Annotated in this window: 47 protein-coding genes, 1 tRNA gene and 2 pseudogenes (2 of these 50 cut by a window edge); 22 read left to right on the forward strand and 28 right to left on the reverse strand. The window is 33.0% G+C overall.

What is annotated here, in order from left to right:
- The 6 genes and pseudogenes from frr to rplM all read right to left on the reverse strand — a co-directional run.
- On the reverse strand, nucleotides 1-72 hold the beginning of the coding sequence (gene frr, locus H6578_04295; protein MCB9226371.1) for a ribosome recycling factor. 492 nt of this gene lie to the left of the window's left edge; only the first 72 of its 564 coding nucleotides appear in the window; the start codon lies at nucleotides 70-72; the stop codon falls past the left edge of the window.
- Between the two features lie 23 nt (nucleotides 73-95).
- A complete protein-coding gene (locus tag H6578_04300; GenBank protein MCB9226372.1) occupies nucleotides 96-803 on the reverse strand; it encodes a UMP kinase in 708 nt (235 codons plus the stop codon).
- A gap of 90 nt (nucleotides 804-893) precedes the next feature.
- On the reverse strand, nucleotides 894-1,874 hold the full coding sequence (locus H6578_04305) for an elongation factor Ts (GenBank protein MCB9226373.1): 981 nt from the start codon (nucleotides 1,872-1,874) through the stop codon (nucleotides 894-896).
- Nucleotides 1,875-1,980: 106 nt separating this feature from the next.
- Nucleotides 1,981-2,736: a 30S ribosomal protein S2 gene (gene rpsB, locus H6578_04310; protein MCB9226374.1), complete on the reverse strand. Its 756-nt coding sequence runs from the start codon at nucleotides 2,734-2,736 to the stop codon at nucleotides 1,981-1,983.
- A 24-nt stretch (nucleotides 2,737-2,760) separates the two neighbouring features.
- Nucleotides 2,761-3,146, reverse strand: a pseudogene (gene rpsI, locus H6578_04315) (30S ribosomal protein S9).
- 4 nt (nucleotides 3,147-3,150) lie between these two features.
- On the reverse strand, nucleotides 3,151-3,588 hold the full coding sequence (gene rplM / locus H6578_04320) for a 50S ribosomal protein L13 (protein MCB9226375.1): 438 nt from the start codon (nucleotides 3,586-3,588) through the stop codon (nucleotides 3,151-3,153).
- Nucleotides 3,589-3,857: 269 nt separating this feature from the next.
- Between rplM and H6578_04325 the strand changes: the two are divergent.
- Nucleotides 3,858-4,302: pseudogene (locus tag H6578_04325) on the forward strand (OsmC family protein).
- On the opposite strand, the gene H6578_04330 reads toward H6578_04325, so the two are convergent.
- Nucleotides 4,299-5,042 carry a hypothetical protein gene (locus H6578_04330; protein ID MCB9226376.1) on the reverse strand — a complete coding sequence of 248 codons (744 nt, stop codon included), beginning with the start codon at nucleotides 5,040-5,042 and terminating at the stop codon, nucleotides 4,299-4,301. The pseudogene H6578_04325 and the gene H6578_04330 sit on opposite strands and share 4 nt — an antisense overlap.
- A gap of 296 nt (nucleotides 5,043-5,338) precedes the next feature.
- Here H6578_04330 and H6578_04335 point away from each other — a divergent pair, with 296 nt between their 5' ends.
- From H6578_04335 to H6578_04360, 6 genes are all read left to right on the forward strand, one after another.
- Entirely contained in the window at nucleotides 5,339-6,097 is a 759-nt protein-coding gene (locus tag H6578_04335) for a DUF4476 domain-containing protein (protein ID MCB9226377.1), read from the forward strand.
- Between the two features lie 131 nt (nucleotides 6,098-6,228).
- On the forward strand, nucleotides 6,229-6,585 hold the full coding sequence (locus tag H6578_04340) for an SET domain-containing protein-lysine N-methyltransferase (GenBank protein ID MCB9226378.1): 357 nt from the start codon (nucleotides 6,229-6,231) through the stop codon (nucleotides 6,583-6,585).
- 74 nt (nucleotides 6,586-6,659) lie between these two features.
- A complete protein-coding gene (locus H6578_04345; GenBank protein MCB9226379.1) occupies nucleotides 6,660-7,838 on the forward strand; it encodes an acetyl-CoA C-acyltransferase in 1,179 nt (392 codons plus the stop codon).
- Nucleotides 7,839-7,871: 33 nt separating this feature from the next.
- Complete coding sequence (locus tag H6578_04350) at nucleotides 7,872-8,837, forward strand: hypothetical protein (GenBank protein MCB9226380.1); 966 nt, start codon at nucleotides 7,872-7,874, stop codon at nucleotides 8,835-8,837.
- 240 nt (nucleotides 8,838-9,077) lie between these two features.
- Nucleotides 9,078-9,905, forward strand: a complete 828-nt coding sequence (locus H6578_04355; GenBank protein ID MCB9226381.1) for a UDP-2,3-diacylglucosamine diphosphatase — start codon at nucleotides 9,078-9,080, stop codon at nucleotides 9,903-9,905.
- A 90-nt stretch (nucleotides 9,906-9,995) separates the two neighbouring features.
- Nucleotides 9,996-10,574: a hypothetical protein gene (locus H6578_04360; GenBank protein ID MCB9226382.1), complete on the forward strand. Its 579-nt coding sequence runs from the start codon at nucleotides 9,996-9,998 to the stop codon at nucleotides 10,572-10,574.
- An 83-nt stretch (nucleotides 10,575-10,657) separates the two neighbouring features.
- Here H6578_04360 and H6578_04365 read toward each other — a convergent pair whose 3' ends face one another.
- From H6578_04365 to gldA, 6 genes are all read right to left on the reverse strand, one after another.
- A complete protein-coding gene (locus H6578_04365; GenBank protein ID MCB9226383.1) occupies nucleotides 10,658-10,870 on the reverse strand; it encodes a hypothetical protein in 213 nt (70 codons plus the stop codon).
- A gap of 4 nt (nucleotides 10,871-10,874) precedes the next feature.
- Nucleotides 10,875-11,993, reverse strand: a complete 1,119-nt coding sequence (gene dnaN / locus H6578_04370; protein MCB9226384.1) for a DNA polymerase III subunit beta — start codon at nucleotides 11,991-11,993, stop codon at nucleotides 10,875-10,877.
- A gap of 517 nt (nucleotides 11,994-12,510) precedes the next feature.
- On the reverse strand, nucleotides 12,511-13,530 hold the full coding sequence (locus H6578_04375) for a hypothetical protein (protein MCB9226385.1): 1,020 nt from the start codon (nucleotides 13,528-13,530) through the stop codon (nucleotides 12,511-12,513).
- Nucleotides 13,527-15,230 carry a gliding motility-associated ABC transporter substrate-binding protein GldG gene (gene gldG / locus H6578_04380; GenBank protein ID MCB9226386.1) on the reverse strand — a complete coding sequence of 568 codons (1,704 nt, stop codon included), beginning with the start codon at nucleotides 15,228-15,230 and terminating at the stop codon, nucleotides 13,527-13,529. Before gldG ends, H6578_04375 begins: the two co-directional genes overlap by 4 nt.
- The gene (gene gldF / locus H6578_04385) at nucleotides 15,227-15,955 is read right to left on the reverse strand and encodes a gliding motility-associated ABC transporter permease subunit GldF (protein MCB9226387.1); all 729 of its coding nucleotides are present in this window, start codon (nucleotides 15,953-15,955) and stop codon (nucleotides 15,227-15,229) included. Before gldF ends, gldG begins: the two co-directional genes overlap by 4 nt.
- Nucleotides 15,955-16,851: a gliding motility-associated ABC transporter ATP-binding subunit GldA gene (gldA, locus tag H6578_04390; protein MCB9226388.1), complete on the reverse strand. Its 897-nt coding sequence runs from the start codon at nucleotides 16,849-16,851 to the stop codon at nucleotides 15,955-15,957. Before gldA ends, gldF begins: the two co-directional genes overlap by 1 nt.
- 165 nt (nucleotides 16,852-17,016) lie before the next feature.
- On the opposite strand from gldA, the gene H6578_04395 reads away from it, so the two are divergent.
- Nucleotides 17,017-17,847 (forward strand): hypothetical protein, encoded by an 831-nt coding sequence (locus tag H6578_04395; GenBank protein MCB9226389.1) that lies wholly within the window; start codon nucleotides 17,017-17,019, stop codon nucleotides 17,845-17,847.
- Between the two features lie 62 nt (nucleotides 17,848-17,909).
- Here the strand turns inward: H6578_04395 and H6578_04400 are convergent, their stop codons facing one another.
- Genes H6578_04400 through H6578_04425 form a run of 6 tightly spaced genes read right to left on the reverse strand, consistent with a single transcriptional unit; the run spans nucleotide 17,910 to nucleotide 30,849 of the window.
- Nucleotides 17,910-18,782 (reverse strand): rod shape-determining protein, encoded by an 873-nt coding sequence (locus tag H6578_04400; protein MCB9226390.1) that lies wholly within the window; start codon nucleotides 18,780-18,782, stop codon nucleotides 17,910-17,912.
- Nucleotides 18,775-20,826, reverse strand: a complete 2,052-nt coding sequence (gene ppk1, locus H6578_04405; protein MCB9226391.1) for a polyphosphate kinase 1 — start codon at nucleotides 20,824-20,826, stop codon at nucleotides 18,775-18,777. Before ppk1 ends, H6578_04400 begins: the two co-directional genes overlap by 8 nt.
- Entirely contained in the window at nucleotides 20,823-21,935 is a 1,113-nt protein-coding gene (locus H6578_04410) for a DUF3524 domain-containing protein (protein ID MCB9226392.1), read from the reverse strand. The genes ppk1 and H6578_04410 overlap by 4 nt, the downstream gene beginning before the upstream one ends.
- A 41-nt stretch (nucleotides 21,936-21,976) precedes the next feature.
- The gene (locus H6578_04415; protein ID MCB9226393.1) at nucleotides 21,977-22,474 is read right to left on the reverse strand and encodes a histidine phosphatase family protein; all 498 of its coding nucleotides are present in this window, start codon (nucleotides 22,472-22,474) and stop codon (nucleotides 21,977-21,979) included.
- A 24-nt stretch (nucleotides 22,475-22,498) separates the two neighbouring features.
- Nucleotides 22,499-23,512 (reverse strand): PorP/SprF family type IX secretion system membrane protein, encoded by a 1,014-nt coding sequence (locus H6578_04420; protein MCB9226394.1) that lies wholly within the window; start codon nucleotides 23,510-23,512, stop codon nucleotides 22,499-22,501.
- Nucleotides 23,513-23,523: 11 nt separating this feature from the next.
- Nucleotides 23,524-30,849 (reverse strand): PKD domain-containing protein, encoded by a 7,326-nt coding sequence (locus H6578_04425; protein ID MCB9226395.1) that lies wholly within the window; start codon nucleotides 30,847-30,849, stop codon nucleotides 23,524-23,526.
- 114 nt (nucleotides 30,850-30,963) lie between these two features.
- Between H6578_04425 and H6578_04430 the strand changes: the two genes are divergently transcribed.
- From H6578_04430 to era, 6 genes are all read left to right on the forward strand, one after another.
- On the forward strand, nucleotides 30,964-31,710 hold the full coding sequence (locus H6578_04430) for a C40 family peptidase (GenBank protein MCB9226396.1): 747 nt from the start codon (nucleotides 30,964-30,966) through the stop codon (nucleotides 31,708-31,710).
- A complete protein-coding gene (locus H6578_04435) occupies nucleotides 31,707-32,384 on the forward strand; it encodes an NAD-dependent deacylase (GenBank protein ID MCB9226397.1) in 678 nt (225 codons plus the stop codon). Before H6578_04430 ends, H6578_04435 begins: the two co-directional genes overlap by 4 nt.
- The gene (locus tag H6578_04440) at nucleotides 32,377-32,934 is read left to right on the forward strand and encodes an NUDIX hydrolase (protein ID MCB9226398.1); all 558 of its coding nucleotides are present in this window, start codon (nucleotides 32,377-32,379) and stop codon (nucleotides 32,932-32,934) included. Before H6578_04435 ends, H6578_04440 begins: the two co-directional genes overlap by 8 nt.
- A gap of 16 nt (nucleotides 32,935-32,950) precedes the next feature.
- A complete protein-coding gene (locus H6578_04445) occupies nucleotides 32,951-33,721 on the forward strand; it encodes a TerC family protein (GenBank protein ID MCB9226399.1) in 771 nt (256 codons plus the stop codon).
- A 45-nt stretch (nucleotides 33,722-33,766) separates the two neighbouring features.
- A tRNA-Met gene (locus H6578_04450) sits at nucleotides 33,767-33,839 on the forward strand.
- A gap of 45 nt (nucleotides 33,840-33,884) precedes the next feature.
- The gene (era, locus tag H6578_04455; protein ID MCB9226400.1) at nucleotides 33,885-34,778 is read left to right on the forward strand and encodes a GTPase Era; all 894 of its coding nucleotides are present in this window, start codon (nucleotides 33,885-33,887) and stop codon (nucleotides 34,776-34,778) included.
- 10 nt (nucleotides 34,779-34,788) lie between these two features.
- Here era and glmS read toward each other — a convergent pair whose 3' ends face one another.
- From glmS to H6578_04470, 3 genes are read right to left on the reverse strand one after another with little or no spacing between them, the layout of a single operon-like run.
- Nucleotides 34,789-36,627: a glutamine--fructose-6-phosphate transaminase (isomerizing) gene (glmS, locus tag H6578_04460; protein MCB9226401.1), complete on the reverse strand. Its 1,839-nt coding sequence runs from the start codon at nucleotides 36,625-36,627 to the stop codon at nucleotides 34,789-34,791.
- A gap of 11 nt (nucleotides 36,628-36,638) precedes the next feature.
- Nucleotides 36,639-37,889, reverse strand: a complete 1,251-nt coding sequence (locus H6578_04465; GenBank protein MCB9226402.1) for a DUF4270 family protein — start codon at nucleotides 37,887-37,889, stop codon at nucleotides 36,639-36,641.
- On the reverse strand, nucleotides 37,882-38,718 hold the full coding sequence (locus tag H6578_04470) for a glycogen/starch synthase (GenBank protein MCB9226403.1): 837 nt from the start codon (nucleotides 38,716-38,718) through the stop codon (nucleotides 37,882-37,884). The genes H6578_04465 and H6578_04470 overlap by 8 nt, the downstream gene beginning before the upstream one ends.
- A gap of 123 nt (nucleotides 38,719-38,841) precedes the next feature.
- On the opposite strand from H6578_04470, the gene H6578_04475 reads away from it, so the two are divergent.
- On the forward strand, nucleotides 38,842-39,543 hold the full coding sequence (locus H6578_04475; GenBank protein MCB9226404.1) for a ComF family protein: 702 nt from the start codon (nucleotides 38,842-38,844) through the stop codon (nucleotides 39,541-39,543).
- Here the strand turns inward: H6578_04475 and H6578_04480 are convergent.
- From H6578_04480 to H6578_04490, 3 genes are all read right to left on the reverse strand, one after another.
- Nucleotides 39,521-39,850, reverse strand: a complete 330-nt coding sequence (locus H6578_04480) for a hypothetical protein (protein ID MCB9226405.1) — start codon at nucleotides 39,848-39,850, stop codon at nucleotides 39,521-39,523. The two genes, H6578_04475 and H6578_04480, sit on opposite strands and share 23 nt — an antisense overlap.
- Nucleotides 39,851-40,105: 255 nt before the next feature.
- The gene (locus H6578_04485) at nucleotides 40,106-40,468 is read right to left on the reverse strand and encodes a hypothetical protein (protein MCB9226406.1); all 363 of its coding nucleotides are present in this window, start codon (nucleotides 40,466-40,468) and stop codon (nucleotides 40,106-40,108) included.
- Nucleotides 40,469-40,474: 6 nt separating this feature from the next.
- Nucleotides 40,475-41,005, reverse strand: a complete 531-nt coding sequence (locus H6578_04490; GenBank protein MCB9226407.1) for a hypothetical protein — start codon at nucleotides 41,003-41,005, stop codon at nucleotides 40,475-40,477.
- 172 nt (nucleotides 41,006-41,177) lie between these two features.
- Between H6578_04490 and gcvP the strand changes: the two genes are divergently transcribed.
- The 4 genes from gcvP (at nucleotide 41,178) to H6578_04510 (ending at nucleotide 48,999) form a co-directional block, all read left to right on the forward strand.
- A complete protein-coding gene (gene gcvP, locus H6578_04495) occupies nucleotides 41,178-44,021 on the forward strand; it encodes an aminomethyl-transferring glycine dehydrogenase (GenBank protein ID MCB9226408.1) in 2,844 nt (947 codons plus the stop codon).
- Nucleotides 44,022-44,485: 464 nt separating this feature from the next.
- Nucleotides 44,486-45,745 (forward strand): T9SS type A sorting domain-containing protein, encoded by a 1,260-nt coding sequence (locus tag H6578_04500; GenBank protein MCB9226409.1) that lies wholly within the window; start codon nucleotides 44,486-44,488, stop codon nucleotides 45,743-45,745.
- On the forward strand, nucleotides 45,746-47,986 hold the full coding sequence (locus H6578_04505) for a TonB-dependent receptor (protein ID MCB9226410.1): 2,241 nt from the start codon (nucleotides 45,746-45,748) through the stop codon (nucleotides 47,984-47,986).
- The gene (locus tag H6578_04510) at nucleotides 47,983-48,999 is read left to right on the forward strand and encodes a hypothetical protein (GenBank protein ID MCB9226411.1); all 1,017 of its coding nucleotides are present in this window, start codon (nucleotides 47,983-47,985) and stop codon (nucleotides 48,997-48,999) included. The genes H6578_04505 and H6578_04510 overlap by 4 nt, the downstream gene beginning before the upstream one ends.
- Before the next feature lie 49 nt (nucleotides 49,000-49,048).
- On the opposite strand, the gene H6578_04515 is transcribed toward H6578_04510, so the two are convergent.
- A complete protein-coding gene (locus tag H6578_04515; protein MCB9226412.1) occupies nucleotides 49,049-49,780 on the reverse strand; it encodes a T9SS type A sorting domain-containing protein in 732 nt (243 codons plus the stop codon).
- Between the two features lie 130 nt (nucleotides 49,781-49,910).
- On the opposite strand from H6578_04515, the gene H6578_04520 reads away from it, so the two are divergent.
- The 3 genes from H6578_04520 to H6578_04530 all read left to right on the forward strand — a co-directional run bounded on the left by H6578_04520 (nucleotide 49,911) and on the right by H6578_04530 (nucleotide 54,697).
- Nucleotides 49,911-51,398: a T9SS type A sorting domain-containing protein gene (locus H6578_04520; protein ID MCB9226413.1), complete on the forward strand. Its 1,488-nt coding sequence runs from the start codon at nucleotides 49,911-49,913 to the stop codon at nucleotides 51,396-51,398.
- A 144-nt stretch (nucleotides 51,399-51,542) separates the two neighbouring features.
- On the forward strand, nucleotides 51,543-54,002 hold the full coding sequence (locus tag H6578_04525) for a DNA translocase FtsK 4TM domain-containing protein (protein ID MCB9226414.1): 2,460 nt from the start codon (nucleotides 51,543-51,545) through the stop codon (nucleotides 54,000-54,002).
- Between the two features lie 41 nt (nucleotides 54,003-54,043).
- Nucleotides 54,044-54,697 (forward strand): outer membrane lipoprotein carrier protein LolA, encoded by a 654-nt coding sequence (locus tag H6578_04530; protein MCB9226415.1) that lies wholly within the window; start codon nucleotides 54,044-54,046, stop codon nucleotides 54,695-54,697.
- On the opposite strand, the gene H6578_04535 is transcribed toward H6578_04530, so the two are convergent.
- Nucleotides 54,694-56,328 (reverse strand): hypothetical protein, encoded by a 1,635-nt coding sequence (locus tag H6578_04535; GenBank protein ID MCB9226416.1) that lies wholly within the window; start codon nucleotides 56,326-56,328, stop codon nucleotides 54,694-54,696. The two genes, H6578_04530 and H6578_04535, sit on opposite strands and share 4 nt — an antisense overlap.
- A 12-nt stretch (nucleotides 56,329-56,340) precedes the next feature.
- Nucleotides 56,341-57,671, reverse strand: the 3' portion of a protein-coding gene (locus H6578_04540) for an acyl-CoA carboxylase subunit beta (protein MCB9226417.1). 214 nt of this gene lie beyond the right edge of the window; 1,331 of the gene's 1,545 nt are visible here — the last part of the coding sequence; its start codon lies off the right edge, out of view; its stop codon occupies nucleotides 56,341-56,343.

The following is a 57,671-nucleotide window of genomic DNA, read 5'->3' on the forward strand; positions in this document are numbered from 1 at the left end:
TCGCAAGTGATCAAGAGCTTTATCCATTGATTCTCTTGCCTCTAAATACATCAATTCTAATTCTTCTTCCATAGTTTTTTTACATTTAATACTTATTAATTAGTAACTATTGTGCCAATTTTTTCTCCTTTAAGCAATTTCTTTAAATTTCCTTTTATATCCATATTAAAAACATGAATAGGAATGTTGTTTTCCTGACAAAGTGTAAATGCCGTAGTATCCATTATATTTAACTTTTGTTGCAACACTTCATCAAAGGTTAACTCATCGTATTTAACTGCATTTTTGTCTTTTTCCGGGTCGGCAGTATATATACCATCTACTCTTGTGCCTTTCAGCACCACATCGGCATCTATTTCTGAGGCACGAAGTGCAGCAGCAGAATCGGTAGTAAAATAAGGGCTTCCCGTTCCTGCCACAAAAATAACTACTCTACCTTTTTCAAGGTGTCGGGTGGCTCTTCTTCTAATATAAGGTTCTGCTATTTCTTTCATTTCTATGGCTGAAACCAATCGGGTAAAAATCCCTTGATTTTCTAATCCATTTTGAAGTGCTACACCGTTAATAACGGTGGCTAACATTCCCATATAATCTCCCGAAACACGGTCTATTCCGCTATCCTGAGCTTGTAGTCCTCTAAATATATTTCCTCCTCCTATTACAATGGCTATTTCTACATTTTCAGTTAAGGCATCTTTTATGTCTTTGCTGTATTGTTCTACCACTGCCGGATTTATGCCAAATTGTTTGTTTCCCATTAGGCTTTCTCCACTTAGTTTTAAAAGGACTCTTTTTTTACTCATTGTTCAATTTGTTGCTAAATTACTTCTTTTCTTTAAAAAACAGATATAAAAAAAGGGAACCGAAGTTCCCTTTTTAAATAATTATAAATTTTAGTCGCCTAATTCTATTCTTGCAAATTCTACAACTGCTGCATCTTGGCTAAAATCTTTAATAGCTTTTGCTACAGTTTTATCAGAATCTAAAGCATAAAATTGGTCAAGCAAACAATATTCTTGGTCTAATAATGTATTGTCTGCTACAAAACGGTCTAATTTTCCCGGTACAATTTTATCTAAAATTTGTTCAGGTTTTCCCTCTGCTAATAATTCTTTTTTGATGTCTTCTTTCACTTTAGCAAGAACTTCATCAGTTAACTGAACTTTACTAACGTACTGAGGTACATTTAATAAATGTTTGCCCAAACGAACTCTTTCTTCGTTTTCAGTAATAATTTGATTTTTAAAAGCTTCAGTTTCTTTAGCTATAAAATCAGCGTCAAACTGTTTGTAGCTCAAAATTTTAGGTTTCATAGCCGCTATGTGCATAGCTACGCCTTTAAAAAATTGGTCTGCACCGTCTTTTCCACCATCTTTATAAGAAACTAATACGCCTATTCTGTTTCCGGCATGAATGTATGAAGCAATGTTTTCGCCTTTTTTAGCCACAAAATTGCTGATAGAAATGTTTTCGCCAATAGTTCCTACTTTTTCTTGAACTTTAGCTTTTACTTCTACGCCTTCAATTGTAGCATTTTCTAATTCTTCTTTAGATTGAATGTTTTTTTCAAGAGCTAAGTCTGCTAAATCTTTTGCAAATTGTATAAACTCTTCATTTTTAGCCACAAAATCTGTTTCAGAAGCTAAGTGTACTATAACACCTCTTTTGCCATCGGCAGATGTTTTAGCTATAACCACACCTTCGTTAGCATCTCTACCAGAACGTAGTTCAGCTAATTTTGCACCTTTTTTTCTTAAATAATCTATAGCACCTTGCATATCTCCGTTAGATTCTGCCAATGCTTTTTTACAGTCCATAAGTCCTGCACCTGTTTGGTCTCTTAATTCTTTAACTTGTTGAGCAGTAATTGCCATTTTTTTCCTTTTTATTTTTTTGATAAATTATATATATTAAAACGGTCAAGCTAATGCCCGACCGTTATTATTTTGGATGGGCGTTTTTTACGCCTTAAAGCAAAATTTATTTTTCTTCTGCTTTAGCTTCTTCTTTTTCTGTTTCAGCACCTTCTTTTTCAGCTTTTTTATCGCTTTCTTTGTTTTCTAAACCTTCTCTTATAGCTTCTACTAAGTATTTAGTTATAATATCTATAGATTTAGAGGCATCGTCATTAGCCGGAATTGGGAAATCTACTTGATTTGGATTTGAGTTGGTATCAACCATACCAAAAGTGGTAATTCCTAATTTTTCTGCTTCTTTTATAGCAATGTGCTCATGGTTTATATCTACCACAAAAATAGCCGAAGGCAATCTGTTTAATTTTTCAATACCGCCTAATACTGTGTTTAATTTCTCTTGCTGACGAGAAAGCATTAAACGCTCTTTTTTAGTTAAACTTGTATTGGTTTCATCACTTAAAATGTCTTCAATAGTTTGCATTTTTTTGATAGACTTTCTTATGGTACCAAAATTAGTTAACATACCTCCTAACCATCTTTCGGTTACATAAGGCATATTTACACTTTGAGCATAAGTTTTTACTGTTTCTTTAGCTTGTTTTTTTGTAGCTACAAACAATATTTTTCTACCAGAACTTGCTATTTGACGCATTGCCGCAGCTGCTTCTAATAATTTTTCTGACGTTTTGTTAAGGTCTATTAAGTGGATTCCTTTTTTCTCCATAAAAATGTATTGCAACATTTGAGGATTCCATTTTCTTTTAAGGTGACCAAAGTGAACACCTGCCTTTAACAATTCTTTTTGTTCTATTTTTTTCATGTTTCTTGTTCTTCCCTTAAAAAATTAACGCTTACTAAATTGTTCTTTCTTACGTGCTTTTCTTAAACCTGGTTTCTTACGTTCTACCACTCTGGCATCTCTGGTAAGCATTCTTAATGGCTTAAGCGTTTCTCTGTATTCTTCATCTATTAAAAGTAAAGCTCTTGAAATTCCTAACTGAATAGCTTCTGCTTGTCCTTTTATACCGCCACCTTGCACATTTACTTTAAAGTCAAAGTTTTTAGTGTTTTCTGTTGCTACTAATGGTTCAAGTACTTTGTTTTGTAAAAATCAACTGAAAAGTAATTTTTCAAATCTTTTCCGTTTATAGTTACATTTCCTTTTCCTTTGCTAATGAAAACTCTAGCAACTGATGCTTTTCTTCTTCCTACAGCTACATTTTTTTCCATAATATTATAAAGTTTGTGGTTTTTGAGCTGCGTGTGGATGCTCAGCACCTGCGTAAACAAATAATTTTTTAAACATGGCTCTTCCTAATTTATTTTTAGGCAACATTCCTCTTACCGCATTTTCCACTATGGCGATAGGTTTTTTGTCGTTTAAATTTTTAGCCACCACTTCACGTTGTCCACCCGGATAGCCGGTGTAACGTATGTATTTTTTCTGATTCCATTTGTCTCCACTTAAATGAATTTTATCAGCATTTAATACAATAACGTTATCTCCTGCATCAAAATGAGGCGAATAAGTAGGCTTGTGTTTGCCTTTTAGCACCGTTGCTATTTGTGTAGCCAATCTTCCTAAAGTTTTATCTGTAGCATCTACTACAAACCACTCTCTCTCATAAGTCTGAGCATTGGCAAATTTTGTTTTGTAACTTAATGTATTCACAATAAATTTTTTTATTTTTTTATAACTCTTTGATTTTCAGTATAAATTTCGCACTAAAATGAAACTCATTAAAAAATCGGACTGCAAAGATAAAACTAATTTGCTTTGCAAACAATAGTTTGTTTTAAAATTTTTCATAGTACATTCATAAGTAATTGATAATCAGTTAAAATTTCGCAAATTTTTATTATTCTTTATCTTATCATTGGTGTCTTTTATCACATAATAAACTATTTACTTACGCTAATTTTGCATTAAAATATTTAATTATGGACAAACATTCTTACAACGTTAATTTAATTTGGAAAAAAGATAGATTAGGAGCAGTTAGCTCGCCAGAACTAAACGACAACATTGAAGTGGCAACGCCTCCTGAGTTTGACAAAGGGATAGCTGGTGTGTGGTCGCCAGAGCATTTTTTTACTGCTGCTGTTAATTCTTGTTTTATGACTACCTTTTTTAGCTATAGCCGAATACTCTAAATTTGATTTTATAGATTTAAAAGTAGAAAGTGAAGGAATACTGGAAAAAGTGGACGGTAAATTTATGATGAGCAAAGTAGTTTTAAAACCAACTTTAATAGTAGCTGCCGATACCCGAGAAGATAGAGCTATACGGATAATGGAAAAAGCAGAAAAAGCTTGTTTGATTTCTAATTCTATAAAATCAGAAATTGAGTTTTTGCCAAAAGTAGAAGTGAAAGAAGCAGTTTAAAAATTGTAATACACCCCTGTATTTAAGCCAAAACTATAAGGGTATTGCAATATTGGAGTATCTCTGTTGGTATAAAAAGCAACATTAACAATAGGTTCTATTCTTAATGTAAATTTTGAGCTTATATCGTAATCAAAACCAAGTGAACCGATGTAAGAAAGTAATACTTTATCTGGCATCTTGTTCCTATCTGTTCGTTTTACTTTAGCATTAGTACCATCATAATACTCAGATTTTATAATAGATTTTGTAGTTAAATAAATACTTGTATTAAGTCCGGAAGAAACAAATAGATGAAATTTCTCCTTATTTAAAAAATAGTAATTGACTTTAACAGGGAAATCTACATATAAATATGTATCATTAATTGTTCCTTTTCCTATTTCATGAAAATTTCCATCAAGAATGAATACGTCTTTAAATATATTCTTTCTTCCGGCAAACTGAGCGGCAATTTCTATTCCTACATTTTTATGTAGCTTTAGCACATAATTAATGCCCGTTGTGAAGCCAAATCCTCCTTGTTCTGTTTTGTTTCTTGATTGGATAAGTGCTTCATAGTTTTCCCAAGGATTTCCAGTACCACATGAAAAAAGTTTTCTATTAACTTTTAAATATCTATAAGAATAATTTCCTTGAAAATTAACACCTAAGCTATGTTTGGGATATTCTTTTGTAGTTTCTTGGGCAGATGTAAAACAAAAACTTAGCAGAAATATGTAAACAATTAACTTTTTCATATTGTGAAATTACGAAATGTTTTGTAAGAATAAAAATCTATTTTAGAAAAATATGAATTGAGATTCCGTAGCCATCTCTACTTGTCGCAGACATGGTAACAGCAGTTAGATAAATTTTCTATTTTATTCCAAAATTTTACGGAATAACACGCACGAAAAAATATTTAGAAATTACAAAACACCCTTTACAACCATCTGATAATCAACATTTAATTTCCTATTAACATTGCATTAACAGAGCAAATTAAGCTTTTGGCATGCGTCTTGTTTTATGTACACTAATAAAAACAAGTGCTATGAAAACGATTATTTTAACTTTAGTATCAACCCTACTCATTTTTACAAATGCTACAGCTTCAAAATTGGAGTTTAGTAGCTTTAACAACCAACCTTATAAAATAAATATTAACGGTCAGGTTTATTATAGTTACCAATCTTCTTTAATTATAGATAATATAATGGCAGGCACTTACAATATAGAAGTTTCTCCCATAGCACAGCCACATTATGGCAACCATTTTGGGCACAAACCTTATGCAGTTATATTTAACGGTCAAATTCAGGTTTATCCTAATGCCGCCATGACATATAATATAGTACCTAATAATTTAGTGTTGGCAAATGTAGTGGCACTACAGCCCGCCACACCTCCGCAAAACACTTATTACCCAAACACTAATATTGTAAACAATTATTATACTAATCAGCCCAATAATTGCCAAGCAAATACAGATAACTACCACCACAATCCATATCAACCGCAGGTATTCCCTATGGAGCCAGTTGCTTTTGAGCAGTTAATAAATACCCTTAAAAGAACCCCTTTTAGCGATAACAAACTGCAAGTTTATCATCAAGCGTTAGCTGCTAATTATTTTACTACACAGCAAGTAATAAGAATAATGAAAGTTTTTCCTTTTAGTAGCGAAAAACTTGAAGTAGCAAAATCGGCATATACATCTACTTTAGACAGGGAGAATTATTTTATGGTAAACAATGCTTTCAACTTTTCCAGCGATGTGAGGGAGCTCAATGAATACATCGCTTCGCTATAAATTTCCGTAATGTGTTTTTGTTTTTGGTTTAACAGAGCCTGAATTTAGAAATAAGTTCAGGCTTTGTGCTGTTATAACAATTAGTTTATAAATTTGTACAAGTGAAAAATTATTTAAACCCATTCTTAAAAATTAAGCAAACCAAAAATAAAGGCTTAGGCATATTTACCTTGCAAAAAATAGAAGCTGATACTTTAATTGAAATTGCCCCCGTTATAGTTTTAAACACATTAGATACTAAAAAAATACATCAAACGCACCTACACGATTATTATTTTTCTTGGGGCAATAATCAAAAAAAATCTGCCATAGCACTGGGTTATGTTTCTATCTATAACCATAGCAAAAACCCAAATTGCTACCACGAATGTGATTTTGAAAATAATACCATCAGCATTTTTTCTAAAGAAAATATTAAAGCAGGTGCTGAACTTTTTATAGACTACACCATGGGCGAAGACAAAGAACTTTGGTTTATAGAAACTTAGGTTTATACATAACTCTAAATTTTGTACCTTTGCACCATAATTTTTAGAACACAAAATCTCAAACAAAAAACAACATGAAAGAAGTAGTAATAGTAAGCATGGCAAGAACTCCAATAGGAAGTTTTGGTGGTGCTTTATCATCTTTTAAAGCTATAGATTTAGGAGCTTTAGTAATAAAAGAAGCCGTAAAAAGAGCAGGCATAAAACCCGAGCAAGTAGGAGAAGTTTTTATGGGAAATGTATTGCAAGCCAATACCGGACAAGCCCCGGCACGCCAAGCTGCATTAAAAGCAGGGCTTTCTCCAGCCACACCTTGCACCGCTGTAAATAAAGTATGTGCCAGCGGTATGAAAGCTATAATGTTTGGTGCTCAAAGCATAGCTTTAGGCGACCAAGATATAGTGGTATGTGGTGGTATGGAAAGCATGAGCAACGCTCCTTTTATGGTAGAAAAAGCACGCTTTGGCATAAAATATGGCAACCAAACTTTTATAGATACCATAGTGCGTGATGGACTTCAAGACCCATATAATGGCGATATGATGGGAACTTGTGGCGACCACTGTGCTACTGAAAATGGTTTTTCAAGAGAAGACCAAGACAATTATGCTATTGATTCATACAAAAGAGCTGCTGAAGCTACAGAAAAAGGTTATTTTAAAGACGAAATAGTACCTGTAGAAATTCCTCAAAGAAAAGGAAATCCTATAGTTTTTGATAAAGATGAAGATTTTACTAAAGTTAGTTTTGATAAAATTCCTCAGTTGCGACCAGCGTTTAACAAAGACGGAACCGTAACCGCAGCCAATGCCTCTAATATAAATGACGGTGCGGCTGCCATAGTGCTAATGAGCAAAGAAAAAGCGACAGAACTGGGATTAAAACCATTAGCTAAAATAGTGAGCTATGCCGATGCAGCTCAAGAACCAATTGACTTTACCACTTCTCCGGCTTTGGCTATTCCTAAAGCGTTAAAAAAAGCAGGTTTAGCGGTTTCTGATATTGATTTATTTGAAATAAACGAAGCCTTTGCCGTAGTTGCTTTAGCTAATATGAAACTTTTAAATATTACCCACAATCAAACAAATATTTATGGTGGCGGAGTATCAATAGGACATCCTATTGGCGTTTCGGGGTGCAGAATAATTTGTACTTTAATTTCAGCTTTAAAAAATAACAACAAGCAAAAAGGAGCTGCCGGAATATGCAATGGCGGTGGTGGAGCAAGTGCTATGATTATAGAGTTGGCTTAATCTTAACGTTGTGAACCGTACCAAAAGAAAAAAATGACAATAAAAGAAGCAATTTTAAAAAGTCTTGACGACATAAACGGACTAACAAATTATTTGGAAGTTCACGACCATATTGTAAGTAAAGGCTATTATGATTTTGGAACAGCAAAAACGCCAGCTTCCACAATTTCCGCATTGCTCGGGGATTTTATAAGAAATGGAGATAGTAGAGTAAAACGAATAAAACAAGATGGAGGAACTTACTCATACTATTTGACTAAAAACGAACAGGAAATCGGGATTGAAATTCTTTCAGGAACAACCGAAACAACTTCAAAACCGATAAAAGTAAAAGCCAAAACATACAACGAACGGGATTTGCACAAACTTTTGAGTAGTTATTTAAAAAACACAAAAATCTATTCAAAAACTATATTTCACGAACAATCAAAATACGGAAAAGACAACAATCAGATTTGGACGCATCCAGATATGGTTGGAATTAAATTTCTAAATCTTCAAACAAAAGTCAGCCAGAATTTTTTAAAGTCAATAAATAGAGTAGATACATTCAAATTGAGTTCATACGAGATTAAAAAGGAAATCAACTCGGACTCGGAATTAAAAAAAGCTTATTTCCAAGCAGTTTCAAATTCAAGTTGGGCAAATTATGGATATTTGGTTGCATTTGAATTCAGCGACAGTTTATCGGACGAGATGGAAAGATTAAACCAATCGTTCGGAATTGGAATTATTGAACTAAATGCAAATCCATACCAAAGTAAAATTCTTTTTCCTGCAAGTTATAGAGACCTTGACTTTAAGACAATAGACAAACTTTGTAAAATAAATAAAGAGTTTGAACAATTTATTGAACAAACAGACAGACTTATGACTGCTCAAGAAAGATATTACAAATCGACAGAGAAAGAACTGAATGAATTTTGTGATGACTATTTTGAAAATGACACCGAAATAGAACAATATTGTAAAGATAAAAATATACCGAACGAAGGATAAACACTATCCACAAAATCAACCATAAGCAATTGGGTTTTTTAGGTGTTTAACTGAAAATATAAATAAAAGGTCGGTTCAAACCGAAAAATTAGGGCATAAAATACCCAACTCATAGCCACGGTCATTATATTTTACTATAAAAGCGATAGTGCATTAGTGCTATCGCTTTTTTTATTAGGCATATTTAAAATAAAATGCTAAATTTAATGCAAACAATTATTTTTTCTATATTAGTAAAAAATGAAACAGCGGAAATTAGACATATTAGTCTTGTCAGATTTGCATTTGGGCACCAACCAATGTAGAGCAGGCAGACTATTAAAATATCTAAAATCTGTAAAACCCGAAATGCTCATTCTAAATGGTGACATTATTGATATTTGGCTTTTAGATTTAAAAAAATGGCCTAAAAAACACACCAAAGTAATGTCCTACTTTTTTCAATTAATGATAGACGGCACGCCTATTTATTATTTGCCCGGAAACCATGACGATTATTTAAAACAATTTACAGGATTTAAGTTTCACAACTTTTTTATAGAAAATGAATTAGTACTGGAAATAGACGGCAAAAAAAATTGGTTTATGCATGGCGATAAATATGACAAAACCATTAGTGGCAGAAGTAGAAATTTGGCCATAAGAGCAGGAAAAGCCTACGATGCCGTTGTAGGATTTAACAGACTTATTAACCAATGGGAAAACTTTTTAGGTAAAAAAAATACCTTAAATTTTACCAAGGTATTAAAAGACAAAACAAAAAGTAGAATAAAAAAATCTAACGATTTTGAGCAAGTATATATAGAAGAAGCTGCTGAAAATGAAATTGATAACCTGCTGTGCGGTCATGTTCACCGCCCGGGAATAACTACACTTTGCTCTATAAAAAACGAAAGAGAAGTTAATTATTTAAACAGTGGCGACTGGACAGAAAACTGTACTTCTTTGGAGTATTACAATAAAAGTTGGCATTTATATCGTTATGATTTTAATTATAATCATTACGAATCAACATTAAAAAACATGAATTTTAACGATGAAGACATAAATCCATTTTTATTCAAATAGAATATTAAAAAAACCTTAACCTTGCAATAATAGGAACCAACAAGTTTGGCATTTATTTTGCATTTTAACATTATAAAAAACACCTTAATCATGAAGAAAAGAATTTCTTTACTTGCGTCCTTATTATTTATTTTATGCTCCTTTGCCCAAAAACAGCAGTACGATATTATACTGTTTGGCAATGTAATAGGCAAAGGCGATATGAACAGAACCATACAAAATGGCGTGGAAAAAATAGACTTAATTACTAATGCTAAAGCTAAAGTAATGTTTAAAGACAAAACCAACCACACGGATATGGATATTGTTATGAAAAATGGTTTGTTAGAGAGTTTGAACCAAATAAAAATTGACGATGGGGAGAAACAAACAATAAAAGTAACTAAAGAAGATGGTAAACAATTTTTTTATTTAGACGGTAAAAAATCGGCTGTGCCAAAGCCTGTAAAATATACTACTACGCACTTCTTTTTTAAAGAGCCTGTGGGCATTAAAGAAGCTTATGTAGAACGAATGAATATTTTTGTACCTATAGAAAAAGTAGATGCAAGCACTTATAAAACTACTGTAGATGGAGCAGACAACTTTTACACCTATAAAGATGGTAAACTTATAGAATACAAAATGAAAAATTTTGTAAATGTATATATGAAGCCTATTGAAGGATAGGTGGTTTCCCTATACAATAGATAAGCTAAAAAAATGCCGAACAAATTTTGTTCGGCATTTTTAATATATATCATCTAATATTTTTACAAACCAGAACTGGCTTTTCCTTTAGCGGTTTTTCTGTCTTTTTTAGCATTGCCTTTATCGTAAGCGGCTCTTGCTTTTTTAATGGCTTTTTTTGTCCCTTTGGTAGGTTTACTTGTAGCATAAGTTGGGCATGTTGATTTATGACAACTCTGCAAACTTACACCTAATACAAAAAAACTAAATATGGCTATTAAAAAATATTTCTTCATTTTCTTAGTGGTTTAACATCACAGGCATTACTAACATTAGTAACTGCTCGCCTTCTTCTACTTCGCCCGGCACTAAAATACCTGCTCTGGTAGCGGTAGATAATTCTATTTTAATTTCTTCTGTTTCAAGCACATTTAGCATTTCTAACAAATAACGAGAATTAAAGGCTATTTCTAAATCATCGCCAGTATATGAACAATTTAAACGCTCAAAAGCTTCATTGCTAAAATCTAAATCTTGAGAAGATACTTTTAACTCATTGCTTGATATATTTAAAACGCACTGATGAGTGGTTTTATTAGAAAATATACTTATTCTTTTTAGTGTGTTTAAAAAATCAACTCGGTTAAGTGTCAGTATATTATTATTATCTACGGGAATAACTGCATTATAATCCGGATATTTAGCATCTACTAAACGACATATTAACAAAGTATCGTTAAACTGAAAAAATGCATTTGACGAATTATAATTTATGGTTACTCGGGTATCTTCTGTAGGCAAACTACCTTTTAATAATTGTAATGCTTTTTTAGGTACTATAAATGCCGTGGCTTCTTCACTACTTACATCGCTTCTTTTGTATTTCACTAATTTTGAAGCATCTGTAGAAACAAAAGTAACGCCATCGGGTTGCAACTGAAAATAAACGCCTGTCATGGCAGGTCTTAGCTCATCATTACTAACAGCAAACAAAGTTTGATTAATAGCATTGCCCAGCACTTCTGACGGCATACCTACTTCTGCGGCATCATCGGCTAAAGGTATTTTAGGGAAATCTTCAGGATTTTCTCCAGCCAATTTATACTTACCCGTAGATGAACTAATTTCTATAGCAAAAGTTTTGTCATCATAAGAAAAAGTAAGCGGCTGCTCCGGTAGTGTTTTTAATGTATCTAAAAGTATTCTAGCGGGAATAGCTATTTTTCCATCTTCCTTGGCTTCTGCGTCTAACTGAGTACTCATAGAGGTTTCTAAATCAGTGGCATATACTTTTATTTTTCCTTCATGTATTTCAAAAAGGAAATCTTCTAAAATAGGTAAAACCGTATTGGTGCTAATAACACCTTGTATTAATTGCAATTTTTTTAACAATTGTGTAGTAGATACAACAAAACGCATAGTTTATATTAATTTATATTTCCTACAAATATAGGTAGAAAAGAATTTAATTTTTAAATTTTAGTGCAATGAATGAAAAAGTTATAGCGATTGTTAACACAAAATAGATTAATCTATTTTGAATTTTATGCCGATAGAGCAATATCGCATGGATATACGTAATAGACAAATGCCGAAGAATCTCTATATGAAAAACTATTATGAGATCCTTCTTCCGCTCCGCTTCATCAGGATGACGCATAATATTAATTTTTGTTCGTCTTTCTAAGCGGAGCAAAGAATCTCCATAGAGCAAATAATTTATACTTTAAGGTAGCATCTTGGGACGTTTAAGTAATTTGAATACAGTTTGTGATCTTTTACTTTTTCGCCATGGTGCGTGTCTCACGCAACAATTTTGTAACTTTAAGTGTAGTTTAGGGTTCTCTACGAGAGACCCTAAACGGAAAAAAGAATATAAGGAGATTGCTTTTTCACTTGATTGCAGCAGTTAAGTTCAGTAGCACATTTAGTTAAATTAGTTTAGTAATGTACTTCCTTTTACCAAAATATCTTTAAACACATAAATTTGAACACTTGCAAATAAGTTATTTTCTTCGTTTAAAGCAAAAAGACGCTCGGCATTGTATTCATTGTCTTTGCCCTCTTTTGTTATTAATCTATCTCCCATTTTTAGTGGCATGTGGTACAAAATTAGATTTTTTGTTTCGCCAGTAGTAGTTTCTATACTCAATCTTGCAAAGCCTAAGTTTTTCAGTACTTCTTCTTTATCCTTATAATCTTCTTGGAAACTCTCGTAGCTTAAATTTGAAAACGAACCGAATAAAATACTTGCCACTTGCTGGTTTATTTGTTCATTAGTATAACTTTTCCCATTTGCTGTTAAAGTAAAATTTCCGTTATCTCTACTAATATTAAATGATTCTTCTTTATTCTCCGGTTCTAAATATTCTAATTTTATATTTTTTATTTCTTGTGGCAAAAGCTTTGTGTATTGCAAACTACGCCATTCGCTTTCTTGTGGTGTAAATCGGTAGGTAAAATAGCCTCTCCTACCCGGCACTTTAGCTATGTATGCTTTTGATGCGGCTTTGCCGTTTATTTCCATAAAAACATACGTGCCGTCTTGCTCATGAGTAGCTCCGCCCACATGATACTCTTTAAAAGGTTTTTTACTGCCATTTTTATACAAACTCACTTTTATAGAATTTGAAATCATCTCTTTTAAAATATTATCTTGAGCTGCATTAGGAACTACACTTACTACTTCCATAGTGTTTACTACTTTTAACATTTCATTTAGTATGCTTTCTCTAACATCATATTTGTTATTCAGCAACCATTTCCCATCTTTTTTACTCAATATTATTTCGTTGCCGTTTCTATCTTTTAAATCTATTTGGCTTAAGCTTTCCATGTCTTGCACAGCAAAATCTCTCTCTTGCTCTTCTACAGATTTATTATTGTAAAAAAATAAAAAATATACTGCCAGTAATAATGTGGCAAGTATTATAATATAGCTTAAAGTTTTTTTCATTTGGCGTAAGTTCTTTTTCTGATAAATCCGTATGCAAAAGCAAAAATTAAAATGGCAATAAGTGGATAAAGCAAGTTTTGTATCTGTATAGATTTTTTGCTTTCTTTCACTTTAGTAGCATCTAACTGACGAAGTTTTATTTCTTTACTTCTAGTGTTTATCAACTTATTATCGTCCAATAAATATTCTACACAATTCATAAAAAACGGCAAATTATCAAAAACCATAGGTTTGTTTTCATTGCCATAAGTGGCATATCCTACGGGCAAAGTTTTTCCTCTGGCTTTCTTATTTGTTATCAAATCGCCATCGCTCACTACTATCATTTTAGCATTGGGGCTACTTACATCTATATATTTTAAATCATCAATAGTATCTGTCATTTCTGCATAAGCTCCCGCAAAAGCTCTATCATCAAAAACCGATTCAAACTGCCCGCTTAAATAAACGCCCGTAGGTATATTTTTTTGCTGAAAAATAGCCGGGTTGAGTTGGTCTTTTACCATACCAATATACACTCTAACGGGAGCAAAAAGTGCCTTGCTATACTCTGATGAGGTTAGCAGTATTTCTTTTTGTACATTTTTGTTTTTAATTGTATCAATACTGCTGGTAAAAGAGCCGGTGATAGGTGCTAAATTTCTTGATGCCGGATTGCCGGAATTGCCTATCATTAAATTAAAATAAGGCCAATTGAACCACTGCATTTGTGGCTGATTATTAGCCATTCCGGTTTGAATTTGCAAACGAGTATTTTGCAAGTCTAAAATTAAATCGTCATTAATTCTGGCACCATACTTAAACAGCATATCTGTTAAATTAACATCTCTGGCATTTGCCAAAAAGAAATCTTTGCCGTTTAAGCTGTCCATATTTACTGCCATGTGGTCTAAAAGCCAAATTATTTTACCGCCACGCATTAAATATTGGTCTATTTTGTATTTTTCTTTTTCGTTAAATTTTTGTGTAGGGTTTGGTATAACTAAAACATCTACCATAGCATCTATTTTATAACCTACGGTTAAATCTATAGTAGAAACGGCAAACTGCTTGCTTTGCAGTTCTTGTATGGCTTCGCCTAAATTTTCTTGTGTTACCTCCCCATGCCCTGTGCTAAAAGCAACCAATGGCGGATGTGTACGCTGAAGTTTTTGTATAGAATTAGCAAATTTATATTCAAGTAATACAATAGAATTGTTAAGAATATCAAACTGGTCGGCTCCCACTTTATTTTCTAACAAATTAGTGCTTATGGTTCTGCCTTTATAGCTTATAACTGCTCCGGGAAATATTACTCGCTGTGTTTGCTCGCCATTTTCTACTACGGTTAAATTGATGGGCGTTAGTCCTTTTTTGTATAAAATTTTGCCTTCTTCTTCTTGCGTTTTTTTATCGTATTTGCTCAAATCTACAAAAGTGTATTGCAAATTGCTACCGGCATAAGCCTTAAACTCATTAAGTGTGGTTTCTATACTTTTTTCCAATTCTTTCATTCCCGAAGGGAGATTGCCTGTAAGGTAAACTCTGATAGTGACTACATCATCTAAGTTTTTAAGAAAATCTTTGGTACTATTAGAAATAGAATATCTTTTTTCTTCTGTTAGGTCAAAACGTTTATATATTTTACTTGAAATTATATTGAGCACAAGCAATATAACCAACACAATAACCGTATTTATATGTTTTTTTATTGCTTTCATTTCTTTAGGTTTAAAACCATTTTAGTGAACAATAAAAAACTTAAAGCGATACTAATAAAATACACTAAATCTCTTGTATCTATAACGCCTCTACTCATAGATAGGTAGTGCGTATTCATACCTAAATGCTCTATAAAATAATCTAATTTTCCGGCAAAAACAGGTAGTTGGGCTATAAAATCAAAACCCATATAACACAAAAAACTAAGCAAAACGGCTACTAAAAATGAAATAATTTGATTGTTGGTTAATGCCGAACTAAAAGTGCCTATGGCCACAAATGCAATACCTAATAACAACAAACCCATATATGAACCCATTATGCCACCTGTATCAACATTTCCGACAGGAAAAGCTATTTTTTTTATGCTAAAATAATAAACAAGTGTGGGCAACAAAGCAAAAACAACAACTGCTACGGCTGCTAAAAATTTGCCTCCTATTATTTGATTTTCGGTAAGTGGTTTGGTAATAAGTAGCTCTATGGTTCCTTTGTTATATTCTTCGGCAAACAAACGCATGGTAATGGCGGGAATTAAAAACAAGTAAAAAAGCGGTGCATTGCTAAAAAAAGTATCTAAGGTGGCAAAACCACTATCTAAAACTGACGTGCTGGGAAACACAAAAGTAAACAAAGCACTAAGCACTAAAAATATACCTATGGCAATGTACCCAACCAGCGAACTGAAAAACTGTTTTATTTCTTTATAAAATACGCCTAACATTATTTGGTTAACTCTTTAAATACATCTTCCATGCTTTGGTTTTCTTGCTCTAAATGAAGCAAAGTGAGCTGATGCTGTACACAATAATTAAAAATATCTTCGCTTAAGTTTTGTTTTTGTTTGCTTGTGGCTTTTATAAATCCATTGCCCAAAAATTCAAACTGAACTTGTTCAAGCACAGGCAGTTGAGTTTTATTTGTTTTAAGTTTAAATTTAACATTGATGGTTTTAGTACCCGTATTTTTTATAGATTCTACTTTATTATTAGCTACTATTTTGCCTTGATTAATAATTAAAACCCTTTGGCACATGGCTTCCACTTCTTGCATAATGTGCGTAGAAAGTATAACTGTTTTTTCCTTGCCCAATTCTTTTATTAAGTTTCTAATGTCAACCAACTGATTTGGGTCTAAACCACTTGTAGGCTCATCTAAAATAAGTACATCGGGGTTGTGTATCATGGCTTGTGCTATGCCCACACGCTGCTTGTATCCTTTAGATAGTTGCCCTATTTTTTTGTGCTGTTCACGCTCTAAACCTGTTTTTTCTATAAGTTGAGCTATGCGTTCTTTTTTGTTTTTTATTTTATATAAGTTTGCCACAAAACCTAAATATTCCTTTACGTACATATCGTAGTATAGTGGATTATTTTCCGGTAAATAGCCTATTTTTTCTTTAGCTTGCAAAGGATTTTCTTGCTGATTGATACCACAAACTTCTATAGTGCCTTCGGTAGGTTCTATGTACCCGGTTATCATTTTCATGGTGGTAGATTTGCCTGCACCATTGGGACCTAAAAAACCAAGCACTTCGCCTTTGTTAAGTTCAAAAGAGATGTGATTAACAGCAAGTTGCTCTCCGTATTGTTTAGTAAGATTAGATACCTTTACCGACATAGCACACAAAGTTATGCTTTTCTTTATTTATGGGAAATGCTTAACATTTTTTTTGATAGGGAATATTTAGTCTATAACAATCCTAATAAAATAATGATATTTTTTTTGCATACAATTAATATTTATACTATCTTTACCGAAATTACTAATACTAAAATTTTATAAATGAAATCAATTAACAAACTTTTTATTCTGTTACTTATAGTAACTACTATTTCGTCTTGTAAAAAAGATGAGGATAATAACACAAACAAGTTAGATACTCCTGAGTTACTTACTCCATCTAACGGCATAAACGTAGGGCAGTTTTCTATGATTTTATTCAATAATCAAAATCATGTGTATGTAGATTTTGATTGGGGTAATGTTGAAAATGCTGATGAATATAAAATTGAAATTGCTACTAATCAAAATTTTGAAGCTTCTTCAATTATAAAGGACTATGTAACTGCTGACTCTGATGAGTATTTTTATTTGGAGAATCCAAATCCTGGAAATGATGCAACATTTTATTGGAGAGTTAGAGCCATAAGTGCTTCGTTTGAAAATTCAGATTATAGCCAAGTATTTTCATTTACTGCTACTGCTGAAGATGATAATACTGTCATTAATCCATCTCCAAAAAATGGAACGTATAATGGTTATGGAAGTGGTCCTATTTTTATAACTTCTGTATTAGATACAACATTTACAAATTTACCAATGGAAATAACTGTTCAAGAAACATTTGACGGTTCAGGAGTTTTTGACGTAACCTATGATTTTGACGTCAATGGAATTAATGTAAATCCTACTGTGGAAGGTATTGAAAGTGGTTCAAATATTGTAATTACAAATCAATCTTATAATTTATTGGGATTTGTTGATTTATTAATAAATGATAATATAACATTTAATGGTTCTAATACAGCAATTACAGGAAATGCTACCTTAGGTAGTGCTAGTGGTAGTTCAATTGTTGTTAATGGAAACTTATCGTATTCTGCCACAAAGTAAATTAAACTAATTCAAACCTATTAAAAACCTACTGAGTATTTTCTTAGTAGGTTTTTTTTGTTCTAATACAACTGCTTTATTATTCCATCTGCTAATCCCATTTTAGGAATATAAATTTTAGTGGCTTTTGTCCATTTCATTATAGATGTAAAAATTTGCATGGCAGGGATTATCACATCTGCACGGTCAGGTTTTAGGTCAAGTTTTAAAATACGCTCTTCATAATTGTATTTCTGCAACTCTTTAAAATACTTCTTTAAATAGGTATAGCTTACCGGTTTTGATACGTCTTTGCCCGATACTTTTGCTACTTTGTTTATATTTCCTCCAGAGCCTATTAAATCTACTTTTCCGTGAGGTAAATTTTCCATTAACCAAGCCTTTAAATCATTCCACATTTCTTGATTTACCATATCGTTTAAAATACGCAAAGTGCCTATTTTAAATGATTTTGCCGCCACTATTTCTCCCTTATTTATTACTGTAAGTTCAGTGCTTCCGCCTCCCACATCTACGTATAAATAAGCATTATCGTCTGCTATAAGTTTTTCTATATGGTTGGCATATATTATAGCCGCTTCTTCTTGCCCGTCTATTATTTCTATGTTTATACCCGTGGTTTCTTTTATACTTTTTATAATTTCTTTTCCATTTTTGGCTTCCCTCATGGCACTGGTGGCACAGCCTCTAAAATATTTTACACCATGAGCTACCATTAAATGTTTGTAAGCCATTACAGAATGTACTAACCTTTCTCTGCTTTCTTCGCTTATTTCTCCTTTAGTAAATACTTCCGTACCCAATCTTACAGGCACTCTTATTAAACTTTCCTTTATGTACTTTTTTTCATCTTTACTTTCTATTACATCATTTATTAATAAACGCATGGCATTAGAACCTATATCTATAGCGGCTACTTTGGTAAACTTAATCATTCTTATGTTTTTCTTTTAAGTAATTATAAAAAGTTATTTGACTTCTAATTTTCTCTTTTCGGTTTTTAACATACAAATTTCGCAATGTTCCATCTAATTTTCTGGCTTTTACATTATCGTTCCACTGGTTATTTAAAAACCATTTTATTTCTTCTTTCAGTTTTTCGTCATAAATAGGGAAACTTACTTCTACTCTAAAATCTAAGTTGCGTTGCATCCAATCGGTAGAAGATAAATATATTTTTTCTTCGCCATTATTATGAAAAACAAATATTCTGCTGTGTTCTAAATATTTATCTACTATGCTTATTATTTCTATATTGCTGTGCAGTTCTTCTAAATATGGCACCAATGAATTTATTCCTCTTACTATCAATTTAATTTTTACGCCATTATTTGCTGCATAATATAATTTTTCTATCATTTCATAATCTACCAAACTGTTCATTTTAGCAAAAATACTTGCCGGTAGTTTCTCGGCAGCGTTTTTAATTTCTTGGTCTATCAGTTCATAAAACTTAGTTCTACTTTGGTGCGGTGCCACCAGCAGATGCTTATAATTGTATATTTTATAGTTGTTTTGAAAAAATCTAAAAACTTTATTGGCTTCATAAGTCAGTCTTTCGTCTGAAGTAAATAAAGATGTATCGGAATAAATAGTACTTGTTTTTTCATTAAAATTTCCTGTACTGAAATTAGCGTATCGCGTTCTTTTATCATTAACCACCCGAGTGATTAAACACAGCTTTGAATGCACTTTTAAACCCGGCACACCATAAATAATGGTTATGCCTTCCTCTTGCATTATTTTAGCCCAATATATATTCAATTCTTCGTCAAAACGAGCTTGAACTTCTACCACTACTATTACATTTTTTCCATTTTTAGCTGCATTTATTAAAGAATTTACTACCATACTGTTGTTTGCCACTCTGTACAATGTCATTTTTATGGTGGTAACATGTGGGTCTATAGCTGCTTCGCGTATAAAATCTATTAAGTAAGAAAATTTTTGATACGGATAATGCAATAAAATATCTTCTTTATCTATTACATCAAAAATGGTTTTGGCTCTATTAAATTTGGGGAAATTTAATGGCGAAACTTTGGGGTAATTCAAATCTTCTCTGCCAAAATTGGGGAAACCCATAAAATCTTTAAAATTGTGGTATCTTTTGCCTGCTATTATATTTTCTGTTTCGGTAAGTTGTAGTTTACCCAACAAAAAAGACAAATAGTCTTTATCTATTTCTTTATCAAAAACAAAGCGAACAGGCTCGCCACGCTTTCGTGCCTCTACACTCTGCTCTATTTTTTCTATTAAACTTTTAGAAATATCTATATCTAAATCAAGCTCTGCATCTCGGGTTATTTTTATACAGTGAGCAGTTATACTTTCATATTCAAACTGCTGATAAATAGTATGTACAAAAGCTCTAATTATATCATCTACCAAAATAACATAGTTTTTATCTTCTTCTTTTGGCAATACCACAAAACGTGGCGTAGTAGTAGGTATTTCTATCAGAGAGTAAATAGACTCTTTGTTTTCTGCTTGCTGCATATTTACCGCTAAGTATATGGCTTGCTCCTTTAAGCGTGGAAAGTTTTTTATATAATGAAGCATAATAGGAACCAGCTTAGGGCGAAGCTCATTATAAAAATAATGTTTCACATAAGATTTTTGCTCTTTGTTTAATTCTTTCTCATTTATTATGAATATTTTTTCGGTTTCAAGCTCTTTTTCTATTTTCTCATAAATTTCATCAAATTTTGTGTTCTGTTTTTTTACTCTTTCGGCTATTTCTTTTAGCAAAGCTTTGGGCTTAAATTTAATTTCTTGCTTAGCCTGCTTTCCCACACCTTGCATACGCCTTATAGTGGCAACACGAACTTTATAAAATTCATCCATATTATTTGAGTATATACCCAAAAATCTAAGACGTTCTAACAAAGGAACTTTTGCATCGGCAGCTTCTTGAAGCACTCTATCGTTAAATGCCAGCCAACTTATTTCTCTATTTATAAATCTTTTTTCTTTCATTTATTCAAAATCAATTCAAATGTATTGTCATAGTTTTTTATACAGTTGTTCCAGTCATAATGCCATACCCACTGCTGTATATTTTGTTTACGTACTACATTTACATCAAAGATGAGGCGTTGCAATCTTTTTACAAAATTATTTAAGTTATCATAAGTAAAAGTTTTAGCATAAGCTGGCGGTATATGCTCTGCATAAGCCAAACGATTGGGAAGCAAAGGAAAAACATTGCAAGCCATAGCTTCTACCACACTTCCGCCAAAAAAATCTTGATTTGAAGTAACCGGCAAAATATCGGACTGCCAAAGCAAAGAAATATACTGTTCTTCACTTTCTGCATAACCCCAATGTAAGATTTTGTCTTTTAATATTTCTTTTGCTTCATCAAAAATAGGAGGGTAAGTATTTGTTTTTTCGCCTAATACTATCAAGTTAAAATCTATTCCATTGTGGTGCAAGGTTATTAAACTTTCAAAAAAATCTTGTGGATTTTTATCGTATTCCCAGCGATGATTCCAAAGCACCACAGCTCTTTTGTGGTAAGGTTTATTTTGAGGTTTAAAATGTTGAAACTTTTGTAAATCCATACCTAAATGCAGCATTTTACTTTTTTGAGCAATAGTTTGGGCTACCCAAGTTTCTTGATAATCGGGAAAAGCGTTTAAAAATTTAGGAATTTCATTTAAAAAACTCTCTTTGTGGTAGTTAGAATTAAATAAAACAGCATCGGCACTTAATGCACTGGTTATATTTATAAATGCATAGTGTCTATCTCTTTGTAGCCGGGTGTCTTCATCTGTAGGCGACCAAGGGTAGGTCAGTTGGTTTTCATGAAAATATATAGCTGTTTTAGTATGAGCGGTTTTTGGGCGTGTTAGGCTTAAAAAAGTACTTAAATCTAACATATCGGAAGCTACTATTAAATCTGCCACATAATTATCTTCATTATATTTTTGTGCAAAATGAAGAGCTGCACCATGCATACGCCATTTCCAAAATCTATCGGGTAGTGTGTATGTTTTTATATTGTGCGTACTATTTTTTACTAAGCCATCCAGCCATTTTTTGTGCGAGCCACCATAAAAAGGTTCTATAAAAAGGATGTTCATTGTAGATTTATAGATTGTGAGAGGTTAGAGAGATAGATGTATCAAATTGAATTCTTAGGATAATCAAACCAAAGCAAATTAGTGTTTTTAGATGAAAAATCACTCCAATTTTCTATTTCTGAACTAAAACACAAAACACCACAAGTGGGCACGTTTTCGTAAAAATAAGGAATATATTTTGATGCAAATTCATTAATACTTGGATTATGACAAAAAACAGCTAATGTGTTTACGTTGCTATTTTGACTATGAATTACACTTTCAATATCACTAACATTACAATGAAAAAGTGAACTGTCTATTTCTATTTTATCACATTTAACGTGTAGTTTTCGGGCAAAAATAATAGCGGTGTGCAAGGCTCTAATTCCATCGCTACTTACTATTTTTTGAGGTGCAATCTGTTTTTGCTCTAAACGAGAAGCCATATCTATAGCATCTATTATCCCTCTATCTTTCAACGACCTATCTATATCTTTAACAAGATGTGCGTCTTGCCAAGATGATTTTGCATGTCTGATTAATATAAAGGTTTTCACACCTTAAAGATAGTTATCTTTCAATTAAAAATTAGGGCAATATCTTTGGCTATTCTTTCTATTTAAGCAACCTGTGTAAATGACAGCTACTTCAGGACCTCCGTTTGCCTTAGAAGCTCCCGTTAGTTTAGATACGTTTAAATCATAGCTAAAGTGTATTTGAAAACCACCTAAATCGGCTCTTGCTCCCAAAAATACGGCATCTAACACTCTATATCCCGCTCCAAAATATATTGCATTTTTATTGTTTGGCACTTGGCTAAAGCGGTACTTAAAATAGGTAGATAAGTTGGCTTCAAATGTTGGACCTTGTTTTAAAAACATAAAACCCGGCATTATTCCAAGCTGTTTACCCATTGGAATTAAAGCTCCTCCGTGCAATGTAAATTTCATATACATTCTTTCGGTTTTATCTCTATTTATATTAAAACTAGAAATATTAGGCTGGTTTAAATGGTGTAAAGCTATGCCTATATAGTAATTGGTATTTTTCTTAGGTTCTATAGAATATAAAAAACCTAAGTTGGCATCACCATACATTTTAGTGCTTGCATCAAAAGATTCGGCAGCAGCTAAAACAGGTTCTCCCGTTATAGGATCAAATTCATACAAAGCTTTGCTTTGATTAAAGCTTCTATGTATAAATGCCCCTTGAATACCTGCTGAAATAGACTGTTTTTTGTTAATAATAAAGTGGTAGGCAAAAGATAAATCTACTCTATTGGTATTATAGTTTAAATCGCCAGCTTGGTCAGAAAAGAAAGAAAGTCCTACACCTCCAAAATTAGAATATTTAGTGGGTTTTCCTACGGCAATATCTGCAAAAGCTGAAACGGTTCTATAAGTATTGCCTTCTGAAACGCCCAACCATTGTGTTCTAAAATTAGCTCCTACTCTCCAATCGCAACCATTCATGCCTGTCATGGCAGGGTTTAAAACCAAGGGCTGTGCATTGTAGTTAGTAAAATGTATATCTTGAGCGTTTAATGTAGCTACACTAAAAATAAAAACTGCTATATATAAAAGTATCTTTTTCATAGTTTCCCTCATTATTTAATTAGTGTAACATTTCCACTTCCTTTAACAATATCGCCATTGGTGCATATTATTTCATAATAATATACATACACTCCGGAGTTGCACGCTTTGCCTCCTTTATTATCTCCATGCCACCCGTCATCCATATATCCACCACTCATTCCTACGTTTTCTCCGTTGTACATTATTTGTCCCCATCTATCAAATATTCGTAAGAAATTAACGGTTTGTATGCCGTATCCTGTCAGTTTAAATACATCATTTTTGCCATCATTATTTGGTGTAAAAATATTAGGAACATATACTAACTCGGGTCCACATTCTGTTATTACTTGTATGGTTATGCTGGTATCTATTCTGCACATTAGTGAATCGTAAGCATATACTAAATGAACCGGATAGGTAGTTTCTTCTAATGGAGTTGCCTCTATTTCAAACCCTAAAGTTCTGTTTAATGTACCGTTTACATCTTCCCATATTAAACTATCTGTATTAAAATTAAATGGCACTACGGCTGCACTTATTTCACTTACTGCTCCCGCTATAACAGGGTTTGGAACGGCATTTAACTCTATAAATGGAGTAGGTGCCACTCCCACAGTTATCACATTATCATTATCGTCTGGACAATTGCCCAGTACACTACTTACGGTTATGGTATAATTAGTAGTAGAAGAAGGACTCAATGCAAAACTATCTGCGGTAAATATTTCAGCACCTACGATTGGACTTATTGCTACATTTCCAATACCGCCTGTTGAAGAAAATATGATATTATCATTTAAACTTAAATATACCGTTTCATTAGGGCAAATTAAAAACTCATCTTGCAAAATTGTAAGCGTAGCTTGTTCATCTACAAGTATGGTTTGAGTTATAGAATCTACACATCCATTTTCATCTTGTACTACTACTGTGGCAGTAAGCGTATCAATACCCGTAGCTGTGTACGAAATTGGATTAGTGCTGTATGTAGAAGTATTATTTGCCGTATTTACTACCGTCCAATTATAAATATTTACATTAGCATCGCCTAAAGTTACGTCTGCTTCCATATTTATAGGAATATCTTCGCAAGCAGGGTCTGCAACTATAGTTACACTTGGATTTGCTACAACATCAATAAATACCGAAGTAGAATCAATACAACCATCGGCATTAGTTATTACTAAAGTAACGGTATTATCTCCATTAGGCAAATAGGTAATTGTAGATGTTTGACTTGGACTAATATTCCAATCATATACAGTTATAGGAACTGAACTTATAGAGTTAGCTCCCGACAACTGCGTACTTGAACCATTACAAACTACAGTATCTCCAGTAATTATAGCTGTTGGTGCGGCACTCACATTAATTGTTTGCAATGAAGTATCAGAACAACCTGCTATATTTTCAATTATTAAAGCTACATTATGTACTCCTGCATTTGTAAAAGAATAGGTTTCTACACTATCTCCTAAAACATATCCGGCACCTTCATCAAAATTCCAAGTGTATGTTATAGCTGTTGTAACATTTGTAGGCAATGCAATAAAATCATTTTCTTGATTTTGACAATTTGAAGTGTAATTAAAGTTTGCCACAGGCACATTATAAACATAAGCATTTTGAGAAACACTTGACTGACACATATTTTCGTCAGTAACTGTTAGCGTTACATTATAAACTCCAGAAGTATCGTAAGTAAACTGAGTATTTGAAGGTGCTCCGCTTATAGTTAAGGTATCTGTAACATTTTGTCCAAAATTCCAAAATGAACTGTTTATTAGAGCATCATTTCCATCTGTTGAAGAGTTAACAAGAGTATTATTGCTACCCATACAAGCACTGTCAACAGAGAAAGAAGCTTGTGGAAGTTCATAAACTTGAACGGTAAAACAAGTGTCATCAAAATTATTTGCACAATTTTGATTAGTAGTAATGGTTAAACACACATTATATAACCCTGCATTATTATAAGTAAATGTTGGATTAGCTAAATGGCTAGTGTCTGCTACATTTTGACCAAAATTCCAAAAATAATCTACTATAGTAGCTCCACCAGCATAAGAAGATGATGAATTGAAAGTATTTGCTTGATTAAAACAAACAGAATCTGCTGTGTAAGAAGCCATAGGTGCATCAAAAACTACAACTTGCACAATTGTGTCATCAGTACATCCATTATCATCTGTTATACTTAGTTCCACATTATAAGTACCAGCGGTAGCATAAGTATGTGTAGGATTTTGAAGTATAGAAGTATTATTAGCACCACTTGAAGGGTCATCAAATGTCCAACTCCAAGATTGAATATTCCCATCTGCTACAGATAAATCATTGAAACTATTTGAATTACCAACACATACGCTATCTGCTTCAAAATATGCTGTTACAAAATTAACACTTACACTAACCGTATCGGTATTCACACAAGTATTTGCATCTGTACCCGATACTATATAAGATGTATCAACTAATGGTTTAACCCACGGATTTGTAACATTGACATCAGAAATTTGATAATTAGGCGACCATGTGTAGGTTAAAGCTCCTGTAGCTAATAATTGTACGCTATCGTTTTCACATATAATTTGGTCGTTTCCAGCATTTACATTAGGTAGTGGATAAACTTGAACTGTAAAACAAGTATCATCTGTATTTCCTACACAATTTTGACTTGTAATAACAGTTAAACATACATTATATAACCCAGGATTATCGTAAGTAAATGTTGGATTTGCAATATGGCTGGTATCTTCCGGGTTTTGACCAAAATTCCAAAAATAATCTATTATTGGAGCACCGCCACCATAAGAAGAATCGGCATTAAAAGTATTTGCTAAGCCTATACAAACAGAGTCTGCGGTAAAGCTTGCCATAGGAATATCAAAAACAATAGCAGGTAATGTAGTATCACTATTACAACCCGCCTCATCAGATATACTTAATGTAACATTATAAATTCCATTTGTCCCATAAGTATGAGTTGGGTTTTGCACATTAGATGTATTATTTATTCCACTTGAAGGTTCGTCAAAATCCCATTGCCAAGAATTAATAGTTGTATCTGAAGTTGATAAATCCGTGAAATTTGACGGAGTGCTTAAACAAACACTATCTACATAAAAATTAGCTTGAATATTATTTACTTTAACAAATATTGTATCGTTATTTTCACAACCATTAATATCAGTACCTACTACAAAATAAGCTGTGTCTATAGCAGGATAAACTGTTGGATTTGCAGTACTTTCATTAAAAATATTGTAAAGAGGCTGCCAATCATAGGTTATTGCCCCGTTAGCTTGTAAGATAGTACTATCTCCAAAACATATAGTAGTATCTAATCCTGCCGAAACTATAGGCAAATCAAATACTTCAATTTGAACTGAATCAATGGAAGAGCAACCAAAAGTATCTGTTACGGTTAATGAAACCCAATATAAACCGGCAGTATTAAATTGATATGATGTGTGCTGAGTATTGGCAGTATCTGTTAAAATTGAATTGTCTCCAAAATCCCAATGCCAAGTATTTATATAAGTATTTGAGCTTACTTGAGATGAATCGTAAAAACTGATAGTTATACCTACACACCCATTTGGGGCTGAGCGGTCTAATTGAGCTGTAGGGCTTGGCGGTATGTATATCTGATGTACGATAGAATCTGTACAAGTAAAATCACTAACTACCACAAGTTTAACATCAAAAAATCCTGTATCGGTATATAGATGACAAGGATTTTGAACAGTAGAGCTATTACCATCTCCAAAATCCCAATACCAAGAAGTAAATGCTGTATTTCCTGCTATTTCGTGATAAGACATATCTGTAAAACATACCGTTCCAGTATCGCATATTGAATAATTTTGTACATCAAAATCAACCACAAGGCTATCTACATGAACAGTGTCATTTGAAACCAAACCAGAACATGTGCCGTCATCTATAAATACTGAAGGAATATAATCTCCTAAATTACAATATTGATATTGTAAAGTGTCAATTATTGTGTCTCCAAGCACTCCTACAGGATTGTAATTTATAGAATTACCATCGCCATATAAAAATACTACATTTGGTGAGTTAACGGTAGTAATTTCAAAACTAACTGTTTCACAATAACAAATAGAATCTCTATCTATTATATTGATATTGGCATAAGGACCACCAACGTAGATAGAGTCAACAATTATTGTATCTCTACAGCCCGAGTTTGTAGCAATAGACATAGTAACTTGATAAGTGCCCGCTACATTATAAATAACCGTTGGACTTATTGTAGTAGATGTAACGCCATTACCGAAATTCCAAAATACAGATGAAGAATCAATATTATTATATGAAGTATTTGTAAACGTTATAGGTGTAACATTAGAGAAACAAGTAATAGAATCTTCACTTGAGGTAGCTTGAAGTACAGGATCAAAAACGTGAACATTTACCGTGGTATCATCGGTGCAACCTACGGAATCTGTTACTTCTAAATAAACTCCATATATTCCTTCTGTATTGTAGGTAACATTCGGTGGTGTCTGAGTATTATCAGAAGTAGGTGTTGCACCAACTCCAAATTGCCAATCATAAGTTAAATTAGCTCCTGTAGAATTATTAGTTATGGAAACTTGCTGATTATTACAAATAAAAGTATCTGATAATTCAAAATTAGCTTGTGGATTATATACATTAATAGTATCATAAGCTGTAGCAGAACAACCAAAACTATCCGTTGCAGTGAGCGTTATAATATAAGTACCTGGTAAAGTATATGTGTAGTTAGGGTTTTGAACGTTGGAGGTATCTGATAGCGTGTATGGATCTCCAAAATCCCAGTGCCAACGAGCGACATAGCTTAATGGTGCTGAAGAAGTATCGGTAAAACTAACAGATTGAGGCAAACATACTGAATTTGAAGAAGGTATAAATCCTATAATTACTCCGTGAACTTGGATATAATCCTGTTTAACAACAGTATCTGCACAGCCTCTATTATCTGTATTTAACATGGTTATTGTATGACTTCCGATATTAAATCCTTGAGATGGAACATTACCTGATTCCCAAATACTATTGTATCCACCTCCTGAAAATTGATAAGTTCCTACATAATTCCATCTTGCTGTACTACCAATAAAAGGTGAAACATTTCTAAAATAAGTATTAAAAGGGCTACAACCTACATTTATTCCACTCACTGTAATAAATTCTGCCATAGGAGGATAAACACTAATTGTATTTGTACTTTGATGCTCACAACCCGTAGTAAAATTATATGTATATTGAGTTACTGTATATGTTCTAATAGTATCATCAGGTGGATATACCCATTGTGGATTTCTTAAACTTGACGTATCGTTTGTTGTAGTTGGATCTCCAAAAGTATAAAAAACAGAATCAGCACCTGTTGAAGCATCTGTAAAATTAAAAGTATTCCAATTACTGCATCCAGCAAATGCTGAAGTAAAGGAAGAAACAGGCTCATTTACCGTAATAGCATCAACAGCAAAGGCAGTATCTGAATGGCAACCGTTATTTATCGCTACCATTGTTAAAGTAAATGTTCCAGATTCTTGATTGTATGTATAACAAGCACTTTCGTCATCTGCCGTCCACACGGGAGGAGAAGGATCTCCAAAATCCCAAAAAATAGTATCAGCTCCTGTTCCCGTATAAGTTAAACATACATCTTGCTCTTCAAAACAAACCGAACTTGGCGTATATGTAAAAGTATTAGTTGGTTGAGTACCCGCACAGATAAAATTAGTTTCCGTAACACTGGCTGTACAACCGCTAGTAGTTGTAACCTGTAATTGCACATCAAAACAAGCTTCCGTATTATAAGTTGGGCTTGGTGTAGCCGATGTAGAAGAACCGATATCGCTACCTGATAATGTCCATGTTTGACTGGCTATTGTTTGACTTGGAGTAACGGTGTAACTCAAATTAGGAGTATGAGGAATACATCCACCTCCATCATCTGCTGTAATATCAATTGTTAAAGGATTAACTTGTACTGCATTACTATATGTATTAGTAACAGGACACTGTCCATTATTTGTACTTGTCATAGTAATATTATAATTCCCAAAAGAATTATAAGTAACATTTATTGGTCCATTTCCTATGTATGTGCTTGGTGTTCCTCCTGGGAAACTCCACGTTGTAGAAGTTGCATTTGTTGCCGTACTTGTATAAGTTGTAGTAAAAGGCGTTTGACAGCCGTTTGCACTTGAAACAGTATAACTATTCACAGGTCTTGGCAGTACTGTTATAAAATTAGGTATAGTAATACTTCCCGTACAACCACCACTATAAGCTACATCTAAAGTTACATCCCACGTGCCAGCAGTATTAAACGTTACAGAAGGATTTTGGTTATTGGAAGTCCCATGTCCTTCAAAAGTCCATGTCCAAGATGTGGGACTACCAGAAGACAAATCGGAAAAACTAACACTTTGACCCACACAAACTGTAGAATCTGAACTTGAAAAATTGGCATTTTGATTTCCTATTACTACAGAAGCTATTTCTGTTATAGTATCACTACACCCATTAGGATTAGTTACTATCAATTGAACATCATAACTACCTGCTGTATTAAAAGTATGTGTTAAATTTTGTGTAGTTGCACCGCTTACTTCTCCCGGGATATTCCATTCATAAGTGCTCCCTGCCACAGTATTTGTAGAAGTATTGGTAAATGTAACGGTTAAAGGTGCATTACAAGCTGATGAATTATTTTGTGTAAAATTAGCGACAGGTGCTGAAGTAACACTAACAACATCACTATAAGTTTGAGATGTAGAACAACCACAAGAATTTTCTACAACTACTACAAAATTTGTGTAAGTTCCAGAGTTTGTAAAAGTATGACAGAAATCTTCAACATTATTATATACCGTTCCATCTCTAACATCTACAAATGAAGATGCCACCGTACCACAACCTGCTGTGAAAGTTCCATCAAAACAAACTTCTAATGGCGGACAACCTGAATGATTTCCTATGTTCATATTTATAGTAGGACGTTCAAAAACTTCAATATAATTAGTTTGCGTTTCAGTATCACAATTAGGTCCATTGCATACAGTAAGTGTTACGCTATAAAAACCCGGAATAGATAACGTTGTTGTAAAAGGATTTGAACTTGAAGTTTGCGTTGTAAATCCGGCAGGACCAGTCAACGTCCAAGCATAAGAACTAAAAGGACCACCTGTGCTGGTACTTGTTAATGACAGTAGCATGGGATTTGGGCAACCCGAAGTTTGGTTTGCCGTAAAAGATGCCGTTTGAGCATTTACACCAACAAAAAATAAAAAGCAAGCTAATAGAAAAAGTAATCGTTTCAACATAAATCAAATATTCAAAGTATCAAATATACACTACCTAAGTATTTTTACGTAACTAATTTAACTAAAGTTCTGTTATTTAACTAAAAAATAAACTTAAATTCTAATTTTGCACGCATGTTTGGTATATGTAATGTGGCTCTTTCTCCTCTAAGAAAAGAAAACTCAGATACTTCGGAAATGATATCTCAATTATTGTTTGGCGAAACCTTTGAAATAATTGAAGTTAATAACAATTGGAGTTTTGTGAAATGTACACACGACAACTATCAAGGGTGGATGGACACCAAACAGTATGAAAGAATAGAAAAACTACCTCAAAAATACCAATTAAGTTTTAACAAAGCTCATGCTTGCCAGCTAAATCACAGTCAAACTACCCTTGTTTTAGGAAGCAGGCTACCTAATTTTGACGGGTTAAATTTCAAAATAAATAAAGATAAATATATTTTTAACGGCAATGCTATTGACCCTCCTCAAAACTCTACAAACAACCTAAAAAAAGTATGTCTAAAATACTTAAATGCTCCGTATTTATGGGGCGGTAGAAGCCCTTTTGGCATAGATTGTTCCGGACTTACTCAAATGGTTTATAGCTTTTTTAATATAGAATTGCCCAGAGATGCTTATATGCAAGCAGAATTAGGCGAAGCACTCAATTTTGTATCCGAAGCTAAAGAAGGCGACTTAGCTTTTTTTGGTAAAGAAGAAAAGATAACTCATGTAGGTATTATCCTTGAAAATCAAGAGATAATACACGCCAGCGGAAAAGTTAGAATTGACAAAATTGACCACATAGGAATTTATAATAAAGACGAAAAAAAATACACGCATTTCTTAAAAACTATAAAAAGAATAGTTTGAAAAAAATAGTAGTAATATCAGGTGCAGGCATAAGTGCAGAAAGTGGTATAAAAACTTTTAGAGATAGTAATGGACTGTGGGAAAACCACGATATTATGGAAGTGGCAAGCCCTTACGGCTGGCAAAAAAATAGAGCACTTGTTTTAGACTTTTACAACCAAAGAAGAAAGCAACTATTAGAATGCAAACCCAACAATGCACACTTAAAACTTGCCGAACTACAAGAATATTTTGATGTAAATATCATCACACAAAATGTAGATGACCTGCATGAAAGAGCCGGCTCTAAAAATGTTTTGCACTTGCATGGCGAATTATTAAAAGCGAGAAGTACATTAGATGAAAATTTGATTTATAACTGGCAAAAAGATATTACACTAAACGACAAATGTGAAAAAGGCAGTCAGTTACGTCCACATATAGTTTGGTTTGGCGAATCTGTTCCCATGCTACCCAAAGCGGCTAATATTGTTGCTGAAGCCGATATTTTATTAGTTATAGGCACTTCTTTGGTGGTTTATCCTGCTGCCAGTTTGGTAGATTACACCAAAAACAACTGCAAAAATTACATAATTGACACCAAAATCCCCAAGAACATCAGCTCTTCTTTCACTAAAATTGAAGCGAAGGCAAGCTTAGGAATTGAAAATTTTATAAAATTTATAAATGAGTAAAAAGAACCCTTGGATAACAAAATCTAATAAAGAAATTTACAACAATCCTTGGATAAAAGTTGTTGAAAATCAAGTTATTAACCCTTCGGGGAATAAGGGGATTTATGGAGTAGTTCATTTTAAAAACATAGCAGTTGGCATTGTGCCAATAGATGAAGATGGATTTACCTATTTAGTAGGTCAATATCGGTACACCCACAACACTTACGAGTGGGAAATTCCTATGGGTGGAGGACTTAAAAACACTTCGCCATTAACATCTGCAAAAAGAGAACTCTTAGAGGAAACAGGACTTAAAGCAAAAAAATGGAAAATAATTTTAGAATCACAAGTTTCTAATTCTGTTACTGACGAAATTTCTATAACCTATTTGGCTACGGGATTAACTCAACACACGCCTATTCCTGAAGAAACCGAAGAACTTGCCATAAAAAAACTCCACATAAATGAGGCTATTGAAATGGCTTTAACTGGCAAAATAAAAGATTTAATTTCAATAGCCAGCTTACTAAAAATTGATTATTTACTGAAAAATAATTTAATTTTGTAAGCTTAAACTTTCAATTATGATTGCAGAAATTTTTGCTCCCGAAATGTTAGTGGCATTAATAACACTAATATTTTTAGAAATAGTATTGGGTGTAGATAACATTATTTTCATCTCTATTGTTACCAATAAACTACCTAAAGAAAAGCAAGGTCGTGCACGCTTTATTGGTTTATCGCTGGCTTTAGTTTTTAGAATTATGCTTTTATTAGCCATTACTTGGATTATTCAGCTAACCAATCCTTTATTTACAATACCTGCCTTTATGTTTATAGAAGAGCCTGTAGCCATAAGTGTCAGAGATTTAATTTTAATAGCCGGAGGTTTATTTTTATTGGCTAAAAGTGTTAGCGAAATACACCATAAAGTTGACCACGATGAAGAAGAACATAAAACAAGTGGCAAGCCTGTAGGTATGGCAAGCATTTTAGTACAAATAGTATTGTTAGATATGGTTTTTTCTTTTGATTCTATATTAACAGCCATAGGACTTGTGGAGGTTAAAAGCGATAATGTTCATTTTTTAGCTCCCGGAGTTTTGGTTATGATAATAGCCGTAATAGTATCTATTATAGTTATGATGATTTTTGCAGGAAAAATAAGCGATTTTATTAACAGACAGCCTACTTTACAAATATTAGCATTATCATTTTTAATATTAATAGGTGTAATGTTAATTTTAGACGGATTTCACGTGCATGTACCAAAAGGATATATTTATTTTTCAGTAGCTTTTTCTTTAGTAGTGGAAATGATAAATATTCAGTTTAGGAAAAAAGAAAAGCAATAAAAACTTGTGGTGCAAATAATATAGTTGTATATTTGCACTCCACATCGCGGGATGGAGCAGTTGGTAGCTCGTTGGGCTCATAACCCAAAGGTCACAGGTTCGAGTCCTGTTCCCGCTACTAAGAAAAAGCCGTCATTTTTGGCGGCTTTTATATTTTTGCACCATGAACAACAACCACAAAGCCGGATTCGTAAATATTATAGGACTGCCAAACGTAGGTAAATCAACATTGCTAAACGCTATTCTTGGGCAAAAGCTTGCCATTACCTCTGCTAAGGCACAAACTACGCGCTTTAGAACTTTAGGCATATTAAATGACGAAAATTATCAAATCATTTTTTCCGATACACCTGGCTACATTGACAACCCTGCCTACAAAATGCAGGAAGAAATGAACACGTATGTAAAATCTACTTTTGAAGATGCCGATGTATTTTTATTTCTTACGGAGTTGGGTGCTTCTATAGAAAAACAAAAAGACTTGTTTAATCCGCTGAAAGAAACACAAACGCCCGTTATAATAGTTATAAACAAAATAGATAAAGCTAAAACAGAAAACGCACTTGAAGATTATGGCAAACTATGGAAAGAAAGCCTACCTAATGCAGAAATAATTTTTGTTTCGGCATTAGATAAAATAAATTTATACGAGCTCAAAAATAGTATTATTAACTATCTGCCGGAAGGTCCGGCTTTTTATAACAAAGAAGATTTATCGGATAAAAATGTACGCTTTTTTGTAACCGAAATAATACGCGAAAAACTATTGGAACTATACAAGCAAGAAATTCCTTACTCTTGCCATGTAGAAGTAGAAGCCTACCAAGAAGAAGAAAAACTGGACAGAATTAGAGCTATTATTTACACCGAAAGAGAAACACAAAAATCTATAATAATAGGCAAAGGTGGCAAAGCTATAAAGCAACTTGGCACAGATGCCCGTAAAGACATAGAAACTTTTATTGACAAGAAAGTTTATTTAGAGCTTTTTGTAAAAGTAAAACCCGACTGGCGAAATGATGATAAAATGTTAAAGCATTTTGGGTATAAAGAGTAAACTATAACTTTTACTCCACTGTTACACTTTTGGCAAGGTTTCTTGGTTGGTCAACATTACAACCACGCATTAATGCTACATGGTAGCTTAATAACTGCAAAGGAATACTACTTACCAATGGTGATAATTCTTCCGGGCAATCGGGAATTTCTATCCATCTGTCTGCCATGGCTTTTACTTCTGTATCGCCTTTAGTTACTACCGCAAAAACACGCCCTTTTCTTGCTTTTACTTCTTGTATATTGCTTACCATTTTATCGTACTGCGAGTTTTTAGTAGCTAATACCACTACAGGCAAGTTTTCATCTATTAAAGCTATAGGGCCATGTTTCATCTCTGCCGCAGGATAACCTTCTGCATGTATATACGAAATCTCTTTTAATTTTAAAGCTCCTTCTAATGCCACAGGGAAATTATATCCTCTACCCAAATACAATGAACTTTCTGAAGCTACAATAGCTTTTGCCATTTTTTTCACTTCATCGTTGCTTTTTAAAGCTTCTTCTACTTTTGCAGGTATAGCTTCAAGCTCTACTAAATATCTTGTTAGCTTAGCTTGATTTATAGTTCCTTTATTATACGCCAACCAAAGTGCCATTTGTATAAGCACGGTTACTTGTGCAGTAAATGCTTTTGTAGATGCCACTCCTATTTCCGGGCCTGCATGGGTGTATGCTCCTGCATGTGTAGCTCTTGGTATAGATGCTCCCACTACATTACAAACACCAAAAACTGTAGCTCCTTTTTGCTTCGCAATTTCTATAGCGGCTAAAGTGTCTGCCGTTTCGCCACTTTGAGAAATAGCTATAACTACATCTCCTCTGTTTATTACGGGATTTCTATATCTAAATTCTGAAGCATATTCTACTTCTACAGGTATTCTTGCAAAATCTTCAAAAAGATATTCAGCCACTAAAGCTGCATGCCACGATGTGCCACATGCCGTAATAATAATTCTTTCGGCATTCATTAATACATTTTTGTATTCGTGCATGCCACCCATATAAATATCGCCTTTTTTGCTGTCTATTCTTCCACGCATACTATCGTAAATAGATCTTGGCTGCTCATATATCTCTTTAAGCATAAAATGCTCATAACCACCTTTTTCAAGTAGTTCAAGTTTCATTTCCAGCTCTTGCACATAAGGTGTTTTCTCTTGATTGGCTATGGTTTTTATACTTAAACCTTTATCTAAATCTAACAATGCTATTTCTTCATCATCAAGATATACTACATTTTTAGTATATTCTATAATTGGCGTAGCATCTGAAGCTATATAAAAATCATTTTCGCCCAGCCCTACTACTAAGGGACTTCCTTTTCTTGCTCCTATTAATTGATTAGGATTCTCTTTAGATAAAACAACTATAGCATAAGCTCCCGTTACTTCGTTTAAGGCAATTCTTACCGCCTCTAACAAATCTACATTATTATTCTTTTTTACATCTTCTATTAAATGTATAAGTACTTCTGTATCTGTATCTGAAATAAACTTATGCCCTCTTTTTATTAACTCTTCTTTTAAAGGTGCATAGTTTTCAATAATTCCATTGTGAATGATGGCTAAATCATGATCGGTAGAAAAATGAGGATGAGCATTTCTTTGATTTGGCTCGCCATGTGTTGCCCACCTTGTGTGCCCTATTCCTACGCTTCCACTGGTATCTTTATCGGCAGCATAATCTTTAAGTTCCTGTACTTTACCTGCTTTTTTATAAATATGAATATCCTTGTTAAGCAAAGCTACTCCCGCACTATCGTACCCTCTGTATTCTAATCTTTCAAGCCCTTTAATTAATATAGGATACGCTTCTTTATTTCCTATATAAGCTACTATACCACACATAAGCGTTTATTTTACTTTGTATATAAAATTTCTAATTTAATAGGGAAGTTAGGGTGATTCCCTCCACCTAATTTTATGCGTTCTCCTGTATTGTAATTTACTGATTGCAAAACAAAATACTGCAATTCTGTTTCTCCGTTTACCACTCTTTGTATAAAACGCGGAATGTTGTATGAATAAGTGTTTGTTACCACTCCGTTTACTTCTTTAAGCACAGCCGTCCCACCGTACTGCGTTGGTGTATTTACACTATAATCTGAAAGTAAATATTCTGTTGAATCATTATCTTTTTCGCCATAAAGCAATAAATATACAGGTTCATCATAATCTGTATTAGCATTAGAACCATAATCTGTTTGAGCAAAGGTCAATTTTGCTTGATTAATAACTTTGCCTTGCAAAAAGCTTAAATCGGGAATTAATATTCTTGCTTTAGAAACAAATAATCCTGCTACGTATAGTTCCTCATCATTATTAGTAGCATCATCAAAAGCTACTTGCACCTCACTTCCTGCTAAATCTTTTTCGTAATGATTAACTCTTAAAGATGTTGTAGTTATAGCAAATCTATACAATGAATCATTAGGGCTATCACTGGTGAAATATAATTTTAGTCCGCTATTAGCATTTGTAGGGTCTAATTTTAAATGCCCGTCTCCTCCCGTAATATTATCTGGTGTAATATAAATTCCTTTTAAATAGCTTAACAAATTAGTATTTGACTCCATTGTAGAAGTGCCAAACTGGCTAAATAAATCATTTGCGAATGCTGAATTTATAGGAATACGAAGTGTAGCATTATTTTCATTATAAATATAATTTACCGTGCCTATTATTGTATTATCATAAGCTATATTGGTTTCTGAAGTGTAGGTATTGTTATTATCTAAGGCTTCTGTCATCTCATGCACATTAAAAGTAACTGCTTGTTGCATAGGTCCAAATTTTCCTTTTAGTGCAATTTCTAAAACGGCAGAATCTAAAACAGCATTTGCTCCAAGCTCGTAAGACGACTGTGTAAGCAACAACTGTGCATAATAGGAGGCTTCTCTTTTACCAAAAGTAGCATCATTAACCACACCCAGTGGCACATTTGATTGATTTAGTGCATTATCTACTTCGTGAGGTAAAGAATATCCTTCAAGAACCAAAGTATCTATTTTAGCCAAATTATCTGAATCCGGGTCGCCTTGTATATTTGGGTCTTTATCGCAAAAAGTAAGTGCTACTAATGGCAACAATAATAAAATAAGCCTATTCAACTTCATCTTCGTTAAGCGTTTGAGCTTTTATAAATTTTGCATAATCTATTAATAAATCGGTATTGTTGTTAAATGGCAATTTAGGCATCTCAAGGCTATTAAATTTATCTTCTACTGCTTTTTCTACCATATCGCTACCTATTGTTGCTCCGTCTGCATAATGCAAAGCTCCTACATTCAAATCAGTTTCAGAACCTTTGCCATAAACATCAAACATTTTATCGTCTTCTATTTCTATATTTTCTTTTAAAAAACTCTTAAAATCAGGTTTTATTGCTCCTTCAAAACTTTCATCTTGAAATGCAGTATAAACTACTTTACTTTTATCAAAAATAGGGTCTGTTTTATATTTAGTTTTTAGCAATAAAGGCACCATACTGGTAAGCCACCCGCTACAATAAACTACATCTGGAGCCCAACCAAATTTACGCACTATTTCTATAGCTCCAATATTAAAAAACATCATTCTTTCTGCATTGTCGTCAAAATTTTCGCCATTTTTATCTTGGTACATTTGCTTGCGATGAAAAAAATCATCATTATCTAAAAAATATACTTGCAAACGTGCTCCCGGTAGCGAAGCTACTTTAATAATTAAAGGATAATCCTCATCATTTACCACCACATTAATACCGCTTAAGCGTACTACTTCGTGTAGTCGGTGTCTTCTTTCGTTAATAACGCCAAAGCGTGGCATTAAAACTCTTATCTCTAATTTTTGTCCTTGTAATTTTGTAGGTAAACCTGATACTATTGTTGAAATGTCAGTTAAATCTAAGTAAGGCTTCATCTCTTGAGTGATGATTAATACTCTTTTTCTACTACTCATATAATACTTGTGAAATTTATTTTGAAAATTAAAGGTGCAAAGATACAAAATAATGTGCGAATATTATTTTTTGCTAAAATAGAATAGGTATATTTAATACTTATTAAGATTTTTATTGCTTACATGACTACTGTTTTAAATTCTTATTTCAAATCTTTATCTCAACTCTTTTTCCCTAAAATTTGTGTGGCTTGTGGCGAAAGTTTAATACAACAAGAAGAAACTCTTTGTTTAGTTTGTGAGCACCAACTTCCTCTCACTAATTTTTCTGCTATTGAAGATAATCCTTTGCAAAAAAAGTTTTGGGGAAGAATAGAATTGCAGCGTGCCGACAGTCTTTTATTTTTTGAAAAAGATTCTACTACTCAGCATTTACTACACCAATTAAAGTATCAAAACCGCCAAGATGTAGGAACTAAACTTGCTAATATTCTTACCGAAAAATATAAGACAAACAATATAAATATTCCTTTTGAGGGCATTGTGAGTGTTCCTTTACACAAGAAGAAACTGAAAAGGCGTGGCTATAACCAATGCGATACTTTTGCTAAAACAATTGCTGAAAGTTGGCATATTCCCTACTTTAAAAATGCTTTAAAACGAAATATAGACACTAAAAGTCAAACAGGGAAAAACAGAGCCGACAGATGGGAAAATGTGGCAGAAATATTTGAAGTAGTAGAACCTAAACTTATTAAAAATAAACATTTGCTTTTAATAGACGATGTGTTAACTACCGGAGCAACTTTAGAAGCCTGCGGCATGAAAATTTTAGAAATACCCAACACCAAACTTAGCGTGCTTACCATGGCGTGTAAGCTATAAAAAGAGGTTTTTTGCCTATTAATTGTAAAATTTTATCTTTGTAAACTACAAAAATGAAAATATATTGTACATTATATTTGTGGTTGCCATTCAAGGTAATAACACCTTGAACGGCATGAGCATTTAAAGAACATAACTCAAAGCTATTCCACCCTGTTTCATCGTCTTCCTCGCTAAACTCTCCTTGGTAGCCGTAGCGGTATTTTTCCCCACCACTACCTAAATACTGCCTGCCCGACATTGCCCAACCAAATGGGTGGTAGTTTTTTGCACCTAATTTTGTATAATATGTAGCTTGATTTTGCACTTAGTTTAACCAAAAATATTAACCAAATGTAAGAAATTAATTTAATAATTTATGCAAAGTGGTACGGTGAAAACCACCGACCACAAGGAAAATTTAGTTCTTGCACTCAATTTTCCTGCTATGCTTTGAAACCCTCATATTTTCTATGTTTTCCCAAATTTGGGAATGATTTTTCTATAATAATCATGGAAGTAGCCAGGTTTTTATCAGCTAGAATGCGCTAGCTGAGAATTATGCCGAAAATTAGACCAAATATCAAGTATAAAAAAAACCAATATATGCATTTTTTAATTTTTTATATTCAAAAAGATATTCACTAGATAGGTCTTTATACAATTTACTTTTTAATGCAAAATCTTTTTTAATATCGACTGGATTAAGAATATTTCTTTTCAATTCATAAAAAAAAGTAACTTTACTTCTATTTTTTACTAATAATTCATCTTTTTTGACACTATAGTTTTCAATAAAAGAATCACTTTTTTTGTAAAACAAAGAGTTTAATTCTATTATAATTACCTCTAGTAAAAACAAGTAATCACGATTTATTGAGGCAAATATCATACGAATCATAAAATAAATAAATCCAATTATGTACAAAACTACTATATAAACCATTTCAATCTATTTTATACCTACTAAAGTAGATTGCCATCTAAACCCAGCTGAACCTCCTATTATAAATGCACCTCCCAACTCTTCTTGAAAACCAATATGTATTCTATGAACATCTGCGTTTTGATAAATCTCATATTTGGCTTCAATAAAAGATGCTCCAACCCTGTAATAATTCATTATCTCTCCATTTTCATAATTAATCTTCCCTAAACCACCATCTATTCCGTATTCAATATTAAGTTGTTCAATAGATCTTTTATTAACTGAGTAGTTACTATTTCTAGTAAAATCATAAAAAAAATCTGAAACATGAGGCCCTTGAAAGCCTTTATCACTTAGTTTATAAAAAGTAAAAGTTCCATCAAGAACATAATCAGTAAATGATGAAGTATTAAATCCTACTGGACCCACATCAAAACTATAATTTCCAAGACCCTTAGTTATATTTCCCCGTGGTCGGCATCCTTGCCGATTTCCACTCTTCTTTATTAAACTCATAAACCAAATGTAAGGAATATTTTTTATGTTTTCGTACACAAATTGTCAGAAAGTAGCTTCTGACAGCACGGGAATAATCGTTAATTAAAAATACTATCCCAAAATGTCAACATGCACTTATAAACAACTTATTAAAAATGCTTAATGCACTCTTGCAAACTATTAAAAAAGATAGTAAAGTACCTTACCTTTGCCCAAAATTTAAAATACTATGGCAAGCACCTACGCATTTAGCAAAAGACATATTGGTATTTCAGCAGAAGAAAAAGATTTAATGCTCAAAAAAATAGGTGTTTCGTCTTTAGATGAACTGATAGACCAAACCATTCCTTCCAATATTCGTTCCAAAGGAATAAACTTGCCTAAAGCTCTTACCGAATTTGAATATTTAAACGAAATAAAAACCATTTCTAAAAAAAATAAAGTATTTAAAAGCTATATAGGCATGGGATACTACGGCACTATTACACCTGCCGTAATTAGAAGAAATGTATTTGAAAACCCGGGGTGGTACACACAATACACGCCTTACCAAGCAGAAATAGCACAAGGTCGTTTAGAATCTTTGTTAAATTTTCAAACCGTAATAAGCGATTTAACCGCTTTGCCCATAGCCAATGCTTCTTTATTAGATGATGCTACCGCAGCCGCAGAAACTATGAATATGTTTTTTGGAGCTTTTAATAAAAGAACTATTACTGCTACTAAGTTTTTTGTAGATGAATATACTTTCCCTCAAATAATTGATATTTTACAAACAAGAGCCAATCCCTTAAACATAGAAATAGTTATTGGCAATTTTAAAAATATAGAATTTGATGACACCTATTTTGGAGCTTTAGTTCAATATCCAAATAGCGAAGGAAAAATAGAAGATTATACCTCTTTTACTCAAAAAGCTAAAGAAAAAGGAATTTATGTGGGTGTAGTGGCAGATATTTTAAGTTTAGCCATACTAACACCTCCCGGAGAATGGGGAGCAGACTGTGTTATAGGAAACACTCAGCGTTTTGGTGTGCCTATGGGTTTTGGTGGTCCACATGCGGCATATATGGCTACTACCGAAGATTTTAAACGTATAATTCCGGGTAGAATAATAGGTATTTCTACTGATAGATTAGAGAAACCCGCCTACCGTATGGCTTTGCAAACCAGAGAGCAACATATAAGAAGAGAAAAAGCAACATCTAATATTTGTACCGCACAAGCTTTGCTGGCTAATATGGCGGCCATGTATGCCGTACACCATGGCTACGAAGGCATAAAAGAAGTAGCTTCTAATATTAGTAAACTTAGTGTTAAGCTGGCTGAAAAATTAAGTAATCTCGGTTTTAACATAAAACACCATTCCTTTTTTGACACCATAGTAGTAGAAACTACAGAAGCCGAAAACATTAAACTTTTTGCAGAAAAGCAACATATCAATTTCTTTTACAGAGAAAATGAAGTTCAAATTTCTTTAGACGAAACCACTTCTATAGAAGATGTAAACCATATTGCTATAATTTTTGAAAAATTTGCAAAAGGAAATTCAAATGCTAATACTTCTTTTGGTATTTCCACAACCTTGCAAAGAACGTCAAAATACTTACAACACGAAGTATTTAAAATATACAGAAGCGAAACGGAGTTAATGCGATATATTAAGCATTTAGAGAATAAAGATTTATCGCTTACTCATTCTATGATTCCTTTGGGTTCTTGCACTATGAAATTAAATGCAGCTGCCGAGTTAGAGCCTGTATCGTGGGATGCTTTTGCCAATATACACCCTTTTGCTCCCACTGAACAAACCTTGGGTTACCAACAAATTATAAAAGAGTTAGAATCATTTTTAAGCGAAATAACAGGTTTCCATAGCACTTCAGTTCAGCCAAATAGTGGTGCTCAGGGAGAATTTGCCGGTTTACTGCTTATTCAAGCCTACCACCAAAGCCAAGGCGATAAACACCGAAATATTGTTTTAATTCCAGAATCGGCACATGGCACTAATCCGGCTTCGGCAGTTATGGCGGGATGCCAAGTAGTGGTAGTAAAATGTGATACTTACGGCAATATAGATAAAGAAGATTTGCAGCAAAAAGCAGAAGAACATAAAAACAATTTATCTTCTTTAATGATAACCTACCCTTCTACACATGGAGTTTTTGAGCATCATATAAAAGAGATAATAGAAATAGTACACGCCAATGGAGGTCAAGTGTATATGGACGGTGCCAATATGAATGCCCAAGTGGGTTTTACCAGTCCTGGAGAAATAGGTGCTGATGTATGCCACTTAAATTTACATAAAACTTTTGCCATACCGCATGGTGGCGGTGGCCCGGGAGTAGGACCAATATGCTGTGCAGCACATTTATCGCCATTTTTGCCAAGCAATGCACTTGTGAAAACTGGCGGTAGCAAAGCTACTCATGGTGTTGCGGCAGCACCTTATGGTAGTGCATCTATTTTGCTTATTTCTTATGCTTATATAAAAATGTTAGGAGCAGAAGGTTTAACAGAAGCTACTCAATACGCTATTTTAAATGCCAATTATATTAAAGCCGTTTTAGAGCAATATTTTGAAGTACTTTATACCGGAAAAGAACATGGCAAAGTAGCTCACGAACTTATTTTAGATTTTAGACCATACAAACACAGCTTAAAAATAGAAGTAGAAGATGTAGCAAAACGATTAATGGACTATGGTTTTCATGCTCCTACGGTTTCTTTTCCTGTGGCGGGTACTTTAATGATAGAACCAACCGAAAGTGAAGGGTTAAAAGAGCTAAACCGTTTTTGTGATGCTATGATTTCTATAAAAACAGAAATAGATGCCATAGCTAATGGCGATTTAGATGCAGATGATAATCCATTAAAAAATGCACCGCACACTATGCAAGAAGTTTGTGCTACAGAGTGGACTCATAAATATGATAGAGAAACGGCCGCTTTTCCGTGTGCATACACAAAAAGTAATAAGTTTTGGCCTACTGTTTCAAGGGTTAACAACTCCGTAGGCGATAGAAATTTAATCTGCACTTGCCCTCCTGTAAGCGAATATGCTGTTTAGTTTGCGTTATTAATCAAAATGGGATAAACGAATTCCACAAATCGTCATTGCCGCGAAGGCGGTAATCCCTTGCAATAGAACTGTGCTACGTAATATTGGGATGCCTTTCTTCAAAGGCATGACGTGCTATATAGAAAAAAACCTCCCACAAATCGTCATTACCGCGGAGGCGGTAATCCCTTGCAATAAAACTGTGCTACGTAACATTGGGATGCCTTTCTTCAAAGGCATGACGTGCTATTTCTCTTTTTGTTTGGGATACCTGCATTCGCAGGCATGACGTGAAAGAGGTATCGGTATAACGCACTACGTGGAAGAAAAATATCCAAAAAAACACAAGCAAACAAAAGATTTATGGAATGTCATTTTTTATGACAAAGACATGACAAAATAAGCTTTATTTAGATTGTTTTTAAATAAGAAAAGTGTGACCTTTGTGCAAGAATTTAAAACAGCACTTTTTTATGAGAAAACAATTATTTTTTTGGTTTATTTTATTTATAGGTTTCTATTCGCTTTCTGCACAAGTTGTTGAAGATAGTGTGATAATGGGACCAAATTACACAAATGACGTTTTTTATAGTTTATCATCTGGCAATACTACTGAAGTAGGGGGTGCAGATTGGACAGTAGCTTTTTATAATGAATCTATTTCGGCAGCTATTATGATAAATAGTGGTAGAGGCGTTAAACTTTATAGAGTTTCTGATGATATTTCTACTTTTTCTGACGTATTAGATACTGCAAATTTGTCAAATTGGGATGAACTATATGATGATTATTCAACATGGAGTGAGTTTTCTGCCTTTGAAGATATGTCAACTACATCTTCAAGTAATTATGGCTGGGGCGAATATAATTCTGCCAACCACCAAGTAACAGCTTCTAGAATTTTTGTTATTCAAACCGTAAATGGCGATTTTTACAAAGTAATGGTTGTAAGTAAAATAACCGGAACTTTTACATATAGATATGCTACTTTAGATAATTCAATAGATACAACACTTACCATTACACCCGCAGATTATTTGAATACAAACTATGCATATTTAAACATGGATAATCATACTTTGTTAAACTTAGAGCCCAACAATACTACTTGGGATTTAGTATTTAAAAAATACAATGCCCAATACAGTCCTACGGTTCATTATCCTGTAACAGGCGTACTAAACAATTTTGGTGTAGAAATAGCGAAAGTTGAAAACTTACCCAATAGCGAAGCAAGCTATGACGGATTAGTATTATCACCAGATAGAAATACCATAGGCTGGGATTGGAAATCATTTAATAATACTACCTACACTTATGATTTAACAGACTCACTAACTTACTTTGTAAAAACTATAGACAATAAAATTTATAAACTATATTTTACCGAATTTGCAGGAGGTAGTACAGGAGTAATTAAATTTAATAAAGAAGAAATAGCGCAAGACACTACTAATATTAACGATATAAACAGCATAGTTAACTACACTATTTATCCTAACCCCACAAAAGGGCAAATAGAATTAGTTTTAGACTTAAATGCTAATGAAAATCTACAAATTGCGGTTTCAGATATGTTTGGAAGAACTGTTTATCAATCTAATTCTATTAATGCAAATGCAGGATTAAACGCTTATAGATTAGATTTAAGCAATAACACAGCTGGAGTATATTTAATACAGTTATCAAACGGAAAAAATATTACAACTCAAAAAGTAATATTAAACAAATAAATGAACAAGCCAAGTAGTAGTTTATTTTATACAATAGTTTTCATTTTGGGCATTGTTAATTACAGCAATGCCCAAAACTATATAAATATATACGATGCTGCTACATTAGAGCCATTAGCTTATGCTAATATAAAACTAACAGAACTTTCTACTCATAGCATTAAATATACTACTACCGATGAAAGAGGAAAATTTGAAATACCTTTTACTACAAAAACATTAGTAGAAGCCAGCTATATAGGCTATAATAAAGTTAGAAAAGAAATAATGCCCGGACAAGAAGCTATTATTTACGCTTTTGCCAATGAACAGGAAATAGATGAAGTAGTAGTAACAGGAAGTGCTAAAGAAACCACAATAGATAAAAGCGTTTATAATGTAAATGTTATAACCGCAGAAACCCTAAACAAAAGAGCGGCAAACAACTTAGCAGAAGCACTGCAAAATGAACTAAACATACAAATAAAACAAGATGGCGTTTTGGGTTCTCAAATAGAAATGCAGGGCATGGGTGGCTACAATGTAAAAGTAATGATAGACGGTGTACCCGTAATAGGAAGAATGGACGGTAATATTGATTTAAGCCAAATTAATATGAATAATATTGAAAGAATAGAAGTAGTAGAAGGTCCATTATCTGCTATGTATGGCACTAATGCTATAGCAGGCGTTATAAATTTAATAACTAAACAAAATCAAAAAAACACTGTAGAAGGTGCAGCTAAATTTTATTACGAAAGTAACGGTACTTATAATGTAGATGGCAATGTGGGTTTCAAAAAGAAAAATCACTATATCAGTTTAAATGCAGGCAGGTATTTTTTTGACGGCTGGAATCCAACAAAAGACTACGACAGAGATGTACTTTGGAATCCTAAAGAACAATATTTTGGCGGTATAAACTATACTTATAGAACAAAAAAAGATTGGTTTCATAGATTTAAAACCAATTATTTTCAAGATAAAATACTTAATCGTTATGACCCGGCAGGGCAACTACCCATTGCTTTTGATGATTGGTACAAAACTAAACGCTTTGATTTTACTTATGCCACAAACGGAAAAATAGGCAAAAACTTAACTTTAAATAGTGTAAATGCCTATAACCTTTTTAATAGAATAAAAAATAGATACAGAAAAAATTTAAACACTTTAGAGTCGGAGCTGGTGCAAGACACAGAAGGAGAAGACAACCAAGACACTACCAGCCTAAACCAATGGATGACAAGAACGGCTTTGTATTGGGATAATCCAGAAAAAATAATAAGTGTACAAGGCGGAATAGATATAAATGTAGAAAATGGAAAAGGTGGAAGATTTACTGAAGAAAACGGTTCTTCCATTACTATGGTAGATGCTTCCTTTTTTGTTAGTTTAGATATTCACCCAATAAAAAAAGTGAGTATAGTACCCGCATTGCGATACGGCTACAACAATATGTATGTTAAACTCCCCACTCCATCTTTACAATTTAAGTATGATGTTTCGGAAAATAGTGCTTTCAGATTAAACTATGGCATGGGATATAGAACGCCCGATTTAAAAGAAATGTACTTAGTATTTAATGATGCTAACCACAATATTTTTGGTAATAAAGATTTAAAAGCAGAAAACTCTCATAATTTTTCAACTTCCTATAATTACCAAAACTCTTTTAACAAGCATGGACTTAAAGTTGGAGCTAAATTTTTCTACAACCATAAGTATAACGCCATAGTACTTACTCCAGACGCAAACTTAGTGTATAAGTACGTTAATATTGCCCAAAATACCTCATTAGGCGTACAGCTTGACAACAAATATACTTTTAAAGGCTTAACTGTAGGAGTTGGCTTTTCTTACACCGGCTTAACTAACGATTTATATCCGAAGGATAACAGTTTAAAGAAATATTACTTTTATCCTCAAATGCAAACCAATGTAAGTTATGATTTTAAAAAAATAAACTTAAGTTTAAACTTGTTTAATAAATGGATGGGAAAAAGATACGACTATCAGCTAAATGAAAATGATGAAGCTGTACAAATTCAAACCCAATCTTATGATTTAATGGATTTTACGGTACAAAAAGGTTTTTGGAAAAATAGAATAGGCATTACCGCTGGAATTAAAAACATACTAAATGTTACCAATATTTTAGGTAGCCAAACAAGCGGTGCTCACTCATCGGCTAATAATTCTTCGCAAATAGGAACAGGAAGAACATATTTTGTAGGTTTAAAAATATCAAGTAAAAATTGAAAAAATTAATTTATTCCATATCGCTACTAATAGTTTTATCATCTTGTTTTAAAGAAGAAGATGCCAGAAATATTCAGTTTTCTAACTATGATGTGGTAGAGATAGGAGCACAATATCAAAATCAAATTTATTATAGTTTATCTAATGCTAAAATTGTAACTACTAACGATTATAAAATATGGGACATAGGTTTTTATAGTGGTTCAGATAAAAGCTTTATAAGACTTAACGGTGCGTGCAATTACTACGTAATTAAAACAGGAAGTACCGATTTTGATGCCAATTATGATATAGAAAGCTACCCCGAAAATGAAAGACGCTTTGATGGCATGTGGCATTTAACCGACAATTTAGCCATAGATGAAATAATAGAGCAAGAAGATGATGAAGATACGCTTTATACCGATAAGATAGTTTATTTAATTAGTGCCGGCACCGATGCTAACGGAAATGCTATAAAAGAACCTAAAAAATTTATTTTTGAAGGAATAATTGAAGATAGTTATATCATTAAATATGCAAATTTAGACGGCTCTAACGCTGTAAGAAAAATTATACCCAGAGATAAAAATCTTACCCTAACAGCTTATTCATTTTTAGAGCAAACTATTGTGAATGTAGAACCAGACAAAACAACTTGGGATTTATTGTTTAGCAGAGCTACAGATACCGTTTTTTCTACTACCAACCCAACAACTGTAGATCCTATAGCAGGATATGCCGTTACTGGTACGTATTTAAACCCATACAGCACTGAAGCCTATATAGAAGATGAAATAGGATATGATGATATAAACAGTAGTAATATCAAAAATGGAGAATTTACAGACAGGTTAGACATTATAGGACACGAATGGAAAATATTTACAACTCAATACACCATTGACGAAACTAAAAGTTATGTTATAAAAGACCAAAACGGCTTTATATACAAACTGCGTTTTTTAGGTTTTTATAATGAAGAAACAGGACAAAAAGGCTATCCAAGTTTTCAAGTAGAGTTAGTGGAATAAAAAAAAGGAGCTCTAAGCTCCTTTTTTTATTCATTATGTTTTTCAAATACTACTTCACTATAAAAGTAGAGGTATTAATATTGTTGCCTTTATCTATAAGCTTAATAATATAAACCCCCGATTTGTAATTTTTAGTTTCTATTTTAATATTAGTATTATTATTTACAGAAGTTTGGTAAACCTCCTTACCTAAAACATTATAAACTTTAATGGTTTTAACATTGTGATTATAAGGCAAATCAATATTTACCATATCTACAGCAGGGTTAGGATAAAGTTTAAAGTTTAAGTTTGCAATTTCGTTAATAGCAGTAGCTTCTACTAATGAGTCAACTTTAAAATAATAATCATAATGTTTTTGAGAACCAGAAACCCCATCTAATTCTATAGTAATAGGAATATAGCCAAACCCAGCCGTTCCGTTTGGAAGAAACTGAGGTTTCAAGTAAAGCGTATCGCCAACCTCTGCTATCATTGTATCTCCAGATTTAAAAGAAAGTTGATAACATGCTCCTCCTGCTCTAACATCTTCACACAAATTTACGCCCCACCCTGAGGTGCTTGTAAATCCAGTAGCATCCCAAACAATTTTTACTTGAGATGGACTATTATGATACAAATAAATTTTCTTTTCAATAGCAAATGTATCGCTTGGTGCTGAAGCTATATGAGTAGAGTCATAATTCGCTCCCCCAACAATAAATACTTCTTGTGCATTTATTTCAAAAACAAAAGCAATTATTGGTACAATTAATAAAAATTTAAGTAATTTTTTTTTCATGATTTTAGATTTATACATGCCAAATATAATAGAATTGAGGATAAAATTTAACAATTAGTTAATTTTTTCCTCGTTTGAGTTAATTTTTTTTAAAAAAATGATAAATTTGGCAACACAAAAAATAAAACTGATGAAAAAAATTTACCTAATTCTAATTGTTTTTTTAACAATTTCTTTTGCAAAAACTAATGCTGCTACAGGAACAATAGACCTTTCGGGCAGGATATTAGTTGACATTAATGGCGATACCTTTGATTTGGAACAAATACAAAGTGAAGGATATACCATAATATTTGATTTTTGGGCTACATGGTGTGGTCCATGCCTAGCTTCAACTCCATCATTAGATGAAATATGGCAAGCTCATGGTCCCGGTGGAGATAAAACTTTTATGGTATTTTCAATAGAAATAGACAACTCTACTACTAATGAACAGGCTATAATTAATCAGTATAACATAAACAATCCTGTATTTTTAGGAGAAAATAATCAAACTGTCAGAGCCAGCCATTTTGCTTATGGAGGTTCTATCCCTTATTTTGTCGTAGTTTGTCCTGACGGAGCATGGGAAGATAATGAAGGAGCTGTATTTAGCCCAAATACACTATTAAACAAAGCTGTTTGCTTTGATGATGACGCTAAAGTGAATAGTTCAAAAGAAGGAAGTAATTGTCCAAGTAGTTCTTGGTTGCCTGAATTAACTTTAAAAAATGTTGGAAGAACTACATTAACTGCTGCTTCTGTTGAAATAATGGTAGATGGAGATGTACACGAAATAGTAGATTGGAACGGAACAATGCAGTCTGGAGGACAAGAAGTTTTAACTGGAACAGTACCTGTAGAATATAAAGGAGTTGGAATACAAGATATTAGTTATAATATCATTTCAGTTAACTCTGGTATAGATGGAAATGTTAAAAACGATACTTTAAGAAGAACTAAAAGCTTTAATATTTCAAGTACATTAGACATTAGTTTAGAATTAATTATTGATGACTACCCAGAAGAAATGGGATATGAAGTTACCACTTTAAATAGTGCTATTGTTTCATCTGCTTCTGCCGGCACATACAATAATGCTAACTCAAACCCTGTTATTGATATTACTTTACCTACAGTTGAAGAATGTTACAAAGTAAAATTGACAGACTCTTATGGCGATGGTTCGGGTGGATTTATAGTAAAAGATAGTAGTGGTACCGAGTTAATTATGAATACTGAATCATTTACTACTGAATTAGAAAGTGAGTTATACACTAGCTTTGATACTGACGGAGACGGGTATGTTGATGTAGTTGAAGATTTGAATGGTTCCGATAAAAATGACGAAACAAGTACTCCTTTAACTATAATGAGTATTTTAGATGTAGATAATGTTTCAGCATTTAATGTATATCCTAACCCTGCCAATACATCCTTTAATGTAGCGTTAGAATTAGTAAATGATAAGAATGCTACCATAACAATAACAGATTTATTAGGAAGAGAAATTACACGCAAAGATGTAATAGATGCAACTACTGTATTTAATACTAAAACATTAAATAGTGGAATTTACTTTGTTAACGTTTTATCTGAAGGCAAGGTAATTGCTAATTCTAAATTAATTATTAAATAACCACCTCCTCACAATTTTAAAAAAAAGGCTACCGCACGGTAGCCTTTTTTTATGTCCTATATTTCATACAGCTGTTTATAACAAATACTAAGCTTACTTTTTTATGGTTAATAATATTGTCAATTTAGTAGATTAATTAAAATTATGGCAAAAAAGGTAAAGAATACAAAAAGTACAAGCAAAACAGTCTTTTATAAAAATCCTAAGTTTCAAAAAGTATTGGGACTTGTGCTTATTCTGTTTGCTTTTTTACTTTTTGTTTCATTTCTATCTCACATTTTTACAGCCAATGCCGATGAAGTATTGGTAGAAGAAACCATTATTGACGATTTTGGCAATGAAACAACTATAGTAAACGAAAAAAATGCCTTAGGCAAATTAGGCGTTATTCTATCCAACTTTTTTGTGAAAAATATGTTTGGTATTCCCGCATTTTTCATCACATTTTTATTGACAGTTTATGGTGCTAATTTGTTGTTTAGCGTAAAACAATTTAAATGGAAAAAAATAACCTACCACAGTGTTTTTTTAATGTTCTATTTATCCGCATTATTTGAATTTGTTAGAGCCATTTTATTCCCCAACAGCTTTTTTCACCCCGGTGGATATGTGGGCTACTACTTAGCCGGAGCTAAAGGTTGGCTGGTAAATAATTTAAAATTTATTGGAACAGCAGCCGTTTTGTTGGTGTTTGGCTTATCATATTTAGTCATAACTTTTGATATAAGTTTTGATAAAATTCTCCTACTTTTTAAATCAAAAAAGAAAAAAGGAAATGCTACTTCAAATAATTTAGAGGAAGAAGGCGATGTGCCTATTTCTATGAATGAAAGTATTTTTGAGAAAGATAAAATTGATAGTCAGACTACCAATATTGATGAATTTTTAGATGATGACGATAATTTTGATGATGAAGAAGACGAAGAAGGCTCTGTAGATTTTGTAATTAAAGAAAAAGATGAAGAAGGGTTTGAAAAAGTAAATAAAGAAATTTATGACACCAATAACCAAACTAATGACACCGATGAAGATTTAGAATTAGACATAGAAGAAGCTGTAGAAGAAGAAGCGGTGCTGAGCGATAACGATAATGTAAAAAGCACCAACTACGACCCCACTTTAGATTTAAGCAACTACAATTACCCACCACTTTCTATTTTAGAAAATCATGGTGGCGATAAAGTAAACATAGACAAAGAAGAACTTGAAAACAATAAAGACCAAATTGTAGAAACTTTAAGAAATTATAAAATTGAAATATCTAAAATAAAAGCCACTGTAGGTCCTACAGTTACGCTTTACGAAATTATACCTGCACCGGGCATCAGAATTTCTAAAATTAAAAACTTAGAAGATGATATAGCTTTAAGTTTAGCCGCTTTAGGTATTAGAATTATAGCTCCCATACCCGGCAAAGGAACTATAGGTATAGAAGTGCCAAATGCCAATAAAGAGGTGGTTTCTATAAAATCAATTTTATCGTCAGAAAAGTTTAAAAACACTAAGTTTGATTTACCTATTGCCTTAGGAAAAAATATAGCCAACGAAATTTTTATTACCGACCTTACCAAAATGCCCCACTTACTTATGGCGGGTGCCACGGGGCAAGGTAAATCTGTAGGTATAAATGCTATTTTGGTTTCATTACTGTATAAAAAACATCCTTCGCAACTAAAATTTGTGCTGGTTGACCCTAAAAAAGTGGAGCTATCCATATACAATGCCATTGAAAAACACTTTTTAGCCATACTTCCGGGCGAAGAAGAAGCCATTATTACTGATGTGCAAAAAGTGGTGGCTACGCTTAATGCTTTGTGTATAGAAATGGACGACCGCTACAACTTACTAAAGGATGCCAAAGCAAGAAACCTAAAAGAGTATAACGAAAAATTTATAAAGCGAAAGCTTAATCCTAATAACGGACACAAATTTTTGCCATACATTGTATTAGTTATAGATGAATTTGCCGATTTAATAATGACCGCAGGCAAAGAAGTTGAAACGCCTATTGCTCGTTTGGCTCAGTTGGCACGTGCCATAGGTATTCATTTAATTTTAGCTACACAAAGACCATCTGTAAACATTATAACGGGAGTTATTAAAGCCAATTTCCCTGCCCGAATTTCGTTTAAAGTTTCTTCTAAAATAGACTCAAGAACTATTTTAGATACGGGAGGAGCAGACCAGTTAATAGGTCGTGGAGATATGTTGTTTTCGCAGGGGAGCGAATTGGTGCGTTTGCAATGTGCTTTTATAGATACTCCGGAAGTAGAGGAATTAGTAAACTTTATAAGCAGTCAGCAGGGCTACCCAAGAGTTTTTGAGCTACCAGAATATATAGACCCCAACGCTAACGATGGCGGAGGCGGAAATTACTCTGATGATGAAAGAGATGAACTATTTGAAGAAGCAGCTCGTTTAATAGTTGATAATCAAGTGGGTAGCACTTCTATGATTCAAAGAAAATTAAAACTGGGATATAACCGAGCAGGACGAATTATGGATCAATTAGAAGATGCCGGAATTGTAGGGCCAAATTTAGGAAGTAAACCAAGAGATGTTTATTGTAAAACTCAAACAGAATTGGAACAATATTTGAGTTAGCTAATATCAAAGTTAGAATTGGGTTTTATTAATTGCGTTTTATGAAAAAATTGTTTAGTATTTTATTTCTTGTTTTGGGGCTTAGCACAATGGCTCAAGATAGTAATGTTGTAGATCCTGAAGCGGATAAAATTTTAAGTGAATTATCGGCTAAATACAAAAATTATAAGTCTGCCGAAATGAATGTGGCTTTAACCATAGATTTACCGGATGTTGACGATAATCAAGTAATGGATGTAAAAGTTTGGATAAAAGGCGATAAATTTAAAATAGAGCTTAAAGATCAAGTTTTTATTTCTGACAATAAGACACTTTGGAACTACATGAAAGAGTACAATGAAGTGCAAATAAATAATTATGAAGAAAGTGATGCTATTTTTTCTCCCTCTGTAATATTTAATCTTTATAAAGCAGATTATATATATAGAATGAAAGAAAACTATAAAAACAGTGCCGGTGCTTTAATAAAAGTAATAGAATTAGCTCCTATTAATAAAGACCAAAATTTCTTTAAAATAGATTTAGCCGTAGATAGCAAAAACAGTATAGTAGAAGCCAAAATATACGAACGTTCCGGCACACGATATATCTATAAAATAAACGGCATAAAACCTAACGTAGAACTTTCTGATAGCTTTTTTACTTTTGACCCCTCTAAGTATAAGGATATAGAAGTGATAGATGCAAGGTTTTAAAATTTAACGTCTTTCCATTTTCCTTTGCTGTAATATATTACTGCTTCATCAGTTTTTAAAGGATTTTTAAAATATACATCAAAAGCCAAACCGTCATTAGAAACTTCGGTATAATAATCTTGACTACTAAATGACGTAGCTCCATTGTGATGTTTCCAAAACCAAGTACCCCAATCGCCTATTTCAATATGCAAGTGTGTAGGGCTAAGTACATTTAATTTTATAGAATCTTCTATTTTGTTTACATTCATTTCATAAATCAATTCCGTTTTTTCTCTTACATCAATTCCTTTTTCAAGAAACAAAGACAAAGTATATTCAGAAAAATTGTCTTCCATAGAAGTAAACATACGCACGCCATTTACATTTTCCGGCTGAACTAAAATGTAAATTTTTGATTTATCTTGCCATCTAAAATCATTCATTAAATTATGGGTAATTTCTCCGGAAAGCTCATAATCTTTAATATTTATTGTACAAATTAACACTGTTGCCACAGCAAAAATAGCTATACAAATACGAGCAATAGTTATAGGAAAAACCTTATAAATTATTAATACTAAAAAGCCATAAATAAAAATAGAAGCTAAATAGCCATATCTGTCATTGCCTCCCTGTCCCATTAGTATAAAATAGAGATTTAAAACAGGCAATAATAATATTACACTTAAACCGGAAACTAAAACTAAGTTTTTGACAAAAGATTTTTTTATTAAATCTTTCCAAATAATAAACAAAGTTATTGCCACAAAAAAACCAATGAATACGTAATAATAACTATAAACAAAATTGTAAGCTTTAGTTTTATAAGTAAAATTCCAAGAGTCAAAAAAAGTTATATATCCACTTACAAAACCAAATAAATTGGCAATAATTTGTGCTAAATCAAAATGGGTATGAACATCTGCTCCATAATGCCCAATAAATGAACCTATAACTGCTTTATGTAAAAACAAAAAAGCTATTAAAACAACAAAATATACAATGGGCGTTTTAAAAGTGTTAAACTTAAGTTTAAAATTATTTTGAATTAGATAAATAAAAACAATAGATATAGGAACAACATAAGCTATTTCTAAACTAAACAAAGCTAAAACAAAGAATAGTATAGAAAAAATTAGGCTTTTATTGCTTTTGACAGCTTCATATTTTAAATAAAACCTTAAACAAGAAAAAATAAACAAACCACTAAGTAAATAATGAATAGTAACTTTAGAGACCACTACATCTGTAGCAAGTGGACTTATTAAAAACAATAAAGAAGCAAAAAAAGCAATTTCCTTTTTGCCGTTTTTTGAATTATTTAATAGGCTTTTTATCAGTAAATATCCTTGCACCGCAACTAAAGCATGAAGTACAGCAAACAAAGCATACCAAAGTTTTCCATTAAACCCAAAAAGTTTATACAGCGTATAAAAAGTAACTTGCTCCACCTGATGAAGACCGGGATAACCAAAACATTTTAAAGCATCTATAACACTTCCTTGCTCGTATTTTAAAGCCCAGCCGTTAAAATCAAATACCAAGCCGGCATTGTAGGTATTTTTATATAGAAATAAAGTTATTAAAGCATAAACAAAGAACAATACCATAGCTGTATTATTTGAAATAGTCTTTTTTATGCTATCCATTTCATTATAAATTTACAATGGAATATTTCCGTGTTTTTTTCGTGGCAGGTTATCTACCTTGTTTTCAAGCATTTTAAAACCCTTAATTAATTTTTTTCGGGTAGAACTTGGTACTATTACTTCATCTACAAAACCTCTGGCAGCGGCAAGGTAAGGATTAGCAAATTTTTCGGTATATTCATCCGTTTTTTCTTGCAGTTTAGCTTCTTTATCATCTGCTTCAGCTATTTCTTTTCTAAAAATAATTTCCGAAGCTCCTTTAGCTCCCATTACAGCTATTTCGGCACTTGGCCAAGCAAAATTCAAATCGGCACCTATGTGTTTACTATTCATTACGTCATAAGCTCCGCCATAAGCTTTTCGGGTTATTACCGTAACTTTTGGAACAGTAGCCTCAGCAAAAGCGTACAGCAATTTTGCCCCGTTAGTAATTATGCCATGCCACTCTTGGTCGGTGCCGGGCAAAAAACCGGGAACATCAACTAAAGTTAAAATAGGTATGTTAAAGCTATCGCAAAAACGGACAAAACGAGCTCCTTTTTTGCTGGATTCTATATCTAAAACTCCTGCTAAAACCGCTGGCTGATTAGCCACTATGCCCACACTTCTTCCTCCCAGCAAAGCAAAACCGACTACTATATTTTCAGCATAATTTTGATGTACTTCTAAAAAAGAATTTTCATCTGCTATTTCCTTTATTACCTCACGCATATCGTAAGGTTGCTGAGCACTTTCGGGAATAATACTGTTCAATTTTTCTCGCACTTCATTTCCTGTATTTTCATAAGGATAAACCGGTGCATTATCCTCACAATTTTGAGGAATATATTTAAGCAAGTTTTTTATGTTTTCAATACATTCTATTTCATTTGCACAAGAAAAATGAGTAACACCACTTTTGCTACTATGAGCACTTGCTCCGCCTAATTCTTCGCTGGTTACTTCTTCGTGAGTTACGGTTTTAACCACATTTGGCCCGGTAACAAACATATAAGAGGTATTTTCTACCATCATAATAAAATCTGTAATAGCAGGCGAATAAACTGCACCACCGGCACAAGGACCCATTATAGCAGAAATTTGTGGTATAACACCGCTGGCAATAGTATTTCTATAAAAAATATCGGCATATCCGCCTAAAGAAACTACGCCTTCTTGTATTCTGGCTCCACCGCTGTCGTTCAATCCTATAACAGGAGCTCCATTTTGCATGGCTAAATCTAAAATTTTACATATTTTTTCGGCTTGAGTTTCGCTAAGCGAACCGCCAAAAACTGTAAAATCTTGAGAGAAAACATAAACTAATCTGCCATGTATAGTGCCGTAGCCGGTAACCACTCCAT

The organism is Chitinophagales bacterium (genome assembly GCA_020635995.1).
Taxonomy (GTDB): Bacteria; Bacteroidota; Bacteroidia; order Chitinophagales; family UBA8649; genus JAFMKE01.

Excerpts from the sequence above, each read along its gene's own strand:
- H6578_04300 (MCB9226372.1), bottom strand. The coding sequence starts at position 803 with ATGAGTAAAAAAAGAGTCCTTTTAAAACTAAGTGGAGAAAGCCTAATG.
- H6578_04305 (MCB9226373.1), bottom strand. The coding sequence starts at position 1,874 with ATGGCAATTACTGCTCAACAAGTTAAAGAATTAAGAGACCAAACAGGT.
- rpsB (MCB9226374.1), bottom strand. The coding sequence starts at position 2,736 with ATGAAAAAAATAGAACAAAAAGAATTGTTAAAGGCAGGTGTTCACTTT.
- H6578_04330 (MCB9226376.1), bottom strand. The coding sequence starts at position 5,042 with ATGAAAAAGTTAATTGTTTACATATTTCTGCTAAGTTTTTGTTTTACA.
- H6578_04335 (MCB9226377.1), top strand. The coding sequence starts at position 5,339 with ATGAAAACGATTATTTTAACTTTAGTATCAACCCTACTCATTTTTACA.
- H6578_04345 (MCB9226379.1), top strand. The coding sequence starts at position 6,660 with ATGAAAGAAGTAGTAATAGTAAGCATGGCAAGAACTCCAATAGGAAGT.
- H6578_04350 (MCB9226380.1), top strand. The coding sequence starts at position 7,872 with ATGACAATAAAAGAAGCAATTTTAAAAAGTCTTGACGACATAAACGGA.
- H6578_04355 (MCB9226381.1), top strand. The coding sequence starts at position 9,078 with ATGAAACAGCGGAAATTAGACATATTAGTCTTGTCAGATTTGCATTTG.
- H6578_04360 (MCB9226382.1), top strand. The coding sequence starts at position 9,996 with ATGAAGAAAAGAATTTCTTTACTTGCGTCCTTATTATTTATTTTATGC.
- H6578_04365 (MCB9226383.1), bottom strand. The coding sequence starts at position 10,870 with ATGAAGAAATATTTTTTAATAGCCATATTTAGTTTTTTTGTATTAGGT.
- dnaN (MCB9226384.1), bottom strand. The coding sequence starts at position 11,993 with ATGCGTTTTGTTGTATCTACTACACAATTGTTAAAAAAATTGCAATTA.
- H6578_04375 (MCB9226385.1), bottom strand. The coding sequence starts at position 13,530 with ATGAAAAAAACTTTAAGCTATATTATAATACTTGCCACATTATTACTG.
- gldG (MCB9226386.1), bottom strand. The coding sequence starts at position 15,230 with ATGAAAGCAATAAAAAAACATATAAATACGGTTATTGTGTTGGTTATA.
- gldF (MCB9226387.1), bottom strand. The coding sequence starts at position 15,955 with ATGTTAGGCGTATTTTATAAAGAAATAAAACAGTTTTTCAGTTCGCTG.
- gldA (MCB9226388.1), bottom strand. The coding sequence starts at position 16,851 with ATGTCGGTAAAGGTATCTAATCTTACTAAACAATACGGAGAGCAACTT.
- H6578_04395 (MCB9226389.1), top strand. The coding sequence starts at position 17,017 with ATGAAATCAATTAACAAACTTTTTATTCTGTTACTTATAGTAACTACT.
- H6578_04400 (MCB9226390.1), bottom strand. The coding sequence starts at position 18,782 with ATGATTAAGTTTACCAAAGTAGCCGCTATAGATATAGGTTCTAATGCC.
- ppk1 (MCB9226391.1), bottom strand. The coding sequence starts at position 20,826 with ATGAAAGAAAAAAGATTTATAAATAGAGAAATAAGTTGGCTGGCATTT.
- H6578_04410 (MCB9226392.1), bottom strand. The coding sequence starts at position 21,935 with ATGAACATCCTTTTTATAGAACCTTTTTATGGTGGCTCGCACAAAAAA.
- H6578_04420 (MCB9226394.1), bottom strand. The coding sequence starts at position 23,512 with ATGAAAAAGATACTTTTATATATAGCAGTTTTTATTTTTAGTGTAGCT.
- H6578_04425 (MCB9226395.1), bottom strand. The coding sequence starts at position 30,849 with ATGTTGAAACGATTACTTTTTCTATTAGCTTGCTTTTTATTTTTTGTT.
- H6578_04430 (MCB9226396.1), top strand. The coding sequence starts at position 30,964 with ATGTTTGGTATATGTAATGTGGCTCTTTCTCCTCTAAGAAAAGAAAAC.
- H6578_04440 (MCB9226398.1), top strand. The coding sequence starts at position 32,377 with ATGAGTAAAAAGAACCCTTGGATAACAAAATCTAATAAAGAAATTTAC.
- H6578_04445 (MCB9226399.1), top strand. The coding sequence starts at position 32,951 with ATGATTGCAGAAATTTTTGCTCCCGAAATGTTAGTGGCATTAATAACA.
- era (MCB9226400.1), top strand. The coding sequence starts at position 33,885 with ATGAACAACAACCACAAAGCCGGATTCGTAAATATTATAGGACTGCCA.
- glmS (MCB9226401.1), bottom strand. The coding sequence starts at position 36,627 with ATGTGTGGTATAGTAGCTTATATAGGAAATAAAGAAGCGTATCCTATA.
- H6578_04470 (MCB9226403.1), bottom strand. The coding sequence starts at position 38,718 with ATGAGTAGTAGAAAAAGAGTATTAATCATCACTCAAGAGATGAAGCCT.
- H6578_04475 (MCB9226404.1), top strand. The coding sequence starts at position 38,842 with ATGACTACTGTTTTAAATTCTTATTTCAAATCTTTATCTCAACTCTTT.
- H6578_04485 (MCB9226406.1), bottom strand. The coding sequence starts at position 40,468 with ATGGTTTATATAGTAGTTTTGTACATAATTGGATTTATTTATTTTATG.
- gcvP (MCB9226408.1), top strand. The coding sequence starts at position 41,178 with ATGGCAAGCACCTACGCATTTAGCAAAAGACATATTGGTATTTCAGCA.
- H6578_04500 (MCB9226409.1), top strand. The coding sequence starts at position 44,486 with ATGAGAAAACAATTATTTTTTTGGTTTATTTTATTTATAGGTTTCTAT.
- H6578_04505 (MCB9226410.1), top strand. The coding sequence starts at position 45,746 with ATGAACAAGCCAAGTAGTAGTTTATTTTATACAATAGTTTTCATTTTG.
- H6578_04515 (MCB9226412.1), bottom strand. The coding sequence starts at position 49,780 with ATGAAAAAAAAATTACTTAAATTTTTATTAATTGTACCAATAATTGCT.
- H6578_04520 (MCB9226413.1), top strand. The coding sequence starts at position 49,911 with ATGAAAAAAATTTACCTAATTCTAATTGTTTTTTTAACAATTTCTTTT.
- H6578_04525 (MCB9226414.1), top strand. The coding sequence starts at position 51,543 with ATGGCAAAAAAGGTAAAGAATACAAAAAGTACAAGCAAAACAGTCTTT.
- H6578_04530 (MCB9226415.1), top strand. The coding sequence starts at position 54,044 with ATGAAAAAATTGTTTAGTATTTTATTTCTTGTTTTGGGGCTTAGCACA.
- H6578_04535 (MCB9226416.1), bottom strand. The coding sequence starts at position 56,328 with ATGGATAGCATAAAAAAGACTATTTCAAATAATACAGCTATGGTATTG.